52 protein-coding genes and 6 pseudogenes (1 of these 58 only partly in view) are annotated in these 55,076 nt (G+C 68.1%); 28 read left to right on the top strand and 30 right to left on the bottom strand.

What is annotated here, in order from left to right; all coding sequences use genetic code 11:
• Positions 1-147 precede the first annotated feature (147 nt).
• Positions 148-861, top strand: coding sequence for an ArsR/SmtB family transcription factor (locus ACFVV1_RS33425; RefSeq protein WP_389997178.1), 714 nt, complete (start codon positions 148-150; stop codon positions 859-861).
• A 436-nt stretch (positions 862-1,297) separates the two neighbouring features.
• Positions 1,298-2,497, top strand: a complete 1,200-nt coding sequence (gene recA, locus ACFVV1_RS33420) for a recombinase RecA (protein ID WP_389997175.1) — start codon at positions 1,298-1,300, stop codon at positions 2,495-2,497.
• Between the two features lie 106 nt (positions 2,498-2,603).
• Here recA and ACFVV1_RS33415 read toward each other — a convergent pair whose 3' ends face one another.
• From ACFVV1_RS33415 to ACFVV1_RS33405, 3 genes are all read right to left on the bottom strand, one after another.
• Positions 2,604-3,620, bottom strand: a complete 1,017-nt coding sequence (locus ACFVV1_RS33415) for an RNA polymerase sigma factor (protein ID WP_389997173.1) — start codon at positions 3,618-3,620, stop codon at positions 2,604-2,606.
• Positions 3,617-6,466 (bottom strand): excinuclease ABC subunit UvrA, encoded by a 2,850-nt coding sequence (gene uvrA / locus ACFVV1_RS33410; protein WP_389997170.1) that lies wholly within the window; start codon positions 6,464-6,466, stop codon positions 3,617-3,619. Before uvrA ends, ACFVV1_RS33415 begins: the two co-directional genes overlap by 4 nt.
• Before the next feature lie 704 nt (positions 6,467-7,170).
• A complete protein-coding gene (locus ACFVV1_RS33405; protein ID WP_389997168.1) occupies positions 7,171-7,410 on the bottom strand; it encodes a hypothetical protein in 240 nt (79 codons plus the stop codon).
• Between the two features lie 220 nt (positions 7,411-7,630).
• On the opposite strand from ACFVV1_RS33405, the gene ACFVV1_RS33400 reads away from it, so the two are divergent.
• Positions 7,631-8,224, top strand: a complete 594-nt coding sequence (locus ACFVV1_RS33400; protein WP_389997165.1) for a TetR/AcrR family transcriptional regulator — start codon at positions 7,631-7,633, stop codon at positions 8,222-8,224.
• Positions 8,225-8,237: 13 nt separating this feature from the next.
• On the opposite strand, the gene ACFVV1_RS33395 is transcribed toward ACFVV1_RS33400, so the two are convergent.
• A complete protein-coding gene (locus ACFVV1_RS33395) occupies positions 8,238-9,260 on the bottom strand; it encodes an SMP-30/gluconolactonase/LRE family protein (protein ID WP_389997162.1) in 1,023 nt (340 codons plus the stop codon).
• Between the two features lie 201 nt (positions 9,261-9,461).
• On the opposite strand from ACFVV1_RS33395, the gene ACFVV1_RS33390 reads away from it, so the two are divergent.
• Positions 9,462-11,264: a flavin-containing monooxygenase gene (locus ACFVV1_RS33390; RefSeq protein WP_389997159.1), complete on the top strand. Its 1,803-nt coding sequence runs from the start codon at positions 9,462-9,464 to the stop codon at positions 11,262-11,264.
• Between the two features lie 356 nt (positions 11,265-11,620).
• Here the strand turns inward: ACFVV1_RS33390 and ACFVV1_RS33385 are convergent, their stop codons facing one another.
• Positions 11,621-12,280 (bottom strand): MFS transporter, encoded by a 660-nt coding sequence (locus ACFVV1_RS33385; protein ID WP_389997156.1) that lies wholly within the window; start codon positions 12,278-12,280, stop codon positions 11,621-11,623.
• Here ACFVV1_RS33385 and ACFVV1_RS33380 point away from each other — a divergent pair.
• The 3 genes from ACFVV1_RS33380 (at position 12,267) to ACFVV1_RS33370 (ending at position 14,655) form a co-directional block, all read left to right on the top strand.
• A complete protein-coding gene (locus tag ACFVV1_RS33380) occupies positions 12,267-12,404 on the top strand; it encodes a hypothetical protein (RefSeq protein ID WP_389997153.1) in 138 nt (45 codons plus the stop codon). The genes ACFVV1_RS33385 and ACFVV1_RS33380 overlap by 14 nt on opposite strands.
• A 107-nt stretch (positions 12,405-12,511) precedes the next feature.
• Complete coding sequence (locus ACFVV1_RS33375; protein WP_389997189.1) at positions 12,512-13,318, top strand: IS5 family transposase; 807 nt, start codon at positions 12,512-12,514, stop codon at positions 13,316-13,318.
• A gap of 377 nt (positions 13,319-13,695) precedes the next feature.
• On the top strand, positions 13,696-14,655 hold the full coding sequence (locus tag ACFVV1_RS33370; RefSeq protein WP_389997150.1) for a phosphotransferase family protein: 960 nt from the start codon (positions 13,696-13,698) through the stop codon (positions 14,653-14,655).
• A 248-nt stretch (positions 14,656-14,903) separates the two neighbouring features.
• Here the strand turns inward: ACFVV1_RS33370 and ACFVV1_RS33365 are convergent, their stop codons facing one another.
• Complete coding sequence (locus ACFVV1_RS33365; protein WP_389997147.1) at positions 14,904-15,386, bottom strand: hypothetical protein; 483 nt, start codon at positions 15,384-15,386, stop codon at positions 14,904-14,906.
• A 228-nt stretch (positions 15,387-15,614) separates the two neighbouring features.
• Between ACFVV1_RS33365 and ACFVV1_RS33360 the strand changes: the two genes are divergently transcribed.
• Both ACFVV1_RS33360 and ACFVV1_RS33355 read left to right on the top strand, forming a co-directional pair.
• Positions 15,615-17,057: an NF041680 family putative transposase gene (locus ACFVV1_RS33360; RefSeq protein WP_389997186.1), complete on the top strand. Its 1,443-nt coding sequence runs from the start codon at positions 15,615-15,617 to the stop codon at positions 17,055-17,057.
• Between the two features lie 23 nt (positions 17,058-17,080).
• A pseudogene (locus ACFVV1_RS33355) lies at positions 17,081-17,338 on the top strand (SDR family NAD(P)-dependent oxidoreductase); the annotation flags it as partial.
• A 186-nt stretch (positions 17,339-17,524) separates the two neighbouring features.
• Here ACFVV1_RS33355 and ACFVV1_RS33350 read toward each other — a convergent pair.
• Together ACFVV1_RS33350 and ACFVV1_RS33345 are read right to left on the bottom strand one after the other, a co-directional pair.
• Positions 17,525-18,154, bottom strand: a complete 630-nt coding sequence (locus ACFVV1_RS33350) for a recombinase family protein (protein ID WP_389997183.1) — start codon at positions 18,152-18,154, stop codon at positions 17,525-17,527.
• Between the two features lie 489 nt (positions 18,155-18,643).
• Positions 18,644-19,015, bottom strand: a complete 372-nt coding sequence (locus tag ACFVV1_RS33345; protein WP_351268006.1) for a helix-turn-helix domain-containing protein — start codon at positions 19,013-19,015, stop codon at positions 18,644-18,646.
• Positions 19,016-19,107: 92 nt separating this feature from the next.
• On the opposite strand from ACFVV1_RS33345, the gene ACFVV1_RS33340 reads away from it, so the two are divergent.
• Positions 19,108-19,947 (top strand): SDR family oxidoreductase, encoded by an 840-nt coding sequence (locus ACFVV1_RS33340; RefSeq protein WP_389997144.1) that lies wholly within the window; start codon positions 19,108-19,110, stop codon positions 19,945-19,947.
• 483 nt (positions 19,948-20,430) lie between these two features.
• Here the strand turns inward: ACFVV1_RS33340 and ACFVV1_RS33335 are convergent, their stop codons facing one another.
• Both ACFVV1_RS33335 and ACFVV1_RS33330 read right to left on the bottom strand, forming a co-directional pair.
• Positions 20,431-21,498, bottom strand: a complete 1,068-nt coding sequence (locus ACFVV1_RS33335; RefSeq protein ID WP_389997141.1) for a recombinase family protein — start codon at positions 21,496-21,498, stop codon at positions 20,431-20,433.
• Positions 21,499-21,711: 213 nt separating this feature from the next.
• The gene (locus ACFVV1_RS33330; protein WP_389997138.1) at positions 21,712-22,752 is read right to left on the bottom strand and encodes an NAD(P)-dependent alcohol dehydrogenase; all 1,041 of its coding nucleotides are present in this window, start codon (positions 22,750-22,752) and stop codon (positions 21,712-21,714) included.
• A gap of 94 nt (positions 22,753-22,846) precedes the next feature.
• Between ACFVV1_RS33330 and ACFVV1_RS33325 the strand changes: the two genes are divergently transcribed.
• Complete coding sequence (locus tag ACFVV1_RS33325) at positions 22,847-23,455, top strand: TetR family transcriptional regulator (protein WP_389997135.1); 609 nt, start codon at positions 22,847-22,849, stop codon at positions 23,453-23,455.
• Positions 23,456-23,524: 69 nt separating this feature from the next.
• Here ACFVV1_RS33325 and ACFVV1_RS33320 read toward each other — a convergent pair whose 3' ends face one another.
• From ACFVV1_RS33320 to map, 4 genes are all read right to left on the bottom strand, one after another.
• Positions 23,525-24,898 carry a transposase gene (locus tag ACFVV1_RS33320; protein WP_389997132.1) on the bottom strand — a complete coding sequence of 458 codons (1,374 nt, stop codon included), beginning with the start codon at positions 24,896-24,898 and terminating at the stop codon, positions 23,525-23,527.
• On the bottom strand, positions 24,790-25,275 hold the full coding sequence (locus ACFVV1_RS33315; protein ID WP_389997195.1) for a hypothetical protein: 486 nt from the start codon (positions 25,273-25,275) through the stop codon (positions 24,790-24,792). Before ACFVV1_RS33315 ends, ACFVV1_RS33320 begins: the two co-directional genes overlap by 109 nt.
• A gap of 5 nt (positions 25,276-25,280) precedes the next feature.
• A complete protein-coding gene (locus tag ACFVV1_RS33310; RefSeq protein WP_389997128.1) occupies positions 25,281-25,427 on the bottom strand; it encodes a hypothetical protein in 147 nt (48 codons plus the stop codon).
• A 130-nt stretch (positions 25,428-25,557) separates the two neighbouring features.
• Positions 25,558-26,340, bottom strand: a complete 783-nt coding sequence (map, locus tag ACFVV1_RS33305; protein WP_389997125.1) for a type I methionyl aminopeptidase — start codon at positions 26,338-26,340, stop codon at positions 25,558-25,560.
• 66 nt (positions 26,341-26,406) lie between these two features.
• Between map and ACFVV1_RS33300 the strand changes: the two genes are divergently transcribed.
• Positions 26,407-26,709 (top strand): helix-turn-helix domain-containing protein, encoded by a 303-nt coding sequence (locus tag ACFVV1_RS33300; RefSeq protein ID WP_389997122.1) that lies wholly within the window; start codon positions 26,407-26,409, stop codon positions 26,707-26,709.
• Between the two features lie 446 nt (positions 26,710-27,155).
• Here the strand turns inward: ACFVV1_RS33300 and ACFVV1_RS33295 are convergent.
• The 5 genes and pseudogenes from ACFVV1_RS33295 to ACFVV1_RS33275 form a co-directional block, all read right to left on the bottom strand.
• Positions 27,156-27,419 (bottom strand): annotated as a pseudogene (locus tag ACFVV1_RS33295) (lamin tail domain-containing protein); the annotation flags it as partial.
• A gap of 289 nt (positions 27,420-27,708) precedes the next feature.
• Positions 27,709-27,987 (bottom strand): annotated as a pseudogene (locus tag ACFVV1_RS33290) (lamin tail domain-containing protein); the annotation flags it as partial.
• A gap of 99 nt (positions 27,988-28,086) precedes the next feature.
• Positions 28,087-28,653 (bottom strand): integrase core domain-containing protein, encoded by a 567-nt coding sequence (locus tag ACFVV1_RS33285; RefSeq protein ID WP_389997119.1) that lies wholly within the window; start codon positions 28,651-28,653, stop codon positions 28,087-28,089.
• A 496-nt stretch (positions 28,654-29,149) separates the two neighbouring features.
• A pseudogene (locus ACFVV1_RS33280) lies at positions 29,150-29,745 on the bottom strand (IS3 family transposase); the annotation flags it as partial.
• Between the two features lie 205 nt (positions 29,746-29,950).
• Positions 29,951-32,137, bottom strand: coding sequence for a M64 family metallopeptidase (locus ACFVV1_RS33275; RefSeq protein WP_389997116.1), 2,187 nt, complete (start codon positions 32,135-32,137; stop codon positions 29,951-29,953).
• A 214-nt stretch (positions 32,138-32,351) separates the two neighbouring features.
• On the opposite strand from ACFVV1_RS33275, the gene ACFVV1_RS33270 reads away from it, so the two are divergent.
• The 3 genes from ACFVV1_RS33270 to ACFVV1_RS33260 all read left to right on the top strand — a co-directional run bounded on the left by ACFVV1_RS33270 (position 32,352) and on the right by ACFVV1_RS33260 (position 34,056).
• On the top strand, positions 32,352-32,657 hold the full coding sequence (locus ACFVV1_RS33270) for a transposase (RefSeq protein ID WP_389997113.1): 306 nt from the start codon (positions 32,352-32,354) through the stop codon (positions 32,655-32,657).
• A 204-nt stretch (positions 32,658-32,861) separates the two neighbouring features.
• Entirely contained in the window at positions 32,862-33,026 is a 165-nt protein-coding gene (locus ACFVV1_RS33265) for a DUF6207 family protein (protein ID WP_389997110.1), read from the top strand.
• A 319-nt stretch (positions 33,027-33,345) separates the two neighbouring features.
• Positions 33,346-34,056: a lipase gene (locus ACFVV1_RS33260; protein WP_389997107.1), complete on the top strand. Its 711-nt coding sequence runs from the start codon at positions 33,346-33,348 to the stop codon at positions 34,054-34,056.
• 299 nt (positions 34,057-34,355) lie between these two features.
• Here ACFVV1_RS33260 and ACFVV1_RS33255 read toward each other — a convergent pair whose 3' ends face one another.
• The 3 genes from ACFVV1_RS33255 to ACFVV1_RS33245 all read right to left on the bottom strand — a co-directional run bounded on the left by ACFVV1_RS33255 (position 34,356) and on the right by ACFVV1_RS33245 (position 37,664).
• On the bottom strand, positions 34,356-35,006 hold the full coding sequence (locus ACFVV1_RS33255; RefSeq protein WP_389997104.1) for a response regulator: 651 nt from the start codon (positions 35,004-35,006) through the stop codon (positions 34,356-34,358).
• Positions 35,003-36,463 (bottom strand): sensor histidine kinase, encoded by a 1,461-nt coding sequence (locus tag ACFVV1_RS33250; protein ID WP_389997101.1) that lies wholly within the window; start codon positions 36,461-36,463, stop codon positions 35,003-35,005. Before ACFVV1_RS33250 ends, ACFVV1_RS33255 begins: the two co-directional genes overlap by 4 nt.
• A 466-nt stretch (positions 36,464-36,929) precedes the next feature.
• Complete coding sequence (locus ACFVV1_RS33245) at positions 36,930-37,664, bottom strand: methyltransferase (protein ID WP_351268899.1); 735 nt, start codon at positions 37,662-37,664, stop codon at positions 36,930-36,932.
• A gap of 352 nt (positions 37,665-38,016) precedes the next feature.
• Between ACFVV1_RS33245 and ACFVV1_RS33240 the strand changes: the two genes are divergently transcribed.
• The 5 genes from ACFVV1_RS33240 (at position 38,017) to ACFVV1_RS33220 (ending at position 41,287) form a co-directional block, all read left to right on the top strand.
• Positions 38,017-38,499 carry a DUF6069 family protein gene (locus ACFVV1_RS33240; RefSeq protein ID WP_389997097.1) on the top strand — a complete coding sequence of 161 codons (483 nt, stop codon included), beginning with the start codon at positions 38,017-38,019 and terminating at the stop codon, positions 38,497-38,499.
• 126 nt (positions 38,500-38,625) lie between these two features.
• Positions 38,626-39,297: an ArsR/SmtB family transcription factor gene (locus ACFVV1_RS33235; protein ID WP_389997094.1), complete on the top strand. Its 672-nt coding sequence runs from the start codon at positions 38,626-38,628 to the stop codon at positions 39,295-39,297.
• The gene (locus tag ACFVV1_RS33230) at positions 39,294-40,031 is read left to right on the top strand and encodes an SRPBCC domain-containing protein (protein WP_389997091.1); all 738 of its coding nucleotides are present in this window, start codon (positions 39,294-39,296) and stop codon (positions 40,029-40,031) included. The genes ACFVV1_RS33235 and ACFVV1_RS33230 overlap by 4 nt, the downstream gene beginning before the upstream one ends.
• A 95-nt stretch (positions 40,032-40,126) precedes the next feature.
• Positions 40,127-40,699 carry a dihydrofolate reductase family protein gene (locus ACFVV1_RS33225; RefSeq protein ID WP_389997088.1) on the top strand — a complete coding sequence of 191 codons (573 nt, stop codon included), beginning with the start codon at positions 40,127-40,129 and terminating at the stop codon, positions 40,697-40,699.
• 213 nt (positions 40,700-40,912) lie between these two features.
• Positions 40,913-41,287 (top strand): hypothetical protein, encoded by a 375-nt coding sequence (locus tag ACFVV1_RS33220; protein ID WP_389997085.1) that lies wholly within the window; start codon positions 40,913-40,915, stop codon positions 41,285-41,287.
• A 105-nt stretch (positions 41,288-41,392) separates the two neighbouring features.
• Here ACFVV1_RS33220 and ACFVV1_RS33215 read toward each other — a convergent pair whose 3' ends face one another.
• Positions 41,393-41,668, bottom strand: a complete 276-nt coding sequence (locus ACFVV1_RS33215; RefSeq protein ID WP_389997081.1) for a hypothetical protein — start codon at positions 41,666-41,668, stop codon at positions 41,393-41,395.
• An 85-nt stretch (positions 41,669-41,753) separates the two neighbouring features.
• A complete protein-coding gene (locus tag ACFVV1_RS33210) occupies positions 41,754-42,839 on the bottom strand; it encodes a replication-relaxation family protein (RefSeq protein ID WP_389997078.1) in 1,086 nt (361 codons plus the stop codon).
• 301 nt (positions 42,840-43,140) lie between these two features.
• On the opposite strand from ACFVV1_RS33210, the gene ACFVV1_RS33205 reads away from it, so the two are divergent.
• Positions 43,141-43,569, top strand: coding sequence for a hypothetical protein (locus ACFVV1_RS33205; RefSeq protein ID WP_389997075.1), 429 nt, complete (start codon positions 43,141-43,143; stop codon positions 43,567-43,569).
• Between the two features lie 708 nt (positions 43,570-44,277).
• On the opposite strand, the gene ACFVV1_RS33200 is transcribed toward ACFVV1_RS33205, so the two are convergent.
• The 3 genes from ACFVV1_RS33200 to ACFVV1_RS33190 all read right to left on the bottom strand — a co-directional run bounded on the left by ACFVV1_RS33200 (position 44,278) and on the right by ACFVV1_RS33190 (position 46,552).
• Positions 44,278-44,475: a hypothetical protein gene (locus ACFVV1_RS33200; protein WP_389997072.1), complete on the bottom strand. Its 198-nt coding sequence runs from the start codon at positions 44,473-44,475 to the stop codon at positions 44,278-44,280.
• Positions 44,476-44,625: 150 nt separating this feature from the next.
• Positions 44,626-45,174, bottom strand: coding sequence for a hypothetical protein (locus ACFVV1_RS33195; protein WP_389997069.1), 549 nt, complete (start codon positions 45,172-45,174; stop codon positions 44,626-44,628).
• Positions 45,175-45,385: 211 nt separating this feature from the next.
• Positions 45,386-46,552, bottom strand: coding sequence for an IS701 family transposase (locus ACFVV1_RS33190; RefSeq protein WP_389997067.1), 1,167 nt, complete (start codon positions 46,550-46,552; stop codon positions 45,386-45,388).
• A 205-nt stretch (positions 46,553-46,757) separates the two neighbouring features.
• Here ACFVV1_RS33190 and ACFVV1_RS33185 point away from each other — a divergent pair, with 205 nt between their 5' ends.
• On the top strand, positions 46,758-47,312 hold the full coding sequence (locus ACFVV1_RS33185; protein WP_389997192.1) for a hypothetical protein: 555 nt from the start codon (positions 46,758-46,760) through the stop codon (positions 47,310-47,312).
• A gap of 12 nt (positions 47,313-47,324) precedes the next feature.
• Here ACFVV1_RS33185 and ACFVV1_RS33180 read toward each other — a convergent pair.
• A pseudogene (locus ACFVV1_RS33180) lies at positions 47,325-47,588 on the bottom strand (DUF6083 domain-containing protein); the annotation flags it as partial.
• Positions 47,589-48,374: 786 nt separating this feature from the next.
• On the opposite strand from ACFVV1_RS33180, the gene ACFVV1_RS33175 reads away from it, so the two are divergent.
• The 5 genes and pseudogenes from ACFVV1_RS33175 (at position 48,375) to ACFVV1_RS33155 (ending at position 52,857) form a co-directional block, all read left to right on the top strand.
• Positions 48,375-48,947, top strand: a complete 573-nt coding sequence (locus ACFVV1_RS33175; protein ID WP_389997064.1) for a hypothetical protein — start codon at positions 48,375-48,377, stop codon at positions 48,945-48,947.
• 870 nt (positions 48,948-49,817) lie between these two features.
• Complete coding sequence (locus tag ACFVV1_RS33170) at positions 49,818-50,060, top strand: hypothetical protein (protein WP_389997061.1); 243 nt, start codon at positions 49,818-49,820, stop codon at positions 50,058-50,060.
• On the top strand, positions 50,057-50,296 hold the full coding sequence (locus tag ACFVV1_RS33165; protein ID WP_389997058.1) for a hypothetical protein: 240 nt from the start codon (positions 50,057-50,059) through the stop codon (positions 50,294-50,296). Before ACFVV1_RS33170 ends, ACFVV1_RS33165 begins: the two co-directional genes overlap by 4 nt.
• Positions 50,297-50,377: 81 nt before the next feature.
• Positions 50,378-51,899, top strand: a pseudogene (locus tag ACFVV1_RS33160) (ISKra4 family transposase).
• 313 nt (positions 51,900-52,212) lie between these two features.
• A complete protein-coding gene (locus ACFVV1_RS33155) occupies positions 52,213-52,857 on the top strand; it encodes a hypothetical protein (protein ID WP_389997055.1) in 645 nt (214 codons plus the stop codon).
• Between the two features lie 52 nt (positions 52,858-52,909).
• Here the strand turns inward: ACFVV1_RS33155 and ACFVV1_RS33150 are convergent, their stop codons facing one another.
• Positions 52,910-53,233 carry an IS3 family transposase gene (locus ACFVV1_RS33150; protein ID WP_389997052.1) on the bottom strand — a complete coding sequence of 108 codons (324 nt, stop codon included), beginning with the start codon at positions 53,231-53,233 and terminating at the stop codon, positions 52,910-52,912.
• Between the two features lie 72 nt (positions 53,234-53,305).
• Between ACFVV1_RS33150 and ACFVV1_RS33145 the strand changes: the two genes are divergently transcribed.
• On the top strand, positions 53,306-54,316 hold the full coding sequence (locus ACFVV1_RS33145) for a helix-turn-helix transcriptional regulator (protein ID WP_389997049.1): 1,011 nt from the start codon (positions 53,306-53,308) through the stop codon (positions 54,314-54,316).
• 62 nt (positions 54,317-54,378) lie between these two features.
• Here ACFVV1_RS33145 and ACFVV1_RS33140 read toward each other — a convergent pair whose 3' ends face one another.
• Positions 54,379-55,076 carry the 3' portion of a S8 family serine peptidase gene (locus ACFVV1_RS33140; protein ID WP_389997046.1) on the bottom strand. It continues 3,685 nt past the right edge of the window, so the window shows 698 of its 4,383 coding nt (coding positions 3,686-4,383); the start codon falls outside the window, past its right edge — the gene reads right to left on this strand; the stop codon is at positions 54,379-54,381.

Genomic DNA, 55,076 nt, shown 5'->3' with positions numbered 1-55,076 from the left:
CACACACCACGTGATCATTCCGGGGCCGTCGTCATGCCCGGAAGGCAGATCACGACCGTCACGCATCACGCATGATCAGCCACCCGACAGGCTCTAAGACGCAGACGCTTCGACGAACGTCGAAGGGAAGTCGGCGACAATGGGACCGTGAACATTGAGCGCGCAGGTCAGGACGTGGGTGTAGACCTGGCGGGCGTGGCCAGGCTGCTGGCCGACGGGACCCGGGCCGCTTTCTGCCTGGCGCTGCTCGACGGCCGGGCGTGGACGGCGAACGAGCTCGCACGTTATGCCGGGGTCGCACCGTCCACCGCGACGTCGCATCTGAATCTGCTCGTGAATGGCGGACTCCTCGTCGAGGAGCGGCACGGACGCCACCGTTACGTACGGGTGGCCGACCGCAGTGTGGTCGAACTGATCGAGAGCCTTGCCGCGCTGGCCCCGCAGCGCAGCGCCCAACCACGTTCGCTGTCGGCCTCCGGCCGGCAGCAGGCACTGGCCCGCGCGCGACTTTGTTACGACCACCTGGCTGGAACCGTCGCGCTGGCGATCACCGACGCAATGGTCGAGCGCGGGCTGCTGGAGTGGGGGCCCGATCCGGGCCTGACCGCCAAGGGCGCCCTCTGGCTGGCCGAGGTCGGCATCACGGTGCCTGGCGGCTCACGCCGACCGCCGGTACGCGCATGCCTCGACTGGACCGAGCGCCGTCCCCACCTGGCGGGCGCAGTGGGTGCCGCCCTGTGCGCCCACGCGCTCGCCACTGGGTGGATGACGCGCATCGGCACTACCCGCGCTCTCACCGTGACGCCCGCCGGCCGTCGGGCATGGCACGACCGCCTTGGCCTGCCGCCAGCTGACCTCTGATCCTGTGGCGGCCGTCGACTCATCCTGCGTCCGGGCGCCGCCCATGCCCGTGACGAAATTGGGCGAACAGGACTCTCCCCGGGGCCCTGGGTAAGAGGTAGGAATGGGCGGCGAGTTGCCGCCTCAGGACCGTCGGAAAGGTCTTGAATTGTCAGCCCGCGCATTAACGAGTTTGCGTAGCCGGGTGCCTAACGCTCCGTTACCCGGCAGTCGAACGGATTCGGGCCAATCTGCTCTGGCGAGATGCCTCAACGACCGTTGCGCTCCGGTCAGCTGTGACGCTTTGCTGATAATATGCAAGCGACACGCATATCGATGAGATACGCCTCAGTGCGCGCACACGCGTTCACGATTTCCCTCTTCCTCACGTCGGGACCCGCTGTCGTATCCTCCGGGCGACAGTCGTGCGGAGCGAAGAGTGAGGGGTGAGTTGCGCATGGCTGACAAGGGCAAGATGCTGGATCTGGTACTAGCGCAGATTGAGCGGCAGTTCGGCAAAGGCGCGGTGATGCGCATGGGCGACCGGTCGAAGGAGCCTATCGAGGTCATCCCGACCGGGTCGACCGCACTCGACGTCGCGCTCGGCGTCGGTGGTCTGCCGCGCGGTCGCGTGGTGGAGGTGTACGGACCGGAGTCCTCCGGCAAGACGACGCTGACACTGCACGCCGTGGCGAACGCTCAGAAGCTCGGCGGCTCGGTGGCGTTCATCGACGCGGAGCATGCTCTGGACCCGGAGTACGCGAAGAAGCTCGGCGTCGACATCGACAACCTCATTCTCTCGCAGCCGGACAACGGCGAGCAGGCGCTGGAGATCGTGGACATGCTGGTCCGCTCCGGCGCCCTCGACCTGATCGTCATCGACTCCGTCGCGGCGCTCGTGCCCCGTGCGGAGATCGAGGGCGAGATGGGCGACTCGCACATGGGTCTGCAGGCCCGCCTGATGAGCCAGGCCTTGCGGAAGATCACCAGCGCGCTCAACCAGTCCAAGACCACCGCGATCTTCATCAACCAGCTCCGCGAGAAGATCGGAGTGATGTTCGGCTCCCCGGAGACCACGACCGGTGGCCGGGCGCTGAAGTTCTACGCCTCGGTGCGTCTGGACATCCGCCGGATCGAGACGCTGAAGGACGGCACCGACGCCGTGGGTAACCGCACCCGCGTCAAGGTCGTCAAGAACAAGGTCGCGCCGCCGTTCAAGCAGGCCGAGTTCGACATCCTCTACGGCCAGGGCATCAGCCGTGAGGGCGGACTGATCGACATGGGCGTGGAGCACGGCTTCGTCCGCAAGGCCGGCGCCTGGTACACGTACGAGGGTGACCAGCTCGGCCAGGGCAAGGAGAACTCCCGCAACTTCCTCAAGGACAACCTCGACCTCGCCAACGAGATCGAGAAGAAGATCAAGGAAAAACTCGGCATCGGTATTCGCTTCGAGGGGTCCGCAAAGCAGGTCAGCCAAGGCGCGGCGGACGCTGCGTACACCCGAAACGAGTCCCCGCCCTCCGCCGTGCCGATCAACGTTGCCCAGTCGGACCGCACCGACGTAGCAGCAGAAGGGCAACCGACCAGCGCGCAAAAGGCCGAAGGGCTCTCATCCGAAGCGACCGCAAGCCGGAGGGCTCTCTCGTCGGGACTGTAGTCCTGAACGAGAGGTGGGCAAGCCGGTACACCGGCTCCCTGCTGCGGTTTGGTGGGCGGCTTGGTTGTCGCAGATCAAGCGGGCCTGGAACATCAAGCGGCGTGCGTCACGCGTCGCTGAGGTAGTCCCGCAGCTCATGGGAGCGTGAGGGGTGCCGGAGCTTGCTCATCGCTTTGCCCTCGATCTGGCGTATACGCTCGCGGGTCACGCCGTAGGTGTTGCCGATCTCCTCCAGGGTCCGCGGGCGACCGCCGAGGAGGCCGAACCGTAGAGAGATGATGCCGGCTTCACGAGGGCTGAGGCCGGCCAGGATGGCCTGGATGGCTTCCTGGAGAAGTCCGAAGGCGACCACTTCCCAGGGGGAGGGCAAGTCGCTGTCCATGATGAGATCACCGAACCCGGTATTGCCATCGTCGGACAGACTGACGTCCAGCGAAACGGGCTCCTTGGTGTAGGCGTCGAGTTCGATCAGTTTCTCCATCGGGACTTCCGCCTTGTCTGCCAGTTCCTGCGGGGTGGGCTCGGACCCGGTGTCGCGGAGGAACTCACGGCGGATCCGCGCCACGCGGTTGATGATTTCCACGGTATGCACTGGGATGCGGATGGTGCGGCTCTGATCGGCAAGGGCCCGGGAGACTCCCTGCTTGATCCACCAAGTGGCGTAGGTGGAGAACTTGAAGCCCTTGACGTAGTCGAACTTCTCGACGGCTCTGATGAGTCCGGTGTTGCCTTCCTGAATGAGGTCAAGAAAGTGGAGTCCTCGTCCGGTGAAGCGCTTGGCGACGGCGACTACCAGGCGGAGGTTGGCCTCGGTGAAGTGCTGTTTGGCGCGGTGTCCGTCTTCAGCGAGGAGGCTGAGTTCGCGACGGTAGTGCGGGTCCAGGCCTGGCTCTTCGGCGAGAAGGTGCTCCGCGTACAGTCCGGCTTCGATGCGTTTGGCCAGCTCCACCTCCTGTTCGGCGGTGAGCAGTTTGACCTTGGCAATGAGCCGGAGGTAGTCCTTGACTTGGTCGACGGTGCCGCTGTCCGTGGGAAGACTGGGTGGAGGCGCCTCGCTCTCGTCGTCCTGGTCCAGCTGGAGGTCCTGCGGGTCCTGCGGGTCCTGCAGATCCGTGGCGTTCATCGGTTCCCCACCAAGTGCTTGAGGAACTGCCCGGTGTGTGACCAATGGTGGGCCGCGATCTCCTCCGGGGTGCCCTCGGCGACGACCTCTCCGCCTCGGTGTCCGCCTTCTGGGCCCATGTCGACGATCCAGTCTGCCGTTTTGATCACGTCTAGGTTGTGCTCGATGACGACGACCGTATTGCCGCCGTCGACGAGGCGTTGCAGGGCAGTCAGCAGACGGTCAACGTCGGCGACATGCAGGCCGGTGGTGGGTTCGTCCAGTACGTAGAGGGTTCGACCGCGGCTACGGCGTTGGAGTTCGGCGGCGAGTTTGACACGCTGCGCCTCGCCTCCGGACAGGGTGGTGGCCGCTTGGCCGAGCTTGACGTAGCCGAGCCCGACGTTGTCCAGGGCCCGTAGGTGGCGGGAGATGATCTGGTGACCGTCGAAGAACTCCAGGCTTTCTGTCACGGTCATGGCGAGGACGTCGGCGATGGATTTGCCCTTGTAGTGGACATCCAGGGTCTCGCGGTTGTATTGGGCGCCTCTGCACACCTCGCACGGCACGTACACGTCCGGTAGGAAGTTCATCTCGATCCTGACGGTGCCATCGCCGTAGCAGTGCTCGCAGCGGCCGCCCTTGACGTTGAAGGAGAACCGGCCGGGCTGGTAGCCACGGACTTTTGCCTCCGGGGTCTGAGCGAACAGCTTGCGCAGGTGGTCAAAGACGCCCGTGTAAGTTGCCGGGTTGGACCGAGGGCTGCGGCCGATCGGGGTCTGGTCGACCTGGACCACCTTGTCGAGGTGCTCGACGCCGGCGATAGTGCGGTGTCGGCCGGGCACCTTGTACGCACGGTGGATCTGCTGGGCGAGGGCGGTGTGCAGGATGTCGTTGACCAGGGTCGACTTGCCGGAGCCGGAGACGCCGGTGACCACGGTGAACAGACTGAGCGGGAAGGACACGGTGATATCACGTAGGTTGTGCTCGCAGGCCCCGTGCACGGTGAGGGCCCGGCCTGCCGTCGGCTTTCGGCGCCGTGCGGGCAGGGGAATGGTTCGGCGTCCGGAGAGATAGGCGCCGGTGACGGACTCGGGGTGCTCGGCGACCTCCTGCACGGTGCCTGAGCAGACGATGCGGCCGCCGTGTGTACCGGCGCCGGGGCCGATGTCGACCACCCAGTCGGCGACCTGCAGGGTCTCCTCGTCGTGTTCGACGACGATCACGGTGTTGCCACGGTCGCGTAGCCGCTTGAGTGTCTCGATGAGCCGCTGATTGTCGCGCTGGTGCAGCCCGATGGAGGGCTCGTCCAGCACGTACAGCACGCCGGTCAGTCCGGCGCCGATCTGCGTTGCCAGCCGGATCCGCTGGGCCTCCCCGCCGGAGAGGGAGGCGGCAGGCCGGTTGAGTGAGAGATAGTCCAAGCCCACGTCGAGCAGGAATCGCAACCGCTCACCAATCTCCGCGAGGACGGCTTCCGCGATCCGCCGCTCACTGCCTGTCAGCTGCAACGCCGCCACAAAGCGGGCGAGTTCACCGAGCGGCAGCGCGGCTGTCTGAGCGATGCTGTGCCCTCCAACGGTGACCGACAGGACGGCTGGGGCCAGGCGGGCGCCTCCGCAGGCCGCACAGGGCACTGCACGCATGTATCCACCGAAGCGATTCGACGCGCCACCAGACTCGATGCCTTCGGCGAAGCGGCGCACGATGTGCGGTATCACGCCTTCAAAGCGGGCCAGGTACGAACGCTCGCGGCCCAGCCGGTTCCGGAATGAGAGGTGCAGCCGACGGTCCGCCCCGTGCAGCACCATCTCCTGCATCTCGGAGGAGAGCTGGTGCCAGGGAGTGGCGGTGCTGAATCCGGCGTCGGAGGCCAGAGCTTCGAGAAGACGGGTGAAGTAGTCGGCGCCGCTGGTGTTGGTCCATGGGGCGATGGCGCCCTCGGCTAGCGACTTGGTCTCGTCGGGTACGACGAGATTGGGGTCGACTTCCATGGCCGAACCGATGCCCGTGCAGGCAGGGCAGGCGCCCCAAGGGGCGTTGAAGGAGAACAACCTCGGCTCTAGCGACTCCAAGCCGATGTCGTGGGAGCGTGGGCAGGCCATCGCCTCGGAGAAGACCAGCTCGCGCCCGGCCCAGCCAGGCTCCCGGTCTATGAACTCGACCCGCAGGACACCGCCACCGACTCCCAGTGCAGTTTCCACTGACTCCGTCAGCCGCTGCCGGATATCCCGCTTGACGGCCAGCCTGTCCACGATTACGTCGATGGAGTGCTTCTTGCGCTTATCGAGCGCGGGCGGGGTGGCCAGTGCGAGGACCGTCCCGTCCACCCGCACCCGGCTGAATCCGTCAGCGGACAGCTGACGGAAAACCTCGGCATGCTCGCCCTTTCGGTCATGGACGACCGGGGCCAGCACCTGAAAACGGGTCCCTTCGTCCTCGTCCAGCAGCAGGTCGACGATGCGCTGCGGGGTCTGCCGGCTGACTGGTTCGCCGCACTCGGGGCAATGGGGGCGGCCGATGCGGGCGTACAGCAACCGCAGGTGGTCGTAGACCTCGGTGATGGTGCCGACCGTGGAGCGCGGGTTGCGACTCGACGTCTTCTGATCGATGGCGATCGCCGGGGACAGCCCCTCGACGGCATCGACGTCGGGCTTCTCGAGCTGCCCGAGAAACTGTCGCGCATATGCCGAGAGGGATTCGACATAGCGCCGCTGACCTTCGGCGAATATAGTATCGAACGCCAGACTTGACTTTCCGGATCCGGACACACCCGTAAACACGATCAGCGCGTCCCGCGGCAGTTCCACGGACACGTCACGGAGATTATGCTGCCGCGCGCCCTTGACGACAAGCCGATTTCTCACTTCGTCAACCTCAGGTGTTGAGAGTTAGCCAGATTCCACCGTAACACCACAACATTGCTGGCCAGGGCGGCTGCTCAGCAGTTTTCAGCTGTGGAGGATATCGCGCTTGACAGTGAGTCCAGCGGTGTGGGCAAAGAATTATGCAGCCAGCCGGAAGGCAGTGGGAATGGCCTAGTATTCGCTGTTGACTTCTGGTCGACCCTGTGTGCAACAACAAGGCATCAGGCGATGGTGTCGGCGGCCATGGATGATTAGATGGTGTGGGGAAATCCTTCTCACGGTCGTGATTCGACGGGGTGATTCGCGACAGCTGAGCTACGACGCCCGCGCGCGAATCACGGAATGAGCCTTCCCCGTTCGGCGACAGTCTCGTCGTCCATCTCGAGCGAACGGAGCGGGTGCGGCAGGGCGCGGGTGTGAGAGTGCAGCGGTCTCAGGCAGGGACATTACGGGCCGTATGTCCATGGCACTGACGCTCCCGGCCGCCGCCCACGCACGTCGATGGCCATTGGCTGTGACGCCCCGGGGCAGGAAGTCGGCGCGGTCTGGGGCTGGCCATCGGGGGTGTGCCGCCGTATTGCCTGGGGAGGTGAACAGGTCAGCCAAGGTCCCAGGGAGGGCCCGGATCCCCAGCAGGGCGATCCGGTCGGCTCAACGAGCTCTTCCGTGACCGCGCCCCCCTGCAACGACGGTTGAAGGAGTGCTCACCGGCCCTTCGTTCCGGCGGAGGCGCGCACCGGGCCGGGCACGGCATGGAGCGGATCTGGTTGAGCGAGGACTTCCGGCAGCGCGTCGCCACCGAGCCGGGCGCCTGGACCCAGCGGAGCATGCTGGCGCCGCCGACGGACACCGATCGGGGCCTGTGGCTGGCCGCAGATCACCGCATCGTCGCGGCCGGGCTCGACGACGGCGGCGGACCGCATCCGCTGGCCGGGTGGGTGCACACCCGGGACACCGCGCACATGCTGGCCTGGGCGCTGAACGGGACCACTCCGCCGGCTCTCGCCGGACGGTTACCCGGGCCCCGTCGCGGGCCGGTCGCCCCTTCCGTTTGCAAGGTACCGGCGGCACGGCGAGGGCGGGTGCCGTCGCTGTGCCGTTGGCGACCTGGAGGGTGTTGTCCTCGGCGAACTGGTTTACCTGAGCCCCCGGTACCCTTTCGGGATGGCCCAGCCCCATTTGCCCGACGAGAGACGGCCCGCGAATCATGGGCCGAAGGTGGCTGCCCGTAACCGGGGTGCTCTGGTCGCTGCCGCGCGAGAGGTGTATGCGGAGCACGGGCTGGATGCTCCGCTTTCCGCGATCGCGCGCCGAGCTGGGGTCGGGCAGGGCGTGTTGTACCGGCATTTTCCCGACCGTGCGGCAGTGGCGAATGCGGTTCTGGAGGAGAACGTCCGGCAGATCGAACAGGCAGCCGCGGTGGTCGAGGGCGTGAGCTTCGCTGATGTTCTCGGCGTGTTGACCTGGCACCTGACGGAGTCCACGGCTTTCGTGGGCCTGTTGCACGCGCACGGGGCCGTCGGTCGGCCGGACGATCTCCCATACGCGCTCGCCTTGTCGGAACGGGTTGAGAGTGCTCTGCGCAAGCATCTGCAGCAGGGGCATCGGCTGAGTGGGGGGAACGACCTCATGCTCGCCGTTGCCATGGTTTCCGGCGCCGTCAGCGGTCCCACACGCGAGGCGCGGGAACGCCGAGCGGCGTCGGCTTGGCAGCTGCTCGGCGTCGAGGTGGGACCGGTGCGGCCTTTCGAGGCGTGAGCCGGGCTGGGTGTCAGCCGCCGTTGGACTGCCGGATGCCCTTCGCCAGCGCGTCGAAGGTGTACAGGTACCCGCCGACGGGCCCGCTGACGGTCATGTACGCCTTGGTCCCGCCAGGAGTGATCGCCACGTTCGTCGCCGACTCTAGCCCCTTTGTGTGGGCGGGGATCTCGACCGTCGCCAGGCGTTCGCCGTGCTGGTTATACACGGCCATGGCGGCTCGGCCGTGGAGCGCCTGGTAGAGGTTGCCGTCCGCGTCCACGGCGATCGAGTCGGTCTGGGCGATCCCGCCGTCCACGCGGATGGCGGCGTGCCGGGAGGTCACCTTTCCCTCTCCGTCGAGGCGGAGGTAGGAGATCCGGTTCTGTGTGAGTTCGCTGATCCACAGCCCCCGGTAGTCCACGTCGAACGAGATTCCGTTCGTCGCGGCCAGCCCGTTGGCGAGGACGGCGGACTTCTTGCCGTCCCGGTCGATCCGCACGACACGGCCGTGCGCTTCTCCCGCGGACAGGCCGAGTGAGTCGCTGACGTAGAGGTTGCCCTCCCTGTCGAACGCGATGTCGTCGGGATTCATCGGCGCTCCGTCGACCTCCCCGGAGAAGAAGGTCCGCGGGTCGCTTCCGTCCGGTGCCAGGCTGACGACCTCGCCGTGGGCGTAGTCGGACAGGTAGAGGCGGCCGTCGTACGGGCTGAACTGTGCCGAGGTGTAAGCCCCCCGACCGTCCGTGTGGATTCCCCGGGACGTCTTCTTCTTCACGTCAATGCGTATCACCTTCGGCTTCCCCGCGGGCGCGGTGACGTCGACGACGAGCAGGTTGCCGTTCTCGTCGAAGGTCGGGCCTTCGAGCAGGGTCATCCCGCTCTCTTCGTGGACCTTCGTGACCTGCATGACTTTGTCGGCGTGGATGGTCCTGCCCGCGCCGGTGCTGGCCGGTGCGCCACCGGCGGGGCCGCTTGTCTCGGTGCCGCAGGCGGTGAGGGTCAGGGTGCCGACGGTGGCGAGCACGGCAAGGGATCGGGCCGGGAATCGTCGCATGGGGGATCGCTCTTCCTGTCTGCGGTGTGCGGGGGCGCCGCAGGCCGGGAGGTTTGTGGGGCTCAGCGACGGCGTGGAGGCGTCCTGCACGGGTGTCATGGCTCACCCGTGCCGCAACCGGACAGTGTTGTCCGGTTGTTGTTACGGTAGCGGATGACCGCTCGATCCGGGGCGGCCGACCGATTGGAGTGAGACCCCCACATGACGACCACTCAACCGTCGGACCCCAACGGACTCGCCGCGCTGAGGCAGCGCTACAGCCTCGAACGTGAACGGCGCGTACGACCCGACGGCGCCCGCCAATACCGTCAGACCGAAGCCGAGTTCGGCTACTGGGCCGCCGATCCCTACGCGGGTGAGCCGGCCGAGCGTGAGCCGCTGCACGACACCGTCGACATCGCCGTGGTCGGCGGCGGGTTCGGCGGCATCCTCGCCGGTGCCCGGATGCGGCAGCAGGGCGTCGAACGCGTCCGGATCATCGAGAAGGGCAGTGACTTCGGCGGCACCTGGTACTGGAACCGCTACCCGGGCATCCACTGCGACATCGAGTCGCACGTCTACCTGCCGCTGCTCGACGAGACCGGCTACGTGCCGGAATGGAAGTACTCCCCCGGCGAGGAGATCCGCCGCCACGCGGTGCGCATCGCGCAGAAGTACGACCTCTACCCGGACGCCCTGTTCTCCACCGCGGTCACCTCACTCACCTGGGACGAGGCGTCCGAGACGTGGATCGTGGCCACCGACCGGGGCGACGCGTTCCACGCCACGTACGTCGTCACCGCCACCGGCACCCTGTCCGAGCCCAAGCTCCCCGGGATTCCCGGCATCGAGACTTTCCAGGGCCACACCTTCCACACGTCGCGCTGGGACTACGCCTACACCGGCGGCACCCCGGACGGCGGCATGACCGGCCTCATCGGCAAGCGGGTGGGCGTCGTCGGCACCGGCGCCACCGGCGTCCAGGTTGTCCCGATGCTGGCCGAGGACGCCCAGCGCGTCTACGTTTTCCAGCGCACCCCCTCCAGCGTGGACGTGCGCGCCAACCGCCGCACCAGCGGACAGGATGTGGGCGCCGACCGCGACGGCTGGGCCGGGGAGCGCCGCGAGAACTTCCTGCGCATCGTCTCCGGCGAGGCGACCGACCGCGACCTCGTCGCCGACGGGTGGACCGCGTCGGCCGGTCTCCTGGAAAAGCTCCTGCCGAGCTTCCGCCGCCAGGACGGGGGGCCGGCCTTCGAAGCCGCCTACGAGGCCGCCGACGCCGCGAAGATGAACGAACTGCGCTCCCGTGTCGAGCAGACGGTCACCGACCCGGACACGGCGGAGAAGCTCAAGCCCTGGTACCGGTATGCCTGCAAGCGCCCCACTTTCTCTGACAAGTACTATTCGGCTTTCAATCGTGACAACGTTTCCCTGGTCGACACGGCAGACACCCACGGCATCGAGCGCGTCACCGAACACGGTGTCGTCGTCGGCGGCGAGACGTACGAACTCGATTGCCTGATCTTCGCCACGGGGTTCTCCGTCGGGGTTTCCGGTATCCACTCGGGCAAGCTCCCCGTGCACGGCCGTGGCGGCACCCAGCTGCTGCACGCGTGGGCGCAACAGGGCCCGCGGACTCTGCACGGCTTCACCAGCAACGGCTTCCCGAACCTGATCCAGATGGGATCCCTGCACAACGCCAGCAGCGTGAACTTCACGCACATACTCGACGAGCAGGCCGTTCATGCCGCCGCCCTGGTCGCGGCGGCCGAAGCCGAGTGCGCCCTTGTCGAACCGTCCCGTGACGCCGAAGACGCCTGGAAGGCCGTTCTGGCCGAGGGCGCCCCCGACCACGAGTGGTTCCACGCCGAGTGCACCCCCGGCTACTACAACCGCGAAGGGCTCGGTCGGCCCAACAGCGCGAGCTCCTACCCTCACGGTGCCGTCGCGTTCCACGAACTGCTGCGGCAGTGGCGCGAGCAGTCCATCGGCGAGGTCCTGCGGACCAAGGCCGCCCTGTAGAAGTCCTGCGGCCAGGGCGGGATCAGCGCGATTGCGTGGTGGTCTCGCCCTGGTCGGGGCCATCACCGGAGCACCCGTCCAACTGGCGGCCTCTGGCCGGGGAACACGCCCCGCCAGGACGGGCGCGTCCGGGTCACGCCAACTGGTACGAGCCCCGGGCACTCGAAGAGGAGTGCCCGGGGCCGTACCGGTTGGCGTTGTCGTCGTTGCGGTTGCAGCGCCCGGGTGGAGGGAGCCGCTGGACTCGGCTGCTCCCCCTCACCACCCGGTACATTCCGCCTCCCGCGCGCCTGGGCGTGTGGCGGGAGTTGTTGAGGGCCGGGCCTGGCCGCGTGTCCAAGGAGCTGGCCGACGGCTCAGGCGCGTACAGGTGCCTGCTCGGCCGGTGCGTCCTCGCTGGCCGAGGAGTTCGCGCTGCGGCGCACCGCCGGGATGAGGCAGGCGACGGCGGCCGAGACGAGTGCGACACCGCAGCCGATCAGCAGGCCCGTGCGGAAGCCGCCTTCGGAGGCGAGCGACTGGCCGCCCATGGTGATGGTCATCTGTGCCAGGACGACGCCGATCACCGCCGATCCCATGGTGGTTCCGAGCGAGCGCATCAGCGTGTTGAAGCCGTTGGCCGAAGCCGTCTCGGAGATGGGAACCGCGCCCATGATCAGCGCGGGCATGGCGCCGTAGGCGAGGGCGACGCCGCTGTTGATGACGATGCCGACGATCATCAGGCCCCACGCGGTGCCCATGAGGGGGAGGGAGATGCCGTATCCGGTCGCGATCACCAGGGCACCGCAGATCAGGGCGAACTTGGGGCCGCGCTTGTTGATGAGCTTGCCGCCGAGCGGAGAAATGATCATCATCATCACGCCGCCGGGCGCCATCCAGAGACCCGCGGCCAGCATCGACTGGCCCAGGCCGTAGCCGGTGGCTTCGGGGAACTGGAGCAGCTGCGGTGCGATCAGCATGAAGGCGTACATGCCGACGCCGATCAGCACGGAAGCGGCGTTGGTGAACAGCACCATCACCGGAACTGTCGCCCCGCACGCCGCTCTCCAGCCCAAGGGCCGGTGGATCAAACACCTCAACACCCAGCTCAACTCGGTCGAGTCCACACTCGATGTGATCGCCGACTTCACCGACGCCTGACCGGTGGGACCGGCCGCGAAGCGGCCGGTCCCACCCCCGTCTTGAGGGAGGAGAGTCCGTTGCCGCGCAGGCGCTGCTACCCCTCGGACACCTGGGACGACGAGTGGATGCTGATCGAACCGCTGCTGCCGGTGCCGGCCTGCGAGACCTCGACCGGCGGGCGCCCGGAGAAGCACCCGCGCCGCGAGATCGTGGACGCCATCCGCTACGTCGTCGACACCGGCTGCAAGTGGCGGGCCCTGCCCAACGACTTCCCGCCCTGGCGCACGTGTTACGGGTTCATGGCCCGCTGGGCCGCGGCCGGTGTCATCGGGCAGATCCGCGACCAGCTCCGCAAGCGGATCCGCCGCGAGATGGGCAAGGCGCCCGGAGCGGTCGCCACCGTCATCGACTCTCAGTCGGTCAAGGCGGCCGACACCGTCGGCAAGGACTCCCGCGGCTACGACGCCGGCAAGAAAATCAACGGCCGCAAGCGGCACCTGGTCGTGGACACCAAGGGTCTGCCGCTGTTCATCATGGTCACCCCCGCCGACATGACCGACCGCAACGCGGCGAAGGAAGTGCTGTTCCGGCTGCGGCTGATGCACCCGGAGATCACCATCGTCTGGGCCGACTCCGCCTATGCCGGACAGCTCGTGAGCTGGGCGAAGACCTTCCTGAACCTGACGATCAAGACCGTCAGCCGCCCGAAAAACGTGCCCGGCTTCGTCGTCCTGCCCCGGCGCTGGGTCGTCGAACGCTCTCACGCCTGGGTCATGCACGCCCGTCGGCACGCACGTGACTACGAACGGCTCATCCAGCACTCGGAATCGCTCATCACCTGGGCTGCGATCACCCTTATGACCAGGCGGATCACCCGCCGAAGCTCTCGCAGGAGCGGACAGCCGACCTCCCGCGAAGCCCAACGCGACTGATCATCTTGGCCCTGACGGTCAGCAGTCCCACCAAGACTCCCCGGACCGTCAGCCCTGCCCAACCCCATACAGCCACCCGCGTCGGGGTCAAGGACGGCGAGTGGCCTAACCGGCCGCGGGGTCGCGGCGAACCAGCTGTCATGAGCCTAGTGTCCCGCCTCGCTGGAGCTGAGGTACGGCGGCCGTCTGACCTGGTGTGTCTCAGGTTGAGTGAGATGCCGAGTGTCCGTCTGCCTCGCCCAACTGACTTCTGAGTTGCGCTTCGTAGAGCATCTGCGTCCGGATCCAGGCTTGCTGGAAGGACTGAGCCGCACGGCCGTCGGTACCCGTAAAAGCCTTCGCCCGTGCCGCCGCCCGGATGATGAGGTGGCACGGTGATGAACCACGATGAGACCGCGACCGTCCGACCGTTGACGCTGGCTTGGGTGGGTCGGCACCTGGAAGCTGGCGAACGGATCGTCAAAGCCGAGGCGCTGCACGGCGGCATCACCGCCGAGATGCGGAGGCTGATCATCGGCACACGGGACGGAGGCACCCGTGACCTGGTGCTGCGGAGCTACGTCGACCCGTTCCACATGGAGAACGCCGAGGACGGGCTGATTGGGGAGGCCGGAGCTCTGACCTTGCTCGCGGAGACCGGCGTGCCGGCTCCTTCACTGGTCGCGGTTGATCCGACCGCCGCGCAGTGCGAGTATCCGTCGCTCCTGATGACCCATCTGGCGGGCCGGACGGTCCTTGACGATATGGGAGCGGAGACGCGTGTGCGCCTGCTGGCCCGTCAACTTGTCGCGATCCACGCGGTGTACCCCGCTGAGCGGCCCCGGGAATATACGACGTTGACGACCGCCGACACCGTCGTGGTTCCCAAGGGCGCCGACGCGGCCGTATGGGCCGCGGCTATCGAAGTGATCCGCAGACCCGCGCCACCCTATGAAGGGCGCTTCCTGCACCGGGACTTCCAACCCGGCAACGTGCTGTTCGACGTGCCGCCTTCGAACCCGGAACGCGCTCGGATCACCGGCGTCATCGACTGGGCAGGAGCCTCCTGGGGCCCGGCCGATCTCGATGTGGCGCACTGCTCCGTCAATCTCGCGCTGCTGCACGGCCCGGCTTGGGGGCTGTGGTTCGCCGAGGCGTACGAGGAGGCCGGCGGTGTGCTGGCTGCGAGCGAGAGCGAGCGGCTGTACTGGCGGGTGCGGGACGCGCTGGCCGCCTCGGAGGAAGTGCAGTCGGTGTCGCAGCCGTGGCGGGAGGCCGGGAGAACAGAGCTGACGACGCGAGCTGTGGAGGATCGGCTGGATGCCTATGTCACCGCCCTGATGGACGCTTCGGGCTGACACGCGAGACACAGGGGCAGTTGCCCGAGATTGAGCGAGACGTACAACCCGATGCCTCACATCGACCGAGACTGCTTCGGCTTCAGCGAGACAGGACACCTAGCCCGCCTGCCCTACCCGCCACCCGGAAACTGCGCAGTTCGAATCCTGAGCTGGGAAAACACACAGCGAGGCTTTGCAAACAGGCACTCAGCTTGTTCTTTATCTTCCGCGTTCCGTCGCCCGCGTTGAGGATGGGACGGACTGCATCAACCGACGTTGTCGCTCATCAGCTTCCGTTCTCCGGCTGTCCGGGCCAGGTGCCGGTAGAGGGGTGATGCGGTCACGGCGACGAAGAGCGCGAACAGGGTGATCGGCAGTAGCCCGAGGGGCCGGAGCAGGTAGTCCGGGTGTTGTGAGATCTGCGGCCAGTTGACGTAGTAGTTGGCGGACACGTCCACGGTCATGACCGCGCTCGCCATAGTCACGGCGATTGGTCGGACTCGTACCAGCAGAACGGCCACCAGAGGGTCGAGCAGGACCAGAGCGACGAAGTAGACCCGGATGGGAGCCGGTGCGGGAGAGGCATAGCTGTTGTGACCGCCACCTGCCAGGTCCACGAGGTGCATGGCGGTTCCCCAGAGGAAACAGATGACATACGCCGCCACGACGAACAGCACCCGTCGCGGCAGGTGACGCGGTCGCCCTTCCCCGTCCTGGGCAAGCGGACCTGTCGATGCCTGCTGCGTCATGCTGCCCCCGGTTGGTTGGCGGCACCCTACTTCATCTGTCTCAGCGCCTTTCGGGAAATCCTGCCAGCCCGGCATATCCGCCACACATTTGATGAAATGGGTCGTTCCGGCTTCGAACGGCATCTCGAACTGGATCGCTCACCTGGGGATTCGCCGGACGTGGGGGCGGCCTTCGTCTGATCCTGTGCTCCGACCAAGGTGCACGTGACCGAGACGAAGGCCGTGAGGGTGAGTCTGCTGCCTGCTGCTGTCCGGAGGGAAGCGTTCGCGGAAGCGTCACGCTTCCGGGGAGAGTTCTACGGGTGTCTGACCGCCCGGCGCGACGAGTTGTTCGAGCTGGCGGACGCGGTGCTGTGCGCGGACGGTGCGGTGAAGTCCCCGGTGGACTTGACGCTGTTGCCCGAGCACCGGCGTGGGCACGGAGCGATGTACGGCGGCTTGAACCATGGCCGCATCAACGTCGACAGGCTGCTGACGGTGCTGGCCGGGCTGCCGCTGCCGCGATTCGACGGCGGTCGCCTGGTCCTGGCAGTCGATGTGTCGCCGTGGCTTCGCTCGGACGCGCCGTGCTCGGCGGAACGCCTGTTCTGCCACGTCTACGGCCGTGCGAAGACGGCGTCACAGTTCATTCCGGGCTGGCCCTACTCCTTCGTGGCCGTGCTGGAGCCGGGCGCCACGTCCTGGACCGCGATCCTGGACGCGGTCCGGCTCGGCCCGGCGGACGACGCGACCGCGGTCACCGCCGCCCAGCTCCGAGGAGTCGTTGAACGGCTCATCGCCGCGGGCCAGTGGCAGGCCGGGGACCCGGCCATCGTGATCGTCAGCGACGCCGGCTACGACGTCACGCGCCTGGCCTGGGTCCTGCGCGACCTGCCGGTCGAGCTGGTCGGCCGGGTCCGCTCCGACCGTGTGATGCGTCTGCCGAAACCACCGAGGATGCACGGCGTCAACGGCCGGCCGCCCAAGCACGGCCTGGAATTCCGCTTCACCAAGCCGGAGACCTGGCCCGAGCCCGCGATCACCACCGTCACGGACACCACCAACTACGGCAAGGCTGAGGCCCAAGCGTGGGACCGGGTCCACCCACGGCTGACCCACCGCTCCTCCTGGCTCGACCACGACGGTGAACTTCCTTTGATCGAGGGGACGTTGCTGCGGTTGAAGGTCGAGCATCTGTCGAAGGACCGGGAGGCCCCGCCGGTGTGGTTATGGTCTTCCAAGACCGGCGCCACCCCGGGCGACGTGGACCGCTTCTGGCAGGCGTTTCTCCGTCGCTTCGATCTGGAGCACACGTTCCGCTTCGCGAAGCAGACCCTGGGCTGGACCACTCCGAAACTCCGTACTCCCGAGGCGGCGGACTGCTGGACCTGGATCCTGATCGTCGCTCACACTCAGCTCCGGCTCGCCCGGCCCCTCGTCGCGGACCTCCGCCGGCCCTGGGAGAAACCCACCACCTCCGACCGGCTCACCCCGGCCCGGGTCCGCCGCGGGTTCAGGAACATCCGCGCTCACCTCGCCTGCCCGACCCGTGTTCCCAAACCCCGGGGCGCCGGCCCCGGACGGCCACTCGGTGCCAAGAACAGACACCGGGCACCCCGTTACGACGTCGGCAAGACCGTCAAACGCCCCAAGACCCTCAAGGCAATCGGCAAGCCTGGCAGGTCCTGGTAGATAAAGAACAAGCTGAGCTGACGACGGGGCCGGTGGCCGTGGCGTACGCGCCGTCGAAGACGTTCCTGAATGCCGTCACCCTGCAGTACGCCCGGGAGTTGAGCGGCACGAACATCCTGATCAACATGGGCTGCCCCGGCTACGTCGCGACCGACCTCAACGGCTTCCGCGGCGTGCGCACCCCCGAACAGGGCGCGGCGATCGCCATCAAGCTGGCCACCTTGCCTGACGACGGCCCGACCGGCAAGTTCTTCGAAGACGCCGGCGTAGTGCCCTGGTGAAGTGCACGGCGGTCATCACCCGCCGGGGTGGGCGGCTTCGCCCGCGCGTCTCGAACAGGTCTATCGACACTGATTCCCACATGAATGGCAATTCACCGCAGGTTGCAAGCAGCGTGACCATGTGGTTCCAACAAGCGTGACCTACGGGATCCGGATCGCAAGGTCACCACACCCCCATGGTTCCAACTACCGTGTCACGGCACAGAAGTCAGCGTGTGCCGTCTCGACTGCCTCCGGGTACGCCTGGGTCTTCTCGTGCTCGGCGAGCGCCCGGTAGATGCTGGCGACGGACGGGTTCTGTCCCTTGCGCTTGCCGGTGGGGATGATCAGGTCGGGCTGGATCTGCTCGACGGACTCGCCGAGCGCCTTGCGCCGCAGCACGGTGTGCAGCATGTCGTCGGTGATGACCGGGGGCCGGCCACCGTATTTGCCCTTGCGGGCCGCGGTCTCCAGCCCCTCCAGCGTCGACTCCCGGATGTTCTCCCGCTCGGTCTCGGCCATCGCGGCGAAGAAGCCGAACAGCAGCTTGCCGGGGCCGGTGGGGTCGTAGCTGCCGGGCAGCGGCCCGGCGAGCGTCTCCAGCACCAGGCCGTGCTCGGTCAGATGGTCCGCAAGGGCAGTGAGCTCTGCCGCGTCACGCCCCAGCCTCTTCATCTCGAACACGGTGAAGATGACCCGGCAGTGCGGGGCGTGCGCCTTGATCTCCCGGGCGGTCTTCAGCGCCTCCTCGAACTGCGGGCGGACCTTGATCCGGGTGCTGAGCTTCTCGCTGAAGATCTTGTCTCTGCCGATGCCGTGCTTGGCGAGCGTGTCCAGCCGCGAGTCGAGCTCCTGGCTGAGGTGCGAGCAACGGGCATAGCCCGGCCTTGGGGGCCAACGGAACAGCCAGTATCGGTGAGATTGATCTTGGTGCGGGGCGGTCAGGCTTCGGTGCCGACGGCCGTCTGGAGGGCCTGCCGGAGCTGGTCGAGGCCAGGCGCCCCGGCCGGACCGTGCGGGATAGCGAGGACGGATAGCCGCAGGCCGGCGCGTACGATCGAAGCGATCCGGCTTTCGCGTAGGCGTCGTCGACGTCCTCGGTGGAACCGGCGAACTTGGGCTTCTTCCACGCCAGCTGCCGGGAGACTCCCCGCTGGTTGGCGATCTGCTGCCACGCCTCGCCGTTGTGCCGGGTCACGGGTCACGGCCGTGGTGATAGGTCATGCAGCGCGTTCAGGGCGGCCAGAGGGCGCTATTGGATCAGGGCGAAGATCTGGCTCAGCAGGTCGTCCATCGCGTCGCGGATGTGCACCAGCCAGTACCACGCTATCCCGCGCTGCGCGGCGACAGCCGCCGTGTGATCCGGTCGAACAGCTCCGTCAGCGGCTCGCCGACGTCCCGGCCGAACTCGGTCAGCCCGTAGGTGACCTGGGGCGGCGTCGTCGGCTCGACCTCCCGCCAGACCAGGCCGTCCTGGACCAGCGCGCGCAGGGTCTGGGCGAGCATCTTCTCGCTGATGCCCTGGATGCTCTCGCGCAGCTCGTAGAACCGGAGGCCATTGCTCCGCAACGAGATCAGCACCCAGACGCCCCACCTGCTGGTCACGTGGTCGACCACATCGCGCGCGGGGCAGTCGGTGTGAAACACGTCATACCGCTTCCCCGCCTCGGCCTGTCTGTGCTGCACGCTTCCCATCATTTCATGAGCTTACCTCAAGGTATGTCCTTACCAAAAGTTAGCCCTCGCTCTTAGCGTGAAGGCCACAGAGAACATCCGACAAGGAGCTGATCATGATCGTAGTGACCGGGGCTACCGGGAATATCGGCCGGCCGTTGACGCAGGCGCTGGCCGAGGCGGGCCAGCAAGTGATGGCAGTGTCACGGCACGCGGCGGCGGTGCCGAACGGCGTCCGCCACGTGGCGGCCGACCTGGGCAAGCCGGCCAGCCTCAAGCCCGCGCTGGCCGGGGCGAAGGCGCTGTTCCTGCTGCTGTCCGGCGACCTGCACGCCACTGGAGCCAACCCTGCCGACATCATCAGCGAAGCTGCGGCCAGCGGGGTCCGCCGGGTCGTCCTGCTCTCCACGCTGGGCGTGGTGACCAGGCCCTCCGGCCAAACGCGGATCGCGATGCGCGCACTGGAGGACACGCTGCGGGAGTCCGGCCTGGAGTGGGCCATCCTGCGACCGGGCGGCTTCGCCTCCAACGCCCTGTGGTGGGCCGAGTCCGTCCGCGCGCAACAGGGCGTCGCCGCGCCCTTCGGCGACGTCGGGGTGCCGATCATCGACCCGGCGGACATCGCCGCGGTCGCGGCAGCCTGCCTGCTGGATGACCGGCACACCGGCGGCGTCTACGAGCTGACCGGCCCAGAGGTGATCACTCCGCGCCAGCAGGCGGAGGCCATCGCCGCCGCGCTGGGCTCGCCAGTGAGGTTTCACGAGCTCACCCGCGACGAGGCCAAGACCGCCATGACCCAGAGCATGCCGGCGGAGCTTGCCGACGACACTCTGGACATTCTCGGCTCCCCGAGCCCGGCCGAGCTGCGCGTCAGCCCGGACGTCCAGCAGGTCCTCGGCCGCGCCCCGCGCCCCTTCGCCGACTGGGCCGCCCGCAATGTCGCCGCGTTCCGCTGAGACTGGTCAGCGCCGCTGGAACTGCTTTCGTGCTCGGCGATCCACTGCTGACAGTCGAGGAACCTGACCCGAAGTTGACGCTGACATGGCCCCCAGCCGGGCCGGAACCGACGCTGCAGCCACAGTGAATCGACGTGCAGCCAACTCCGTTGGCCCTGCGAGCCTAGGAACATTCCGATCAACCCCGCCCTGTCGGCAAACGATGCGCGGCCGAGGAGGAGCTGGAGGGGCTGCTCGGCGTGCACCAGGGCGCCGAGCAAGCCCACCCGGTTCGACGAGGAGGACCTTGTGGCCGAGTGGGCCGCCCAGAGCACGCCACCGGTTCGAGCCCAGCCAGGAGGCGTAGGCCTCCATCAGGCAGTACCAGGACGCCCGGGGCTCCAGGTGCAGCCTCACCGCACGCCACCCGCGCACCGGAGACTGCTGTCCACCGTGAAGTTCATGGTGCAGACCCTCACGGCCGCCGGCGAACTCCAGCGCGACCTACATGTCGAGGGTGACCGCCAGCTCCGGGGCCGGGGCGTCCTGGTGGCCGGTGGCGTGCTCGGGCATGAGGTCGGCCTCGTTCGTACCGCGAGGCCCGGGGACCGCGCCGGCCTTCAGGGCGGCGAGGTCGGCGTGGGCCTGCTCGACGGCTTCGGGGTACGCCTCGCGTTTGGCGTGCTCGGCGAGCGCCCGGTAGATGCTGGCGACGGAGGGATTCTGTCCCTTGCGCTTGCCGGTGGGGATGATCAGGTCGGGCTGGATCTGCTCGACGGACTCGCCGCCCGCGCGGCGCCGGAGCACGGTGTGGAGCATGTCGTCGGTGATGACCGGGGGCCGGCCGCCGTGCTTGCCCTTGCGGGCCGCGGTGTCGAGTCCCTCCAGCGTCGACTCCCGGATGTTCTCCCGCTCGGTCTCCGCCATCGCCGCGAAGAACGCGAACAGCAGCTTCCCCGGGCCGGTGGGGTCGTAGATGCCGGGCAGGGGCCCGGCGAGCATCTCCAGGACCAGGCCGTGGGCGGTGAGGTGGTCAGCGAGGGCGGTGAGTTCGGCGGCGTCGCGGCCGAGCCGCTTCATCTCGTACACAGTGAAGACGACGCGGCAGTGCGGGGCGTGCGCCTTGACCTCCCGCGCCGTCCTCAGCGCCTCCTCGAACCGGGGGCGCACTCGCACTCGGGTGCTGATCTTCTCGCTGAAGATCTTGTCCCTGGGGATGCCGTGCTTGCTGAGCGCGTCGAGCTGGGAGTCGAGTTCCTGGCCGAGGGTCGAGCAGCGGGCGTAGCCGATGCGGATGTCCGCGCTCGGCAGGTCCGGGTCGACTGCGGCGGGTACCGGCGTGCCGGGCCGCCACGGCTTTCCGGGACGGCGGTCCGCCGGGGTCGGCACCCGCAGCACCTTCGACAAGCGGGGCACCTTGGTGAACCGGCGGGTGTGGTAGGCGGAGGCGACCGCACCGCCGCGCGAGCGGCAGGGCGAGCCCGGCTGCACGTCACACTTCGGACAGGCGTGCTGCTCGACGTCGTCCGCGTCCGACCGCTCGGTCGGGGAAGGCTCTTGAGGGTCCGTCATGACCCCGGATCTTCGCACAATGCAAGTCTCAGAAGGGGGTCCGTCCAGCTTTTGGGTGAGAACGGGTTCTGAGAACCGAGCGGAGATCATCGAGGGCCCGGCGGCCCGTTTTCGATCTTGCTCCGACAAAGGGTCGTTTGCGAGAGGGCGGGGTGCCGGGCCATGCGCGCGGCGTTGTCCGGCCCGCACGGCATGGCCCGGCCCACCGTCTCTTCAGTCCAGGTCGGACATGTCGAGCACGAAGCGATAGCGGACGTCGTTTCGCCGGAGGCGGTCGAGTGCCGTGTCCACCTGTGACGACGGGAGCACTTCGATGTCGGCGGCGATGCTGTTGTCAGCGCAGAATTGGAGCATCTCGGCTGTCGCCAGGCGGCCTCCGCTGCCCGCGGAACTGAGCTTCTTGCGGCCGATGAGCAGGTCCGTGGCCTCGACGGTGACGGGGCCCAAGTACCCGAGGAGGCTGAGGGTGCCGTCCATCGCCACCAGTTTCAGATACGGGGCGAGGTCGTGAGGGGCGGAGATGGTGTCGATGACGACGTCGAAGGTGTCGCGTGCCGTGGCCATCTGCCGGGTGTCGGTGGAGGCGATGAGGTCGTGAGCGCCGAGCTTGCGGGCGTCGTCGCGCTTGTCCTGGGTGCGGCTGATGACGGTCGTGGTGGCGCCGAGTGCCACGGCCATCTTGACTGCGAGGTGGCCCAGGCCGCCGAGGCCGGCCACGGCGACGCGACTGCCGGGGCGCACGCCGAGGGAGCGCAGGGGTTCCCAGACGGTGACGCCGGCGCACATCAGCGGGGCGGCTGCGGCCGGGTCGAGGCCGGAGGGGAGCGGGTAGGCGAAGGCGTCGCGCACGACGTACTCGCGGGAGTAGCCGCCCAGGGTGGTCGACCCGTCCTGCCGGTCGGTGCCGCCGTAGGTCAGAGTCGGGAAGGAGTGGCAGAAATTCTCCTGTCCTGCTTCGCACATGGCGCACACGCCGCAGGAGTCGATGATGTTGCCCACCGCGACGCGGTCGCCGACCGAGAAGGTGGTCACCTCGGGGCCGATCCCGGCCACCACGCCGGTGAATTCGTGACCGGGCACCAGGGGCGCTTTCGTGTGCTGGTCGTAGGCGCGCAGGGCGTGCAGGTCGGTGTGGCACACGCCGCAGTAGTCGACCTGCACCGCGATGTCATCCGGGCGCAGGTCACGGCGCTCCAGCGACGCGCGCCGCAGCGCCGTCGGGCCGGCCGCCTGCCATCCGGTGGTCGTTCGCATACGTGACTCCTTAAACAGACTGTTCTGTCTGTTGCAGCGTAAGTGCGACCGTGCCCCGAGGTAAACCAACTGTTCTGTTTGGTAGAGTGCGGGTATGCGGGAACAGCCCCAGACCTCGCGAGGCGCCGCGACCTACCAGCGCATCCTGGACGCCGCCACCGAAGAGTTCGCCCAGCACGGCATTGCCGGGGCGCGCATCGAGCGCATCGTGACGGCAGCGCGCACCAACAAGGCACAGCTCTACGCCTACTTTGGCGACAAGGAGCGACTCTTCGACGCGATCTTCCTCAGCTCGCTGGAGCGCATCACCAACGTCGCGCCCATCGACGCCGACGATCTCGCGGAGTGGGCCGTTCGTCTCTACGACGAATACCTGCGCCGCCCCGACCTCATCCGGCTGGCGACCTGGACACGACTGGAGCGTCGGCCTGCCGGGCACCTCGTCGAGACCCACCAGCACTACGACGACCGCAAGCTCACGGCCATCGCCGAGGCCCAGGCCGCCGGGCGGGTCCGCGCAGGTGACCCGTTCGACATCATGGCCATGGTCATCGCCATGTCCATGGCCTGGTCACCGGTCAGCAACGTATATGCGGCCAGCAGCCAAGAACCCGATGACGTACATGACCAGCGCCGCGCCCTGCTCCGCGACTGCGTCCAAAGCGCCACCGCGGCCGGCAGAGGCGACGCATCCCCCTCATGACTGCCACCAACACCCCTGGTGACGCTCACGCACGTTGCCTGGGCTCCGGCCAGGACCGGAGCCCAGGTCTCACGCCGGAACTGCGGCTGCTTCCCCCTGCGGGGCGCGCGGGCCGGGTACCGTCGCCCGGATGGACAGGTCCAGGTCGAGGCGGCTGTTCATATCCAGCTCGAATCTGCCGTACGGATTCACGTGGGTCCAGAACAGCGGCGACAGCGCCCGCCGGTCCGCATCGGTCAGCCTGTCCGCCCACTTCGGATCAGCCAGGACCTCCTGCATCAGCAGCGTGTTGACGTGCACCAACGCTGACTGGAGCAGGTGTAGCGCGAGCATGCTGACCTCCTGGGATTCCTTGTCCGCACCGGCCAGATCGCCGTCCTTGCCGTAGAGGAGGTCCTTGTTCGCGCTGTTCCAGTTCTCCACAACCTGCAACCCCTCGTGGATCTCTTGGCGCATCTCGATGTTGGCCAGGTAGTCGCAGACGAACGAGGTCCTCACCGCCCGCCCAAGTTCTTCGATCGCCCGGTACGTCGGGTGCTTCGGCCCTCCCCGGGTAAACCGGCGCAGGACCTGTTCGGCCTCGGCGGTGCCCAGGCGCAGGGCGGTGGTGTACTTCACGATCTGGTCGTACTGCTGGGCGATCAGGTCCCAGTCGATTGTCTTGGTGGAGAGCACCGGGCCCAGGTTCGGCCAGGTGTCGTCCTGTCCGGCCGCCGGCCGGTACAGCTTCGCAGACCCGATGTTCTTCAACCTCGGCATCAGCTTGAAGTCGAGCATGTGCGCGAAGGCAAACCCGACGATGGACGCGCCGTGCGTGTCGGTGTACTGCCGGTCCACGTCCATGTCGGTGCAGTGCCGCAGCACGCCCTCGATCATTGAGGCGACCTCGGAAGCCGAACAGGACTTGAGCTGGCTGTAGATGCAGACGGATTTCCGTTCGACGTGCCAGTAGATCATCACGCCGGGGCCCCGGTAGCGCTGGTGCCATTCGGTCATCAGGTTGCTGGACCAGGCGCCGAACTTGCGGCTGTCGGAGGCGCACGCGGTGCCGGTGCCCCACCACATCTCATCCCGGACGGCGAAGGTGGCGTTCACCAGTTTCCGCAGGGCCGCGCGCATGTTGGCGCGGTTGACGAACAGGTGCCGCACCCTGCGCAGCGTCGCCTCGCTCTCACCGTGCTTGCCGGTCACTGCGACCCGCTTGATTCCCATGTTCGTGCCCAGGCCGAACAGGACCAGCAGCAGCCAGCGCCGCAGCACGTCCTTCGCCAGCATCTCTCTGGTGGCCACCGAGGTGAACTCAGCGATGAAGTCCGTGTCAAACTCGGCGTACTTCAGGATGTCCAGCAGGTCGATGGTGCCCCAGCGTCGTTCGATCTCGCCTTGATGGCGACCAGGCTCTCCGGCTCCTCCTGCTTGCCGCGCGGGGAGACCCTGATCCACGGCTCGCCGTGCTTCTTGACGATCGCCACCCCGCCCGTCGTGCCCTCCGCCAGCGCCTGCTCGAAGCGATCCAGCGAGGTGCGGAGCTTGCCGTGCAGGGCGGCGATGAACTCCCCGGCGTCCTGCGGCTGGCCCAGCCCGGCGTAGTGCACGTCCCGGTTGTCCTCGAAGTCCGCAGGCAAGTCGTCCTCCGGGTTACGCCACCGGTTCGCCCCCACCACCCAGACCTCCCGGCGCCGCACCGCGTCCCGCAGCGCCACCAGCACATCCAGGCCGTGCTCGCCCTCGCCCGCCGCCGGGTCAACGTCTTGTGGGCTCTGATCCGTGACAGACGGTGCTACACCGCCGCACCACCAGTAGCCGCTACAGCTTGACAACGACATTAGGAAGCGAGAACGACCTCGGCGGTGTCCAGGCCGCGCTCATTGACGCTGAGGTAGCTGTTCGCACCGGAAGGGTCGAGGGAGTCAAGCCAGAGCTCTTCGTTGTCGGCCAGGTACTCGTGCAGCGCGTCGGCGTCGCCGGCCACGCCGGCAGGGATCTGGACCTCGGTCTCGAATTCGTGGGTGACTTGACGGCCAGCGAGACGGTCACTGTGGCCTCTTCGTCGTCCTCGCCCGTATGCTCCGCCTGCGAAGAGGAGCGCGGGGGTTTCAGCCTTACGGCTGCGACGGCTTCGGCAACGTGAGGATTTCGGCTCCGTCCTCGGTGATGGCGATCGTGTGCTCGCTGTGTGCCGTCCGGCAGCCTGTCGCGCTTCGGAGCGTCCACCCGTCGGCGTCGGTGACGAGTTTGGCAGTGTCCGCCATGACCCACGGCTCCAGTGCCAGCAGCAGCCCGGGGCGCAGTTTGTATCCACGGCCAGGCCGTCCGGTGTTCGCAACGTGCGGGTCCTGGTGCATCGTTGACCCGATGCCATGCCCTCCGAATTCGGTGTTGATCTCGTATCCGGCCTGGCTGAGGACTTTGCCGATGGCGTGGGAGATGTCGCCGATACGAGCTCCGGGTCTGGCGGCGGCGATCCCTGCAGCCAGCGCGCGTTCGGTTGCCCTGATCATCGCGACGCTCTTTGAGGGCTGCGCATTGCCTACGACGAAGCTGATGGCGGCGTCTGCAGCGACTCCGTGCTTGGAGACGGCAAGGTCAAGTGTGAGCAGATCGCCGTCGGCGAGCGTGTAGTCGTGGGGCCGCCCGTGGAGCACGGCATCGTTGACGGCCGTGCAGATGTAGTGGCCGAAAGGGCCGCGTCCGAAGGATGGTGCGTAGTCGACGTAGCAGGACAGCGCTCCCGCCTCGGCGATCATGGTCTTGGCCCACCGGTCGATGTCCAGGAGATTCGTGCCGATCGCGCTCCGGCCCTTCAGTGTCTGCAGGATGTCTGCGACCAGGGCGCCTGTGTCTTTTGCCCGGGCCAGCAGGGCGGGGTTCAGGATCTCGATCATGTGCCACTTTCCTCACGGAACCAACAACTATACCGGCCAAACTATACCGGTACTAGAATCGGGGCCATGGTCAGACTGCCGCTCACTCCCGCAGAGGTCGCACGCGGCCAGCGCCTCGGCGCCCTCCTGCGTCGGGCCCGGGGAGAACGCTCGATGCTCGAGATTGCGCTCGACGCACGTGTCTCACCGGAGACACTCAGGAAGATCGAGTCGGGCCGCGTGGCCACCCCCGCCTTCCCGACCATCGCGGCGATCGCCGATGTCCTCGGCCTCTCCCTCGACGCGGTGTGGGCCGAGATCAGCCAGTCCGACAGTGGCGTTAGACCGGCGAACGCTGATCACTGCGCACGTGAGCAGCTGACCGCGTAAGCCTCCATCCCACAGCCGCGTCGGGGAGTCGGGGCGGGCCTGGAACCCACGCGCGCCATGGCCCGGAGTCACGCTTCCCGCTCCGGTTCGTTGTAGGAGTCCTCCCAGATTCCGCGAACTCGCACGCTTCTCCGCCAAACGAGGACGTAGATCACCGCGGCGAAGACCGGATCATCATCGATGCGGGTGATCCGCCATCTTGCGGCCGCACCCGCGCCAGGGGCAGCGACGGCCTGGCGATTCCCCCACAAGCCCCCCAGGGGGATCAATCCCCCATCATCCACTCCCCATGCCCAGCACAACCGCCAACTGACCATGTAGGACACGGTCTACTCCAGTCAGATTTGGTGTCTTGAGCTGGCTCTTTTCAGGTAGTGGCATCGTTGGCGATGGCTTGGTGGCGTCTGCGCCAGCGGGACCATCTCAGGGCATGCTGACGCTGCGGGGAACGTGAACCGGTTCCCGGCGGCGTCCTCGACGACGTAGCCCCTGAGGTTGAAGGTCGTGGTGGCCGAGTAGTTCTTGACGGTCAGGTACTCCTCACGCGTGTTGCCGGAGGAGCACTCGTTGGAGTCCGGGCCGGGTGTGTCGTACTGGATGCCGCGGACCTTCAGCGCAGAGGAGTACTCGGCGCCCTGGGCCGGGAGCGCGGTCAGAGCAGCGAGCGTGCCGGCCGTAACAACGGTGGCGATGGCGGCATGGGTGCGCAAGGTGAAGTCCCCCCTCAATCGTGGTGATGAGTAGCAGAAGCGCATAGAAAATGACGAGCCTCTGGTTACAACGGCAAGCCTCTTGTCCCGGACATTGCCGACCCTGGCACGGTGGATCGTGTGGCCGATCTGACTCCGTGCGCGGGGCCGTTGCCTTGCCCTGCTGGTGATGCGGTTCCGGCCGGGGTGTGGAGGCGGGTGCCGGGCAGGTCAGGCTGCTGCCCGGCACCCCTAGGAGAAGGCAGGGGCTGTCAGCCGTCGTCAGGTGTTCAGCCTCTCCAGTCCCCGGTCAGCGGCGGTGGTGGTGTCCCCGGCCCCAGGACTCGGTGTCGACGATGCGGCCACGGTCGTCGCGCAGGGTCGCGGTGTCGGAACGGTTGTCCCAGACGTAGTTGCGGCGGACCTTATAGAGGTCGGTGCGGGTGTCGCGGCCGACGCCGGTGTGGATCCGGACGGTGGCGCGGCCGGCGAGGCGGACGTTGTCGAAGCGGTAGCGGTGGCCGTCCTCGTCGCGCAGCGTCCGGCCATCCAGGTTCACCGCGCGGCGGGTGTTGTTGGTGAGCTCGACCCTGTGCCGTTCAGAAACTCATCGCTGCTGGTCAAGCCGTGTATCTGTACTCGTTGATGACGCCGCCCAGTACTCGGGTGCGGAGGAGTCGGTGCGCGGTCAGTCGGTCGAGGGCGCCGGGTTCTCCTGGGCGAGGGGAGGAAGTTGTCCTCGGGCCTGGTGGGGGCGATGGCCGTTGTAGTGGAAGGCGTAGACGTCGAGCACGCGTCGAGCGTGGGCTTCGTTCAGGATCAGCAGGTGATCAAGGGCCTCGCGCCGGAGTGTCCCGATGCCCCTTTCGCAGTGCGCGTTCATCCGTGGGGCCCGCGGCGCCGTCTTCAGGGTCTCGATGCCCTCGGACGCGAAGACCGCGTCGAAGGACTCGGTGTACTTGCGGTCCCGGTCGCGGACCAAGAAGCGCAGCGACTCCAAGCTCAGGCCCAGGTCGACGGCGAGGCTGCGGGCTTGCTGGACCGTCCACTGCGCGGTCGGATGCGCGGTCACACCAGCGATGTGCAGGCGGCGCGTGCCGCGCTCGAGGAAGACCAGCGCGTAGACCCGGCGAAGATCAACCAGGTCGATGTGCAGGAAGTCGCAGGCGATGACGCCGTCGGCCTGCGCCGTCAGGAACTCTCGCCACGTCGGCCCACCTCTACGGAGAGCAGGGCCTACTCCGGCAACAGTCAAGATCTCCCAGACCGTGGAGACTCCGACCCGATGCCCGAGCCGCGCGAGCTCGCCTTGCGGCCAGCCGCAGCACCAGCTCTTTGATCGCCTTCGTGGTCGGTGGCCGGCCGGGCCTGCTCCGGCGCTTGCTGTAGTCCCACCGGCACGCCACGAGCCTTCGATGCCACGCCAGCACGGTGCCCGCAGTCACCGGGAACACCTGCGCCCAACGACGCCGGGGTATCAACGAGGACAACGCCGCGAACCACAGCCGGTCCGCCGGCTCGTAGCGCACCGGACCTGCAAGTTGCCTGCGCAGCACCGCGTTCTCGTGACGCAGGACAAGAAGTTCGGCGTCCTTGGCCACCTGCCGACGCAGCAGCAACACCGGGACTGACAACAGCTTCCTCGTCACCCGATAGACCAGCGAGACAATCACCCGCGGCATCGTCCCACGCGACCCTGAGCGCCACCAGACCCCCTACGACCTGCAGCGACGCATTTCTGAACGGCACAGGTTGATCCGCATCAGCCGGGTGACACGCTTGCGGTTGATCCTCCGCCCCCTCGCACGCAGCTCAGCATGGACGCGTGGGGCTCCGTAGGCGCCATGGTGTTCGGCGTGGATGGCGCGGATCTCGCTCACGGTCCGTTTCTCCTCGGCCCGGCGCTGGGCGCGGGCCTGCTCGGTGGCCAGGTGCTGGTAGTAGCCGGCGCGGGACGCCCCGAGCACCCGGCAGATCTGCTTGACGCCGAAGTCGGCGCGGTTGTCGGAGATGAAGTCCCAGCGGCGGGGGTTCACTTCACCTCCCGAGCGAAATAGGCGGCTGCCCGGCGCAGGATCTCGCGCTCCAGCTGCCACTCGTGCTCGGCCTTGAGCAGCCGGGCGTTCTCCGCTCGCAGCCGAGCCAGCTCCTCGGTCGCGCTCACGCTGCCGTCGCGGCCCTCAGGCGCGGCCTGGGTCTCGTCCTTGCGCACCCACGTCCGCAGCGATTCCGCGGTGATGCCGAGATCTGCGGCCACCGCCGCGTACGTCCGCTTCCCGGCCGCGGCACGGTAGAGCGCGACGGCACCCTTCCTGAACTCCTCCGGATACGGAGACTTGCGTCCCACCTGGACATCCCTCCCTGAACCGTCAAGATCCATTGTCAGCGTGTCCACTCCACAGGATCATCCTCATCTTCACGGCTCTCCCGAACGACTGACGTCACTCGGTTGACCGCGATGCCGGTGGGCCGTGCCCGGAGCGAGCGCCTGGAACTGAACGGTGTTGGGCGGCGGTCCCCGGCGGGGACCGCCGCCCAACCGCAGAATGGGCTCAGTTGCAGGCGAACCGGTTGTAGGGGACCTGGTAGGTGGCGTCGAGCTCATGGTCGTTCGTGCTGTTGGGGCCCTTGACCTTCGCGTGCGCGGTCACCGTCGCGCTGCCGGTCTCGGTGGTCGGCTCGCCGGTGCGGAAGACCGCCGAGACCTTTCCGTCCGCGGGGACGTTCTTGAAGGTCTGCTCGCCGTAGGAGGTCTTCACCGTGAGGTTGGCCTGGTATGCCGATCGGTTCCGGGCGGACACCTGGACCTGTGTCTGATCCTTGACGCAGAGGGTCACCGCGCTCGATGTGACGGGTACGGAGCCCGGCGGTGTCGGGTCCTTGGGGAGCACCGTGACGGTGAACTTCTTGGGCGGTGCCACGTTGCCGGCGGCGTCCACGGAGCGGTACTCGATCTGGTGGGTGCCGTATCCGGGCAGCCGCTTGGCGAACGGTGAGGTGGACAGGCCTCCGGTGCCGAGGTTGCCGTAGATCAGATCGTCCACGTTCGTTCCCGTGGGAGTGAACAGGAACGGCTTGGAACCGTCCGTAGGCCAGCCGAAGTAGTGGAACCACCCGTCGCCGTCGACCCGGAATTCCGAGGTCAGTGCCCCTGGTTGGTCGTCGTGTGCCGTGAGGTTGAGGCTGAAGGAATCCTTGACGGTGTAGTGCGGCGTGCCGTCGCTGTTCTGCGAGACGCTGACCGGGTCCGACACAAGGTAGCTGGTGGTTGCCGCCGTGTTGTCGACTGTCCACTGTTCGGTTGCCGCAGGCGACGTGGGCTTGCGTGAATCGCTTACGCTGACGTCGACATGGTGGGTGCCCTTGCCGAGTCGGAGGCCGCCGAGATCGAGACTCGTCGAGTGCCCCACGACATGGCCGTCCAGCCGCCACACCACGTTCAGAGCGTGGTCGCGCGGGTGATTCGGGTCGACCCACAGGACGTCAGTCGCCCCGACGGGCCGCTCGGCGGGCGTCGCCAGGGAGATCTTCGGAGCATCGTCGTCGGTGAACGGTGCGGAGGGTGTCCCGACCGTCCACTCGCGCGTGGCCGTCATCTTGCTGCTGTCCCGGAGGGCGGGATCGCGGACGAAGTCCGTGTCGTCGACGACTTTCACACCGATCGTGTCGCCCGCGCGTGCGTGGAGGTCCCGCACATTGACGCTGCGGGCGTTGGCGACGGAGCGGAGCACCTTGCCGTTGACGCTCCAGGTGGCGTCGAGCTCGTGATAGACCGGGTGAACGGTGTCGATCCACAACTCGTCGGTGGGGCTTACGGGTTCATCGGTGGGCGTTGAGTCCTCGATGAGGTTGACGGCCCCTGACAGGCCCGCCGTCATCCGTTCGCGACTCACCTGGTCCATGTAGTAGCCGAGCGTCTTCATCATCGAATGCCGGCTCGGCCGCCAGACGCCCTCGGTGTAGTACGTGCCGCCTTCGTACCGGCCGATGGTGCCGCCCGATTCGCTCTTCTCCCCAAGCCAGCGCCACCACTTGGCCTTCTGGTCGCGCATCTGCTGCTCGGTCAGTAGGGTGTGATGGACCGAGTTGGGTTCACCGCCGCTGTAGGTGCCGCTGGTCACTCCCCGGGAGTAGTAGTCGTACTCGTCCTGGAGACCGCCGAAGGAGTGGCCGAGTTCGTGCGGGGCGATCAGTGCCGACATGGCGTTGCCGCCGGTCGCTGTGGCGTAGGAGCCGCCCGCGCCGCCGTAGGTGTCGCTGTTGGCCAGCGCGAGGATCTGATCCGCCTTCGGGGCCAGGGCCGCGTACTTCTTGGCCGCGTTGTTGTCCATCACGAGCAGCCGCTGGATGCCGTTCGTGGAGCAGCCGCTCCAGAGCTTCATCCCCAAAGGGGTGTTGCGCATCGGGGAGCCCAGCTGAGGGTCGCAGCTGATCCCCGACTCCTGGGAGGGAGTCTCGACGGCGTAGACGTTGATGTAGTTCCGGTAGCTCTTGTAGGGCTCAAGGCCCCAGAGCACGTTCAGCTGTTGGTCGACCTGGTCGAGAAATTCGGGCATCTCGGACGCGGTGTAGCCGTCACCGAGCACCACCAGGTTCCAACGATTCGACGGGTCGCCGGTCACCTGGATCGGAACGACCATCGCGTCGTCGGCCGCGGCGCTCACCGGAGCGCCGGCCGCCTGTCTTTCGGCACCCGTCGCGGCGGGCGCGGCGGCCATCGCGCCGAACGCTACAGCCACCGCAACAAGTGGAACCAATATACGTTTCACAAGGAAGCTCCTTGACCTGGGTCCTGGTCCAACGGGCCTTCATACGACTGCTTGCCATGAGGAAGTGTCAATCCTCTGGCTGTGCAGAGATCTTGGTTGTGCGCTTAGGGGGCCCTGACCCCGGGTTTTGGACACCGGAGAGACTTGGATCTTGGTGGTCCAGGAGAACGGAGCCCCTGTGGGGATGAAGCACTACCCCGCCGAGTTCAAGGCGGACGCGGTCGCGCTGTACCGGTCGCGTCCGGGAGCGACGATCAAGTCGGTCGCCACCGACCTCGGGGGGAACACCGAGACGCTGCGGAACTGGATCAGGGCCGCTGACGGACGTCGGTCCGGTGCTCACTCCACGCCCGCGGCGGCGCCGCGGCCTGACGGTGACGCGGTTCAGGCGGAGCTGGCGGCCGCGCGGAAGAGGATCCGCGAGCTGGAGGAGGAGCGGGACATCCTTCGCAAGGCGGCCCGGTATTTCGCAGGGGCGACGCGCTGGTGAACCGCTGCCAGTTCGTTGAGGATCACCAGCGCCGTTTCGGCGTCAAGCGACTCTGCGCCATCTTGGGCATCGCCCGCTCGAGTTTCTATTACTGGCGCCGCACCGCAGCACCAACGGACCAGATCATCTGAGACAGGGACCAGATCGTCTGAGGCGGGACACCAGTTAACGCTGGGGGGTGGTTAGTTCGATGAGCCCGGCCTCGTGGTTCTCGATGCACCGCCGCCGACAACCGCCCACGCCGTGATGGCCGAGCTGGAGCAGTGGGGGGCCACCTCCGGTATCACCCCCGTGAGCAGTGAACCGGGAGTACCAGGGGTGCGGGCGCGGGTGTACGCCGACATCAGCCGCCCCGGCACCATGATGTGAACCACACCGACACCACGCCGCTCAGGAACCGGGAACGGGCAGTTCAGGCGGTGCGTGGCGGGGGCGGCCTAGAGGCGTTCGCAGAGGGCGCGCACGAGGCGGGCCCTGTTCTGGACGCAGGCCAGGGTGCCCTTGTGGGTTGTGTTCAGGCGTCGTTGTACTTCGGCGAGGATGATCTCGGCTAGGGTGCGGGGGCCGGTGTCGCCGTCCAGGAGATCGGTGTGGCAGCGGACACCGATGGCGACAGCACGGGCGTGGCCGGTGAGCTGCAGGGCGATCTGTTCGTAGTCCTGCAGTGTGAGGGTGGCGGGGTCGGTCCATGACAGGACAGAGGCGACCAGACGCTGGTAGGGGGCGCGGTCCAGCCGCTCCGAAAAACCCGGGCGGGTCGTACAGAACGGTCGACCACACCTATGAGTCCGCCGGCACCACCTTCCCCGACCGGCGGACGCTGCCCTGCGCCATCTGTGACCACCCACCCACGGATGGCCCCGGGACCATCGCAGAAAGCCGGGCCAAGGACGTCTCCTTCGTACTCGACCAGCTGACCGGCCGCCGTCCGGCGTGGCGCTACGACGCGGGGCGGATCGGCATGGCCGGGCATTCCATCGGCGGCGCTGCCAGCGCCGCGACGATGGCTGCCGACCGCCGCGTACGGGCCGGGGTAAATCTGGACGGCACCTTCGTCGCTCCGGTTCCCGTCACCGGCCTCGGCAGCCGCTCCTACCTGATGTTCGGCAAGCAGACCAGTGACCAGGACCGGACCTGGAAGGAGGCCTGGGCGCACCTGAACGGCTGGAAACGCTGGCTGTTCGTCGCCGGCTCCAGCCACGGCACCTTCACCGACATGCCTCTCCTCGCCGCGCTGGTGGGCGTCCCCTATCCGGGCGAGCTCACCCCGGGGCGTTCGGAGCAGATCACCCGGACCTATATCGCCGCCTTCTTCGACTGGCAGCTGAAGGGCATAGAGCAGCCCCTGCTCGACGGGCCGTCACCGGCGAACCCGGAGGGCACCGTCCGGCGCCCCTGACGGCCCGGCGCGGACCGGCTGGCGGCCGCCCCCGGGTTCGACCGCGGGCCGATCCGCAAGAGAGACACCGTCGACCGCGCGGACTACAAGTTGAAGCAGTTCAGCGCCGTGGCCGCCCACTCCGACAAGCGCCCCACGCTTACGTCGGCACCACGACCGCAACCGGCAACTCGGTGGCCGGGGCGTTCACCACGCGATGCGACGTCGACGGATCGGTGGTGTCGCGGGGCCCGCCGGGCGGCTACACCATGCGCCAGGACAAGGACTCGACCGGAACCGCGCCGGTCAGGCGGGACCTTTCAGGGCGTGAGACCGGCGTCGCGCGCCAGGAGGGCGGCCTGGACGCGATTGGTGACCTCCAGCGCGGCGAGGATGCGGCTGACGTGGGCCTTGACGGTGCTTTCCCGCATGCCGAGCGTCCGGGCGATGTCGGCGTTGGTGGCGCCTTCGGCGAGCAGGCCGAACACGTCCCGTTCGCGCGCCGTGAGCCGGCTGACGAGTGTTCGGGCCGTGGCGGTGCGGGGGCGGGCGGTGCGGTGGTGGCGGTCGATGAGGGCACGTGCGGCATGCGGGTGGAGCATCGCAGACCCTGCGGCGACCAGATGCACCGCGCGCACTATCTCGGCGGGGTCGGCGTCCTTGAGGAGGAAACCGTCGGCTCCTGCGGTCAGCGCGTCGTGGACGTACTCGTCGAGGTCGAAGGTGGTCAGTACTATCACCTTCGGCGGCCGCGGCAGGGCCCGCAGGCGTGCGGTGGTGGTGATGCCGTCCATGCGGGGCATGCGGATGTCGACCAGGGCGACGTCGATGCGGTGGGCGAGGGCCTGCGCGATGGCCCGCGGTCCGTCGGCGACCCGGTCAATCACGGTGATCGAGTCGTCCCCGTCGAGGACGTCGGCCAGTCCCAGACGCACGAGGGCGTCGTCGTCGACGATCAGGGTGCGGATCACGCGCGGGAACCGTTCCGTACGGGGCTCGGGTGGGGGATGCGGGCGGCGACCCGCCAGTCGCCGGCTCCGACGGGGCCCGCGTGCAGGTGGCCGTCGAGCGCTTCGACGCGCTCGGCCAGCCCGACGAGGCCGTATCCGGACGGCACCGTCCGGGCCGGGTGTGTGCCCAGGGCGTTGGTGACCTCGACGAGAGTGGCGGGAGGACCGTGGCGAACGCGAACCTTCACCGGCGAGTCGGGTGCGTGTTTGCGGGCGTTGGTCAGCGCCTCCTGGACCAGGCGCAAGACGGCGAGCCGGTGCGCGGCGGGGACTTGTTCGGCCTGGCCGTCGAAGACCGCCTCCACCCTCTGCCCGGCGGCGCGTGCCTGCTCGACAATTTCCGCGACATTGCGAAGGGTGGAGGCACCGCTGGTCGTGGCCGCCTCGACCGCCGGCGCATCGTCCGAGGAAATGGGGGAACGCAGCACACCCAGGACGTCGCGCAGGTCGATGAGTGCCTCGGTGGAGGCCGTGCGCAGCAGGGCAAGCCGTGCCGCGAGCGGCGGGGGCAGTGCTTCCTTGCCCGCGCTCAGGGCACCGGTGTGCAGCGCGATGAGACTGAGCCGGTGGCCCAGCACGTCGTGCATCTCCGCGGCGATCGCGGAACGCTCGGCCAGTCTGACGGCTCGCTCACGCAACCTCCCCTCAGCACCCAGGAGTTCGGCCTGCCGGACCCGCCTGCCCGGCAGGCGGTGGTTGCCCGCCCACACGCCGAGCACCACCCCGACGGCCAGCAACAGGACCGGACCGCAGGAACGCGTGGCCCACAGCTTCGGCACCTGGCGTACGAGCACGTTCAGCGGGAACAGCGCCTCGTCGGAGCAGGGGGATCCCACGCTCGGGCGGTCGTATCGTCCGTGCGCCGCGGCCCGTACCGGCGCCTTGCCGGCAGGCCGGCTCTGTCGGCGGTCGGTGGTCGACCGGGACCGCGGCTCGGCCCGGTCGCGCGGGCCCGGGTCCGACTCGAAGCCGGTGCGGTCGTACGGGTCCGACGGGTGGCCGGGCAGGTGCGGCGCCGCGGTTCGGCTGCCGAGCAGGACGACGTCCGACAGTGGCCGTTCGATCGGTTCGTCGACGCTCCGGCCGTGTTCGCCCACGCGTGGCAGAAGGACGGTGGCCGTCGACGCCCCAGCCGTGTCCTCGACGCCGAGCCGGCGCTCCGGGAGTACCGGTGCGCCGTTGGCCACGTCCGGTATGCGGGCGGTGTCGTGCCGGGACCGTGGGCGGTCCCGGACCTCGGCCACACTCGCGCCGGCGGTGTCGAGGTAGCCGAGAGCACGGTCGAGGCCGGGTGTGACGACGCGACCGGGGGTCGCACCGGCCGGTGCGACGGGCGACCGGGCGGGGACGAGGGCGCCGGTGAGCAGGCCGACCACGACTCGAAACGGTCGGGCGTCGGAACGGGTGGTAGGGGGCACGTCTTCCTCTCGGACGGGCAGCAGTGACGTCCTCCACAGTCGTCCGTGCACCGCCCACCCGCATCGTTCGGGGAGGACCCCCGCGCCCCAACTTTCCTCGGGGTGCTCACCTGGACTCGACTCAGGGCGACGGACGACGGACGACGGCCGGGCGTGTCCGCCGCGCGGAGCAAGCAGCGGACGAGACGGGTGACGCACGCGCGGCCAAGGGGATGGAAGACACGTGCTGGTCGGTCCTGCGGTAAGGGCGGCATGGGTGAACACCAGAACAACCAGGTGGGCCTCGTAACCGCGCCCTGATGCCCGTGGTGGCTCCTGTAGATGATGCGACGGGTCTCGGCCAGGTACGGATCCACAGCCCACACGGCCGGACCGGAACCCAAGATTCTCATGAGTCTTCCTGGGGTTCGCCGACCTGTTCGCCGGCGGTCAGGTCCCGTGCGCGAACGATGTCCCTCGGATCAGGTCATACACCGTTTCCCGCTCCGGCCCGGTGGGGGTGCGCGACCGGGTCGGTTGCCGGCTCCGACGGTCGACGCAGCAGCAATACCTTGGCCGGGGGGAGGTTCCCCCAGACCGTCCGGCAGGCCGTGGCGTACCGGCGCTGTCGGCGGGCCAGGACTTCCTCGACGGCCCGGTGGCGGCTCGCGTCGGCCCGCCCGCCCAGCAGGCTGCGCGCGCGGCGCGTGCCGAGGTAGGTGAAGTAGGTGAGCGCGCCGCCGGGGTGAAGCAGATCGAGGTAGCGGTCCATGATCGCCTCGACCTGCTCGGGGTGGAAGTTGGTGAACGGCAGACCGGAGACGATCACGTCGTAGCGGCGTCGGGTGTCGAGTTGCTCGACGAGTGTGTGGTGGACCCGGACGCGCTCCCGGTCGGCGGCCAGGTCCGGGTGGGTGCTTATGAGATGGCGCAGACGCTCGACGAAGCGCTCGTTGGACTCGACGATGTCCAGCCGGCTGTCACGGGAGAGCAGGGGGATCACGGCACGGGTCACGGAGCCGGTGCCCGCGCCTGCTTCCAGAACGTTCAGGGGCCGCGCCGTCGGTGCGCGCAGGGGGTCGGTGAGCCGACGGGCGAGGGTCCTGCCGCTGGGGGCGACGGCGCCGGTGGTGCGGAAGTCCCGTACCGCTTCGGTGAAGAACGTCCATCCTTCGGCGTTTCGCCGAGTGAGGGCACGGGGTGAGGTAGTCCAGTCGTCCATGGCATTGACGCTAAGGAGATCGCCGCCCCGGCGAAGCCGCCGTTGTGCGGCGGCCGGTGCCGACGAAAGTAGGGGGTCGTCGTGCCCGTTCGGCGGAAGCGACGGTCGGCTGCACGGTTGAGGTTTTCCACCGTGCCCTTGAGGTGGGGGCTGTAGGGCGGCAGGTCCACGACGGTCGTCCCCAGGATGCCGAACGCAGCGCGACGGTTCTGGAACCACTCCGCGAACAGCGGATTCGCAACCGCCGCGGGCGGCTGGCGCGGAAGGATCAGCCGATACCGGGACCGACAAATTTTCTTGTCTTGACAAATTTTCTCGTCGGTTGGACACTGGAGGAGTACCCGACGCAGCCGTGGTTGATGAGCCGACCACTAACGCAAGCGGCCACCCACCCCTCGGCAAGGAGACCGACGTGTCCAGATCTACCTCGATCGCCCCTGACCACGGCCCGATCACGACCAGCCGTCGCGCGCTGTGGTGGCCGGGCCTCGCGATCGCGACGGGAGGTGCTGTCGCCGCGACGGTGATCGCCGCTGCGGCAGACGCCATCGGCGTGTCGCTCGAGGTCGGCGGCGAGCGAATCCCACTGCTCGGGTTCACGCAGCTCGCCTTCGTGTTTTCGGTGGTGGGCATCGCGCTGGCAGCTTCCTGTCGGAAGTGGTCGCGTCGGCCCGCTGGGACATTCGTCCGTACGACCGTCGCACTGACGGCAGCATCTCTCCTGCCCGACCTGCTGGTCCCCGGCGCTGACGTCGCCACGCGCGTGACGCTGATCCTCACCCATCTCGCGGTCGCGGCCATCGTCATCCCTGGCCTCCAATCCCGCCTGCGATAGCTGCCGCACACGCCTCGAAAGGTGCCGGCGCAGTCGCCTCGGCCACAGCCCGGTTCGCCGTTTCAGCGACCCACCGACAAACTCTCTTGTCTTGCCAGATTTTCTATTCCAACGGAGGTTGGGCTGGTGCTGGACGTTGCTGTGATCGAAGAAGCCGCCGCCGCCGAGGCATCGCTGGACCCGATGAGGTCCCGGATCCTTGCCTCCCTGGCCAAACCCGGATCCGCCGCCATGCTGGCCGCCCGCCTGGGGCTGCCACGACAGAAGGTCAACTACCACCTCAAGGAACTGGAGCGGCACGGGCTGGTCGAGCTCACCGAGGAACGCCGCAAGGGAAACGTCACCGAGCGGGTGTACAGCGCCACCGCCTCCTCCTACGTCATCTCACCGACCGCCCTGGCCGCCGTGAGCCCGGACCCCGCCAGAGCGCCCGACCAACTCTCTGCCCGGTGGCTGCTGGCGCTGGGCGCCCGGTTGGTCCAGGAGGTCGGATCGCTGCTGACCGGTGCCTCCCGGGCCGGGCGGCGGGTGGCCACCTTCGGCATCGACGCCGAGGTCCGCTTCGCCACGGCCGCCGACCGGATGGCTTTCGCCGAAGACCTGACCCAGGCCGTGGCAGCCCTTGTCAGCCGCTACCACGACGAGGCCGCGCCGGAAGGCAGGAACTACCGCATGGTCATCGGCATGCACCAGATACCTGCCGCGCCGACTGCCGGAGGAACAGCAGCAGGCCCGCAACAGCAGACCGGGGAGACACAGGAGACCGACACCGACGCAGGACAGGAGCCCCGAGGATGACGCACCCCTTCGAGATCGAGCTGGAGACGACCCTCCAGGCGAGCCCGGAACAGGTCTGGGAGGCCATCGCGACCGGACCCGGGATCGACTCCTGGTTCATGGGACGCAACGCGGTCGAACCGCGCGAGGGCGGCGTCGCCGCCATGGACACCGGAGGCCACCGAGCCGAGGCGGTAGTAACTGCCTACGAGCCCGGCAAACGCTTCGCGACCCAGACCGCCGAGGACGAAGACGGCCGCTTCATGGCCTTCGAGTACCTGATCGAGGGACGGGACGGCGGCAGCACCGTGCTCCGCGTCGTCCACAGCGGCCTGCTCGGCGACGACTGGCAGGACGAATACGACGCCCTGCGCAGCGGCTGGCCCTTCCACCTGCAGACGCTGGTCGAGTACCTGGCCCACTTCCCCGGACGCACCGCGGAACCCGTGTTCGCGTTCGCGCCGTCCCAGGGCAGGTCGGCGCCCGAGACCCGGGCGGCCATCGCCCAGGCACTGTCGCTCCAGCCCGCGCCGGCCACGGGCGACCGGGTACATGCCGAGCCCGCCGGGCTGCCGCCACTGAACGGTGAGGTGGTCTGGGCAGACGGCGAGCGCATGAAAATCCGCACCGCCGACGCCATCTACACCTTCCATCACGGGCCCAGCACCGCGCTGATGTTCCACCACCTGTTCGGGCCGGACACGGAGGAAGCAGAGGCCGCCTGGCAGCACTGGCTGACCAGCCTCCTCAGCTGACCCCCGAACACCCCACCAAGACCACGCCGCTTCGGACACACCCGAAGCGGCGTAGGCAAGACAACCGAGCACCGCACACTCCCAAGGAAAGCGCCATGCGTACTCTGATCAGCTCCGCGTTCATCTCACTCGACGGCGTCGTGGAGGGCCCGGGCGGCGAGCCCGGCTACCGCAACACCGGATGGACTTTCAAAGAAGTCGACTTCGTCCCCGAGGCGTTCGAGATCAAGGGCCGGGAACAACAGGAGGCCACCGCGGTCCTGATGGGCCGGGTCAGCTACGAGGCATTCAGCCCGGTGTGGCCGGACATGGAGGACTTCGTCGGCTACAAGACGATGCCGAAGTACGTCGTCTCCACCACCCTCACCGACGACAAGCTCGTCACCAACTGGGGCGACACGACCATCCTGCGCTCCCTGGACGAGGTCGCCGCCCTCAAGGAGACCGACGGCGGCCCGATCATCGTCCACGGCAGCGCCTCGCTGAACCACAGCCTCGCTGACGCGGGCCTCGTCGACCGCTACCACCTCCTCGTCTACCCGCTGCTGCTCGGCGCCGGCAAGCGCCTGTTCCCCGCCACCGACAAGGACACCCAGAAGCTCAAGCTCGTCGAGCACGCGGCGTACAGCAACGGCCTGCAGAAGCAGGTCTTCGACGTCGTCCGCTGAGGCGGTCCAGCCATCCAGGCGCCGTCGCCGGGTCTTCCTCGGCGACGGCGCAGGCACGGCGGTCGTGCTACGCGCGAACCCACGCCAGAATCGACGAGGCACAACCCCGTCCGGTTCCACGCGAGAGTGCTCCGAGATTGGGCGAACCCGTCGGTTTCCCGTCGTGGGGAGCGCGCCCTGGAGCTTCTCGGCCCCGTGTGGCCGAACGAGGAAATGTGGTCGGGAACAACGCTCGCTGACGGAGGCGCGGCACTGGCTACCGCGCTGTACATCGTCGCCCGCGAGGAGAACGTCACTCCTGCTGATGTCCACCGCGCCCAGGTCGGTGAACTCATCAACCGGCATGGCGAAGCCGAGGGCGAGATCCTGCTCAGCTGGGAGGCCCGGTTGCGTGCTCTCGGGCATGACCTTGATGCCCCGGGCGACCCGGTCTCCGTCCGGTGGCGGAAGCTGCGCGGGGACAACAGCCCGCCCGGCAGCACCTCTGACGCCGTGCATATCGACCATGGTGCGGAGCACCGGTGGGGTCCTCTCGAGGGACTCCGCAGTGTCCTCGCGCCGGTCTACGAGAACCGGCTGCAGTTCTGACGGCTCTCGGAGCCGCGTCGCTCTGCGCCCCGCTGTCGCCTGGTATCTCGCCCATCCCCACGGTGCCGCACAGGTGTGCGCCGTACCCCGCTACCCGGGCTGTGGTCAGGGGGTGTCGCCCGACCAGTGGAAGCGGTGCGGGTGGCCGGGGCGTGGGTCGTACATCGCCCGGCCGCCGGGGCCGAACTGCCCGAGCTCCGTCATCAGGGCGACGCCGGTGTCGATCTCGTCTTGCGTCCAGCCGGTGATGTCGAGCAGCAGCCCGTCGAGCGGGCCGCCGGTGAGTTCGGCGTAGGTCTGTCCTGGGCGCGGCCCCGGGTCGGGGTCGTCGTGATCGTGGCCGTACACCCTGCCGCGCAGAATCTGCTCGTCGCCGTTCATCCGTTCAGCTTTCCAGCAGGCACCGACAATACGGGCCGGATGACAGCGTCGGACCCGGCCTGGGTGAAGGCCGGGCCCGTCGTGCTCACCGCGCCTTCGGCAGCGCGGCCAGGGTGCGGCGGTCCTCACTGCGGCCGACGACCCGCCACACCGGCCCATCGGCCCCGTCGCGGGTCAGCAGGGGCAGGGTCGTGGTCGCCACGGTGAGCCGGTAGTTCACGCCCCCGACGCGGCGGGCGCGGTCGTGGAAGGCGGCCTCCCTCGTTTCCGGGGCCGCGCGGCGCGGGGCGGGGGCGAAGACGAACAGCAGCGGCGGGAAGGGCCGGTCCAGGGACGGCCCGGCGTAGGTCTCCTGCCAGTGGCTGCGCGGGGCGCGGGCGGCGTTGCCGCGGCCGGACGCAGGTGCGTTGCGGTAGGCGTCGTAGCGCTCCAGCTTGGCGACCAGGCGGGCGTAGGACATCGTTCGGTCGATCTCCACGAACGCGCTGGAGCCGTCGGCCAGGAGCACCACGCCGTCGGACACCAGGGATCCGGCCGGAGTGGGGTGGGCGACTTCCACCTGCCAGTCGGCGTGGTCGGCCGCCTCCGCTTGGTGGAAGGCGACGACGGTGTCGACCAGGGCGAGGCCATGCTCACGCAAGCCCGTCTTGCTGGCCGCGCGCTTCCCCGTGGTCCGGCCGGCCCTCGGCGCGAGTTCGCCGGAGGCGGCGGCTTCGGCGAGGCCCGCCGGGGTGCAGTACCAGTAGCTGTGCTGGGCACGGTGGGTCCGGCCGACCAGAGTCGGGGATTCGTCGCGCAGGTTGCGCAGCGCGCGACGGACGTGGTCGGTGTCCTGCTGGTGGGGCAGCAGCAGCGCCTTGAGCTGGCGGGGTGTGGCCAGGCGCAGCTGAGCGAGGGTGAGCAGGACCTCGCCGCGGATGTCCGCTCCGGCCTTCGTCGCCGTGGCCTTCCGGGGCCGGGACGCTTCTCCAGGTACATCAGTACTGGGAGAAGAGGAGTTGCAACCGGCCGGGACAGGCGAATCAGGGGTCTGATCAGCAACAACCGTCAGACGACGACTGGAAGCTGCGGGGCTGGGAGCGGGGCTCGCTGCAGGGCTCGTTGCGGGGCTCGCCGTCTGCGCGGTGTCCGCCGAGGCCGGCGGCGTGTGCGGGGTGGGGGCGGTGGTCATCGCGTCCTCGGGATTCTCCGGCCGTACGTGGCCGGATCGGTGACAGGTCCGGCCCGCAGGCGCGAGGCGTGCGGGCCGGGGCCACCGTGCGAAGCCACCCCTTGTCCGCAGTCCGACGATCACCACCAACCGCGTCCGCTTCCGCCCGGTTGAGCCCCTTGGCCAGCGGTTTTGTCCGTGATCGACGTCACGGGCGCTGTCTCTCCTTGGCTCCGTCCTCTGTCCACAGGTCCCGGGCTGCACCGTGGGGCGATCGGCCGGGAGCAGCAGGTTCCCGGTGTGCGAACAGCAAGGAGCCGTCATGGAGACGACGTCGTCGAAGGTGCCCCGGCTCGCCCCCGAGCAGATCAGGCGGGCCGCCGACTACGTGGAGCTGGTCTGGCAGGACCAGGGCAGCGAGGAAGAGAAGGCCGCGCTCGCGGAGTTCCACGCGGACGGCCCCGAGCTGGCGCGGCTGATCGGTGAGTTCGGCGCGCTGCTGCTGGCCGACTACATCACCGTCGTGCCCGATGAACACGCCGACCGCGAGTCCGCGTACGCCCTCGGGCAGCTGGCGAACGTGGCGAGCCGGTACCTCAAGCGCTGGTGCTTCGCGGGCGGCGGGGCGCAGACCGCGTGGATCGCAGCTGGGTTCCTGATCGAGTGCATGCAGGAGGTCGACCAGGTTCACCAGTTCCTCACCGACGTCCGCGGCGACGCCGGCACCGGGTACGGGGCGGCTGCGGCCTGAGCCGAGACGGAAGCCGGGACAGCGCCCGGGGGCGGAGAACTCTCCTCCCCGGGCGCCGTCCCGTTCAGGCGGAATGTCGCACGTAGCGAACCCTGTCAAGAAACGATGCAGCGACCCGGCCCGCGACGGTACGCATCCGATGCTGTGCACTCCCGACTCCGATGTCGAGCATCGGATGCCGTGCACTCTCCGAACATCGGGGGCGGCGGCACGCACCGGGTGCGGTGCACTCCGCACGATGCCGTGCACTCCCCGGGCCGATGGTGCGCATCAGGGACCCACGGTGCGGACCATCGGTGCGGCAGTGCGTACCGACGCGGATGGTCCGCGCCACCGGCACGAACGTGCGCGCACCGTCCATTCGATGGTGCGCGGTGCGGTCTGGGTGGTGTGCGATGCCGCCCCCGAGAACGGGCCGAACAGAGCCGGGCTCCTCTATCACACACCCCCTTGGCCGCCACCTTGACCAACCCCCGAATGCGCGTCAGGTCACACGAAGTTGGTGTTCGGGCGGCACCGACGGACGCGCGCCGCGCTCCGGCCGGGCGGCGCACCGCCTCAGTCGGAAATGGCCGGGGAGTGCAGCGCACCACGATGCGCACCGGTGCGGTGGCCGGGAGTGCACGGCATCGTCGGCGTGCGCACCGGTGCGCACGATGTCGTACACCGCCGACACCAAGTGCGCGCAGATGCCGGGATGTCGCGCACTCACCGCTGACGATGCCGGCGCGGGTGCACGGACCGCCACGGGTTCAGCCAGCCACCGGGGTACTGCCGCGAGCGGCGCCGGACCGACGGTGGCTTCGGGGGCCGGAACAGCGCCGCCCGCAGCCGGGACGCGTCGGCGAGCTGCTCCAGGCGCTCCATCTGCTCCGGCGAGATGTACGCCGGGGTCGGTTCGACCATCGGGGCCTCCATGCTTCGGCGGGTCACTCCCCCGCACCCTCACCGAATCCCGCCGCGTCCAGGGCGTGCGCTGCAGCCGCGTCCCGACAGCTGGCCCGCCGACTTCGCCGCCCGTCCCGCAGGACGGAGTTCGCTGGCCGGTTGGCACCCTCAGCGATCGCGGCCCGCTCCCCTGCCCTGGTCGGGCTGCGTTGTGTGCTGCTGCCGACTGACCGGTTCTGCGGCCGGGGCCTGCTTCGCCTGGTCCGCCTGTTCTTCGACCACGCGGCCGCAGCCGTCGGACGCGTGAGTGAGCGCGGCGAGACGGGCAAGGTTCTGCGGCGAGGTCATCCACGTCGCGGGGTCCGTCGTACGGCCCTCCAGATACTCCTGCGGCATCGCTGCCTGCTGGTGGACATGGACGGCAGCGGCCCGCTGCGCCGGAGTTCGAGCGGCATCCCGGTCCGGGCGGTCGACGGCGGGCGGTGCGGCCGACGCGGTCGCGGCCCGAGCTTCCTCCCGTACGGCGGACGGTTCGATGAGGGCGGCGCGGATCGCGTTCTGCAGAGCGAGGCTGGCGACCCGGGCCCGCTCGTACCGGCTCGACTCACGCGGCGGCTTCCCATCGGAGCCGACGACCCACCAGCGATCGGGCCAGGCGAAATCGGCGGTGTAGGTGAGCTGATCCGGGGCTGGGGTCCGCCGGCCCTTCCGGGGCACGGTGAGTTGACGGCCGTAGCGCTCTAGTACTGCAACCGCGTTTGGTGTGACGGAAGCTCATTTCAAGGGCTGTGGCCTCGTCGTTTGTAGTGGCTGACGCGTGCGCGGTGTTGTGCTTGCCTGCGCCAGTGGGACCAGTGCAGGACCCGGGCGAACGGAGGAAGGAGACGTGCTGTGAGGTGGGCGGTCAGGCGGCGGATCTCGGGCAGGCTCAGCGGGACGAGGTGCGCTTCTCCGGATTCTGATCCCCTTTTTTGAGCTCTTCCACGCGGACCGTTGTCAGGTAGGCGTGGGCCGCCATGGCGAGGGTGATGTGTCGGTACCAGGCGTGGTATTTACGGACCTGGTAGTGGTCGAGGCCGCATTCGTTCTTTGCGGTCTGGAAACACTCCTCGATCGTCCACCGGCGGCCGGCCACGGTCAGGAGGGTGTTCAGGGCGGTGCCTTCGGGTGCGAAGCACACGTAGTAGGCGATCTCAGTGGGATCGGTGATGCTGCGGCGGGCCAGGACCCAGTGCTCGACACCTTCCTCACGCCATGGGCGGATCGGCGCCCGGGCCCAGTCGTAGACGCGCTCGCCGTGGGCGCCCCGCCCGCATGAACGGCGCTTCCACGCCTGTCGGGGCAAGCCGGCGACCAGTTCGTCCACGGGATGGTCCATGCGTGAGGAGGTGACGACGGTGTCGGTGCGGCGGGTTGCCAGCACGTGGAACACCCCGCGCTGTTCAAGCCAGTAGCGCAAGCCCTTGACCTGCCCGTACGCCTCATCGGCGGTCAGCCACGCGAACGGCACCCGGGCAGCGAGCGCCCGCTCGATCATCGCCTTGGCGTGGTCGATCTTCGTGGCGAAGGCGACCTCGTCGGGGATTGCTGCGGCGCGGCAGCGCTCACGGTCGTCGGTCCAGGACGCGGGCAGGTACAGCTCACGGTCGATCAGCGTGTGACCGGCATTGGTGGCATAGGCCAGAAATGTGCCGACCTGGCTGTTCTCGACCCGGCCCGCCGTACCGGTGTACTGGCGCTGGACCCCGGCCGAGCGAACGCCCTTCTTCAAAAACCCTGTGTCGTCCACGATCAGAACGGCCTGCCGGTCGCCGAGACGCCCAACAACGAACTCCCGCACGTCGTCCCGGACTTCGTCCGCATCCCAGTCGCACGTATTGAGTAATCGCTGCAAGCGGTCCGGCCGGTCATGCCCCGCCCGCTCCGCGACCGTCCACGCGTTCTTCCGCTCCAGCGACGACACCAGCCCATGCATATAGGCCAACGCCGATTCGCGGGGCTCAGAGCGCTGGAAACGGTGCACGAACCGCTCATGCACCTCCTCCAGCCCCGCCACCCACCGCCACACGTCACCAGCTTCGAGGTCCCCACCCATGACAGGAACAACGACCACGCCGACAACCCGTCACGCCAAACGCAGTTGCAGTACTAGTACGGACTCGGCTCCGGCGTTGGTGCATGCGTTGGCGGCGACGCTGAAGCTCCTCGCACTGCCAGCACAGCCACCCTTTTTGAGGGGAGAGGACTGTTGCGTTCGAGCAGGACGGGCTCGCGCATTTTGTGCGTTGCTCTGGCCCGTCGTGGATGACGACGCGTTTCTCACCGTTGCTCTGCAGGTCGTAGCCGGTAGGCCGCTTGGTCAGTACGTGGGCGTCGTGACGCAGGGGGTGGAAGGGTACGAACTCGTTGGCGACGTGATCGGGGTCATCCGTGTTGAAGTGTTCGTGGCAGCGTTGGGCCCACCAGCGGCGTACGACGTTGAAGTCGGCGAGGTGCCAGACCCAGATGTTTCCGCCGGTGAGCTCGAGGACCTGCTGCCCCAGCCTGCCGGTGGCCTGTTCCTGGTCGATGCTGGTCAGTTCCCAGCGTCCTTCGTTCAGGTCACAGATTCCGTTTTCGCAGCGTTGCTTCGTGAGGGCGTCGTGGGCGATGCACTGCAGTTCCTCGATGGCGCAGGGCCCGATCCGGAGCGAGCCGTGACAGTTGATCACGTGGCGGATGTGCTGGACCTGCTCGGGGCCGGGGCTTTCGACCTCTTCCTCCGTGACGGCCTCGACGAAGGGGACGAAGGTGCCGCTCTCGATGCCGGCGCGCATCCGTACCGCGAGGCGTCGGACGACGTCTTGCAGGTCTGAGGGGAGGTCGGGGTGGTCGACTGCTGGGCAGACCGCGGGGTGAGGGATTCGGCAGTATCTGCTGGAGGCATCGGTGCCCGGATAGGCCACTCCGCGGTCGATGTACCAGCGCATCTTCACGGGAATTAGACAGGCGGGAAACTCGCAGGTCAGAGGGATACGCAAGCCGTCATGCCGTTCGAACCACTCAACCGGGGTTCCGCAGTACTTGCACAGGGATGCGGCAACCCTCCGAAGGACTTTCGTCCGGTTGGAACGGTGAAGGTGTATCGACATAGGGCCCTACTTCCGGCCGGGGCTTGTTGTGCTGCGCCCCGTGTCGGGCGGGGCTTGTTGGTCATTCGGGCGGTGCGGCCGACACGCTGTTCGTCAGCTGCCCAAAGTCCGCTGGTACCGCCTCGGCGAGCGAAGGGCATGTCTCGGGGTCGGGGGTGCTGTCCGTCGCGACGCCGCTCTTCTCGGCTGGTGTGGTGCGCTGGGGCGCTGCAGGGTGGCAGGCGGGGCATTTGGCGAGGAGGGAATGCTCTTGGGTGTAGCTCCTCTGAAGGGATGGGCAGAGCTGGGGCGTTGGCAAACCGGCCGCTGCCGGTGCGGCTAACCCCCGCTTGAGCAGTTGCAGGTCGGAGTGTCGGTCGAACGAAGATCGATTTGAGCGGTCGTCGCTGATGTGCGGCATGGCGGCCGGAAGCACCGGTAGCATCACGCCCCAGTTGTGAACCCGCAGCTCGGTACTGATGGGGGCCATCCCTTCAGAGGTGCTACACCCGGCTCTTTCGGACATGCCACCGATTTGCGATCTGGATCGCGTCGGGAGCTGCGGCGGAGCGGCCGAAGCGGAGGCGCCAGCACGGTCGCGGCAGACCGCCTCGCTGCCGTTCCGTCCGGCGAGCACCGGACGAAGGTATCCGCTTTCCGGACGGCGATCCTTCGGTGTGTCCGTGAATGGTCACAGGAACGTCGTGGATCCAGGACATCCCGTTCTCGGTGTACGACGTAGTGCATGGTGCACGAACAAGCAGTTCACAGACGTCAGCTGCTCCAACTCTTCGAAGGACCGCCCTCATGGCCTCCCTGCGTACTCGTTCCGTTCTGCTCGCCGCCGCCCTCGTCGCTGGAACCGCTTTGCTGACGGCCTGCCAGAGCGACACGGGCGACAAGGCCTCCTCGGCCGCAACGGCCACCGCCTCTTCGACGGAGGCGGCTGCCGAGGCTAAGGACTCGTCGGGTGCGGACAGCAACGCCGACGCGTCGGCCTCCTCCGGCACGAAGGCGCCGGCCGCGGACAGCGACTCCAGCGGTACCGGTAAGGCTGGCTCGGGATCCACCCCCGAGAGCGCCGGCGACGGGGCCAGCCAGGGCAAGGGGGGCAAGGGCGTGAGCGGCACGTGGTTCGGGAAAGTGTCGTACCTGGCGCCCGGCAAGTACACGGTCACCGGCCCGAAGGGTGAGGAGCAGGCATTCTTCACGTCCGATGACACGGAGATCTGGGGTGCGGGTAACACCTGCGGCGACGAGAACGGCCAGTCCGCCACCAAGTGCACCGAGCAGGAGCTGGAAGCTGCCGCGCAGAAGGGCCTCACCGCCGAGGTGAAGATCAGCAACGGCATCGCCACCCGCATCACCGACGACCACTGACCCTTCAGCTAGAGCCGAGACCCCGGACCTGCGGGGCTTCTGCCACCGTCGACGCCTGCCCTACGCGCTCGGCGTCGCGGTGGACCTGACCCTGGATGGGCCGCTCGGAAAGCCCGAACGCGACCAGGGCCGCATGCGGTGGCCTGGATGAATGCCTGCCGCAGATGTCCCTCCGCACTGGTCGAGCGGGAAGCCTGGAGCACTCCGGTTCTCCCTGGTCAGCGGAGCCTGTGCTGCCATCTCCAAACACTGGACGGACGACATGCGGCAGCCCGCGACGACGTGATGATGCTGCTCGCCGTGACCGACGCCGGCGCAATGAGCGAGACGGCGCCTCATGCAGGTGCCGTGTTGGTAGGCGGCCTGTAGGGGGCCCCGCACTCCCGTCGCCGGTTCTATGTTCTCTGGATGTGGCCCTTCTGTAGGGACGGATACCCGCAGCCCGCGGCAGGATTTGGCCTGTCACCACCCGGGGTCCGGCCGTCTTCCCCCACACCTGTGCCTGCGAGCACTGCCAGAAGCTCGGCGGCACCCCCGTGATGTGGTGGGTGGGATTCGAGACGGTCACCTGGACCGGCGAGAGCGAGCCGACCTGGTACGAGACCTTCGAAGGCGAGGCTAAGCTTGCAATTTTAAGGACGCCAAGATCGTTGAGGTTTGGGTTCTGTTGTTCACCGGACATGGGTACGGCCTTCGGGTGACGCTTGGTTCTCGCCAGAGATCCAGCTGCACCAGAAGGCCGTGATGGACAACCCCTGCCCGCGTCGAGGCGTTGTCCGGGTTATCCAGGTTGGGTGCGGCTCCTTTCCGGGGACAGTTGAGCTGGGGTTTTCGCTGATCCGGGTGTGGCGGGGTGATGTCGTCTTTACCGTGCCGGTAGAGGAGGCGGTGCGGTCCCGGGTGGCCGAACTTGAGCAGGAGATCGCCGCGCTGACCGTGCGGCTGGAGGCCGAGCGGAACCGGCTGGAGCGGTTGACCGTGACGCGGGAGACACTGGACGAACTCGCGGCCGAGGGAGTGGCCGTCGGCGCAGTGGCGCCGCTCTCGATAGAGGTCGAGCCGGTGGGCGGGTGGTCGGAGTGCAGACCGTCACCGTCTGGCGGGAGGGGATGACCAGTGCGGATCTCCCGCCGGTCTACCGTGACATCGTGGACGTGGTCGACGATGCGCCGGGGCCGGTGCAGGCGAAGCAGATCGTCCCTCGGATCGGCCTGCCCGCGAAGACGTCGAAGATCGAGGGGACGCGGTCGAAACTGAAACGGCTGGTCGAGCGGGACTGGCTGGACGAGGAGAGGCCGGGACTGTTTACCCCCTCGGCCCCCCGGACGGTGTCCGGGTCGGCGGGATAGGCCAACTTCCGGTGTTCAAGGGGCTCTTCTTCCTACATTCGATGGCGCCAACCGATTCGAAGTGCGGAAAGAAGAGCCCGGATGGAACGCTACGACACAGGCAACGTGCCTGACCCGTTTGCCTGCTCGATGGAAGCGGCCAAGTCGCTGGCAGTACGGTTGTCGGCACCCGAGACCGCGGAGTTGGACCATGCCATGGTGGAACACCTGATCGAGGCCGAGGGCCAGGAGATCCTGCGCCGCTTCTTCCAGGATCACCTCGACCTACGCGCCCGGCATGAGGAACAGAACCCGCCACCGCAGGAGGTCGCTGACGCGGACGGCGTGTTACGCCCCGTACCGTGAAACCGGACACGCACGCCAGCTGACCTGCCTGTTCGGCACGGTGACCGTGACACGGTGCGCCTGGCGGAGCCGGGGCCGGCCGAACGTGCACCCGGCCGACGCGGAGCTGTCGCTGCCGCGCGGCCGGCACAGCCACGGCATTAAACGCCTCGCGGTCCGCGAAGCGATCCGCTCCTCCTTCGACCAGGCCGTCGAAGCGATCGGGGACCGGTGCGGGCCAGTGCTGGGCAAACGCCGCGCGGAGAGCCTGGTCGTGGAAGCCGCCCGCGACATCGACACCTTCTACCACCACAAGATCGCCTCCCCGTGCACGGCCGACATGCCACTGGTCATCCAGGTCGACGGCAAAGGTGTGGTCATGCGGCCCGAAGCACTGCGCGAGGCCACCCGCCGCGCCGCCGAGGCGAAGAAACGGCAGGGCCGCCAGGCCCGGCTCGCGCCGGGCGAGAAACCAAACCGGAAACGGATGGCAACGATCGCCTGCGTCCACGACACCGTTCCCGCCGTGCGTCGCCCGCACGACATCGTCCACCCGCCCGGCGGCCGCACCCACCAGCGCACAGTGCGTCCCGGACCAAAGGCCATCAACCGCTGGCGCACCGCCTCGGTGATCCACAATCCGGACGACGTGATCGCCGAAGCCTTCACCCAGGCAGGCGACCGCGACCCCGGCCATCACCGGCCCTGGATCGTCCTCGTCGACGGCGCCCGCCACCAACTCGACCTCATCAAAGCCGAAGCGGAACGCCGCGAAGTGACCATCCGTACCCTGATCGACTTCGTGCATGTCGCGGAATATGTGTGGTCGGCGGCGCACGCCTTCCATCCTGTCGGCAGCATCGAGGCCGAGACCTTCGCCGCCCAGACACTCACCGGGATCCTGCACGGACACGCCGCCCGCGTCGCCGACGAAATGACCGCCAGGGCCGACACCGAGCACCTCGCCGGCACCAAACACGACAGCGTCACCACCTGCGTGCGCTACCTCACCGGACATCTCGACCAGCTCCGCTACGACACCGCGCTGGAAGCAGGCTGGCCGATCGCGACCGGCTCGGTCGAAGGCGCCTGCCGGCACCTCATCGGTGACCGCCTCGACATCACCGGCGCCCGCTGGGGCCTCGACGGCGCCGAAGCCGTCCTCAAGCTCCGCGCCGTCCACGCCAATGGCGACCTCGACGCCTACCTCGCCTACCACCACACCCGCGAGCACCAGCGCACCTACCCCGACCAGCACCACTACCAACTCATCGCCTGATCAACGACCTTCCCTCGAAAGGAGCCGCACCCATCTGCGTACCTGTCAGTGCGACGCGCGCGGCTGTAGCTGGCATCCGCGTCACCGCGGCTGCGCAGGTCCGGTACTGCTCATCCTCACCCGGGAACACGGCGGCCGCCTCTGGCGGCTCGCCGACGTCTGCGCCGCCTGCGCGGCAGCCACCACACACGCCGCTGTCGTCCCCGACACCGCGCTTCCCGCCTCACCGGAAACTCACACGGCACCGACCAGGAACCGGGCACGCAGTCGGCGGGAGCATCGCGGTCCGTCCGAGCAGGTCCGTGTACGCGAGATGCTCAGCTACCTCGCCGCGGATCTCCCCACGCAGACCACCGCCGCGGCCCGCCTACTGGCCCTGCAGTGCGCCTTGCGCTCCAATGCAGCCGGGTATGTACACATCCCCACCGGGCTGCTCCGCGGCATGCGCCTCGACTTCCACGCCACCGCCCCGCACGAGGAACTGCAGGACGCCCACTGGCTGCACTCCCCCGCCCACCCCTGCACTGGGCGTGCGGGTTTCACCGCACAGCTGCTGGACGCCGCGGTACGCACCCAGGCCCCAGCCCGGCACGATCGGGCCCGCGCCGCCGACTGGGCCCTGCGCACCTGCCCAGCAACGCGGTTCCGCCCTCATGGGCTGCTCCCGCGCCTACTGGCACTCGTGCTCACCGCCCATCTCCCGGTGGGCAGCCCCCAGGCACCCCTACTTGCCGAGGGAGACCTGCTCGCCCGGATATGCGGTCTCACCCCACCAGAGCTCGTCCCCGTACTCGACCTGCTCGCCCACACAGACTTCCTGCTGTCCTGGGCCTACGGCCCCAACCTCGAAGACGTGCAGTGGGAGTTCGCGCTACCGAATCCGCTCCCCTGTAACCAAGGACCAAACAGAAGCGCCCTCGCCGACACTCTTACCTCTGGGACTCTCGGTTCGGAGTGAGCAGCGATGCGAAGGGCCGCGAGAGGTTCCCCCGGTGCGCGGGAGGTGCTGATCAGCTGGTCAGATCGGGTTGACGGGGTTTCAGGTTCGTTCGTTCGGACGCTGCCGGATTGGCGTAGTGCTTCTCCTCGAACTCGATCGGGCTGAGCCAGCCGAGCCGTTCCTGGATGCGCCGGCCGTTATAGAAGCCGTCGATGTACTCGAACAGGGGCGAGGTTCGCCTCGGCCCTCGTGGCGAAGACTCGTCCGCGCACGCCCAGGGCTTCGGACAAGCGCCTGCACAGTACCTGGCTCCGAGCCTCCGAGTCGGCCGCCCTCGTACGCTCTCGCGATGGCCGGCCGCCCGCCGCTTGGCTTTTGGCGGGCGGCCGGCCATGTGCTGGGGCTACGTATCTGACGGAGCCCACCTATCACCCAGCAGTTCGGTAACGGACGTATAGTTCGCGCCATGCCCGACCCCAGTCGCCCCTCCCCGCTGAGCTCACTCATCGGGGTCGATGTCGACGCGACGGCCGAGCGGGTCTATCGGGCGTTGGTCTCCGGCGGACCGGCGCTCGGGCCGGATCTCGCCGGCCTGCTGGGGATCTCGGTCGAGGACATCGAAACGGCGATCGGTGCGTTGCGGCAGGTGGGCCTGGTTGACATGGCCGACGGCGGAGGAATCTCGGCGGTGTCGCCGTCGCTGGCGCTCAAGGGGATGGTCGCGCAGCGCGAGCAACAGGTCAGGGCTGCCCGAACGGCACTCGACGAGCTCGCGGAGGAGTACCGGAGGGCGCGCGAGGTGCAGCTGTCGAACGGCATCGAGATCGTTCGGGGTCGCAGCGAGATCGGCAGCTGGCTCAATGGCCTGTTGCTGTCCGCCAAGGAGCAGTTCCGGATGTTCGCGAAACCACCGTTCGCGGTTTTCGGGATCTCCGAAACTGACACCGAACGCGAGGTCGCCGGCCGTGGTCTGCGTGAGCGGATCATCATCGAACGGACCGTGCTGGATGAGCCCGCCGCGGAGAAGGACCTGGTCGCCTCCCTGGATCGGGGACAGGAGATCCGCATGGTGCAGTCGTTACCGGCGAAGCTGCTGATCGTCGACGATTCGATTGCGATCGTGCAGCTCGACGAGGGTGGGCACGCGCACTCGGAGATCGCGGTGGTGCGCGCCGGGGGGCTGCTGGACTGTCTGGTGTTCAGCTTCGAGAGCCTGTGGCGGTCGGCCATGCAACTGCGGGAGGCCCCCGGCCGTAGGGTCGATCCGAACTTGGCATCGCCGAAGGATCTCGCCGACCCGGCGGACCGGGAGGTCCTGATGCTGTTGCTGGCTGGGTACACCGATGCCGCGGTCGCTGCCCGACTGGGGATCAGCCTGCGGACCATGCAGCGCAGGGTCCGCAGGCTGATGGATCTGGCTGGCACCGAATCCCGGGTGTTGCTTGGCTGGCACGCGCGGGACCGGGGCTGGCTTTGAACGCCTTCGTCCCGTCGAGCCACCGACTGCGGTGACTCGACGGGACGAGGTGGCGCCGGGGCCTAGTTGCCCAGACCTGCCGGGATCCTCAGCATCACCGAGCTGGACCAGGCGGCGTTCGGGCCGCCCTCGCCGTAGACCATTAGCTGGTGGTGATCGTTGATGTCGAAGCTGTAGGTCGGCGTGAATCGATCACCGGCAGAGAGCGGCACCATGCCGGACAGATCCCAGAGCCGTCCCTGCGGGTCCCACATAGCCGACACCGCGACGTCCGGGGAAAGTTCGACAGTTCCGAGGATCCACCCGTCGTCGGTGACTTTCTCGCCGGTCGCGTTGTATCCGTAGTCGGCAAGGCGCTGCATTCCGCCGGCCTTGGTCCACACGAACGCGTCGTCACCGCTGGTCCCCACGACAGTCGCGGAGGCGTTCACATCGTTCGCCTGGGCCGAATACTGTCCCGGAAGCGTGCCGAGATCCTGAATAACACCTGACGTCGCATCCCAGGCGACCGCGTGCGTGACATGGCCATCGGTGCGCGAGGCACCGACGATCATTCCGGCATCGTTGATGGCGCGCGGCTGGGTTACCGTCAGATCCGAGGACAGGTGGGCCAGCTTGCTGAACGTCCCATCCGGCGTCCGCACGAACCCGTCACTGTAGCTGTGGTTCTTACCGTCAGACTCCTTGACGATTGCTTCGGAGAATCCGGCGACCACCCCCTTGTTATTCACGGCGGTCGCGTAGCCGCTGGAATAGGGCC

It is taken from the genome of Streptomyces sp. NPDC058092 (genome assembly GCF_042884935.1).
GTDB lineage: Bacteria > Actinomycetota > Actinomycetes > Streptomycetales > Streptomycetaceae > Streptomyces.
This window is presented reverse-complemented; position numbering and strand designations above follow the sequence as displayed.

Coding starts and splice junctions, on each gene's coding strand:
- ACFVV1_RS33330 (WP_389997138.1), bottom strand. CDS start 22,752: ATGCGAACGACCACCGGATGGCAGGCGGCCGGCCCGACGGCGCTGCGG.
- ACFVV1_RS33390 (WP_389997159.1), top strand. CDS start 9,462: ATGACGACCACTCAACCGTCGGACCCCAACGGACTCGCCGCGCTGAGG.
- ACFVV1_RS33230 (WP_389997091.1), top strand. CDS start 39,294: ATGACGCACCCCTTCGAGATCGAGCTGGAGACGACCCTCCAGGCGAGC.
- ACFVV1_RS33385 (WP_389997156.1), bottom strand. CDS start 12,280: ATGGTGCTGTTCACCAACGCCGCTTCCGTGCTGATCGGCGTCGGCATG.
- ACFVV1_RS33190 (WP_389997067.1), bottom strand. CDS start 46,552: ATGGGTGGGGACCTCGAAGCTGGTGACGTGTGGCGGTGGGTGGCGGGG.
- ACFVV1_RS33325 (WP_389997135.1), top strand. CDS start 22,847: ATGCGGGAACAGCCCCAGACCTCGCGAGGCGCCGCGACCTACCAGCGC.
- ACFVV1_RS33155 (WP_389997055.1), top strand. CDS start 52,213: ATGCTCAGCTACCTCGCCGCGGATCTCCCCACGCAGACCACCGCCGCG.
- ACFVV1_RS33365 (WP_389997147.1), bottom strand. CDS start 15,386: ATGACGCAGCAGGCATCGACAGGTCCGCTTGCCCAGGACGGGGAAGGG.
- ACFVV1_RS33165 (WP_389997058.1), top strand. CDS start 50,057: ATGACCAGTGCGGATCTCCCGCCGGTCTACCGTGACATCGTGGACGTG.
- ACFVV1_RS33395 (WP_389997162.1), bottom strand. CDS start 9,260: ATGCGACGATTCCCGGCCCGATCCCTTGCCGTGCTCGCCACCGTCGGC.
- ACFVV1_RS33335 (WP_389997141.1), bottom strand. CDS start 21,498: ATGACGGACCCTCAAGAGCCTTCCCCGACCGAGCGGTCGGACGCGGAC.
- ACFVV1_RS33215 (WP_389997081.1), bottom strand. CDS start 41,668: ATGAACGGCGACGAGCAGATTCTGCGCGGCAGGGTGTACGGCCACGAT.
- ACFVV1_RS33415 (WP_389997173.1), bottom strand. CDS start 3,620: ATGAACGCCACGGATCTGCAGGACCCGCAGGACCCGCAGGACCTCCAG.
- ACFVV1_RS33245 (WP_351268899.1), bottom strand. CDS start 37,664: ATGGACGACTGGACTACCTCACCCCGTGCCCTCACTCGGCGAAACGCC.
- ACFVV1_RS33220 (WP_389997085.1), top strand. CDS start 40,913: ATGTGGTCGGGAACAACGCTCGCTGACGGAGGCGCGGCACTGGCTACC.
- ACFVV1_RS33270 (WP_389997113.1), top strand. CDS start 32,352: ATGAAGCACTACCCCGCCGAGTTCAAGGCGGACGCGGTCGCGCTGTAC.
- ACFVV1_RS33210 (WP_389997078.1), bottom strand. CDS start 42,839: ATGACCACCGCCCCCACCCCGCACACGCCGCCGGCCTCGGCGGACACC.
- ACFVV1_RS33145 (WP_389997049.1), top strand. CDS start 53,306: ATGCCCGACCCCAGTCGCCCCTCCCCGCTGAGCTCACTCATCGGGGTC.
- ACFVV1_RS33340 (WP_389997144.1), top strand. CDS start 19,108: ATGATCGTAGTGACCGGGGCTACCGGGAATATCGGCCGGCCGTTGACG.
- recA (WP_389997175.1), top strand. CDS start 1,298: ATGGCTGACAAGGGCAAGATGCTGGATCTGGTACTAGCGCAGATTGAG.
- ACFVV1_RS33200 (WP_389997072.1), bottom strand. CDS start 44,475: ATGGTCGAACCGACCCCGGCGTACATCTCGCCGGAGCAGATGGAGCGC.
- map (WP_389997125.1), bottom strand. CDS start 26,340: ATGATCGAGATCCTGAACCCCGCCCTGCTGGCCCGGGCAAAAGACACA.
- ACFVV1_RS33300 (WP_389997122.1), top strand. CDS start 26,407: ATGGTCAGACTGCCGCTCACTCCCGCAGAGGTCGCACGCGGCCAGCGC.
- ACFVV1_RS33260 (WP_389997107.1), top strand. CDS start 33,346: ATGACAGGACAGAGGCGACCAGACGCTGGTAGGGGGCGCGGTCCAGCC.
- ACFVV1_RS33375 (WP_389997189.1), top strand. CDS start 12,512: ATGCTGATCGAACCGCTGCTGCCGGTGCCGGCCTGCGAGACCTCGACC.
- ACFVV1_RS33370 (WP_389997150.1), top strand. CDS start 13,696: ATGAACCACGATGAGACCGCGACCGTCCGACCGTTGACGCTGGCTTGG.
- ACFVV1_RS33345 (WP_351268006.1), bottom strand. CDS start 19,015: ATGATGGGAAGCGTGCAGCACAGACAGGCCGAGGCGGGGAAGCGGTAT.
- ACFVV1_RS33150 (WP_389997052.1), bottom strand. CDS start 53,233: ATGGCCGGCCGCCCGCCAAAAGCCAAGCGGCGGGCGGCCGGCCATCGC.
- ACFVV1_RS33205 (WP_389997075.1), top strand. CDS start 43,141: ATGGAGACGACGTCGTCGAAGGTGCCCCGGCTCGCCCCCGAGCAGATC.
- ACFVV1_RS33400 (WP_389997165.1), top strand. CDS start 7,631: ATGGCCCAGCCCCATTTGCCCGACGAGAGACGGCCCGCGAATCATGGG.
- ACFVV1_RS33175 (WP_389997064.1), top strand. CDS start 48,375: ATGGCCTCCCTGCGTACTCGTTCCGTTCTGCTCGCCGCCGCCCTCGTC.
- ACFVV1_RS33225 (WP_389997088.1), top strand. CDS start 40,127: ATGCGTACTCTGATCAGCTCCGCGTTCATCTCACTCGACGGCGTCGTG.